The 57671-nt window shown below is 38.8% G+C and carries 58 protein-coding genes and 2 pseudogenes (2 of these 60 only partly in view); 41 read left to right on the top strand and 19 right to left on the bottom strand.

The annotated features are described in order from the left end of the window. From greA to bslm_RS13195, 3 genes are all read left to right on the top strand, one after another. Window positions 1–252 carry the 3' portion of a transcription elongation factor GreA gene (greA, locus tag bslm_RS13205; protein WP_004399078.1) on the top strand. 222 nt of this gene lie to the left of the window's left edge, so the window shows 252 of its 474 coding nt (coding positions 223–474); the start codon falls outside the window, past its left edge; the stop codon is at window positions 250–252. 53 nt (window positions 253–305) lie between these two features. Then, window positions 306–2060, top strand: coding sequence for a peptidoglycan D,D-transpeptidase FtsI family protein (locus bslm_RS13200; RefSeq protein ID WP_046381228.1), 1755 nt, complete (start codon window positions 306–308; stop codon window positions 2058–2060). Window positions 2061–2124: 64 nt separating this feature from the next. Continuing rightward, a complete protein-coding gene (locus bslm_RS13195; RefSeq protein WP_046381227.1) occupies window positions 2125–2826 on the top strand; it encodes a YrrS family protein in 702 nt (233 codons plus the stop codon). Window positions 2827–2862: 36 nt separating this feature from the next. On the opposite strand, the gene bslm_RS13190 is transcribed toward bslm_RS13195, so the two are convergent. Further along, window positions 2863–3066 (bottom strand): YrzA family protein, encoded by a 204-nt coding sequence (locus bslm_RS13190; protein WP_014477495.1) that lies wholly within the window; start codon window positions 3064–3066, stop codon window positions 2863–2865. Window positions 3067–3258: 192 nt separating this feature from the next. On the opposite strand from bslm_RS13190, the gene bslm_RS13185 reads away from it, so the two are divergent. The 5 genes from bslm_RS13185 to bslm_RS13165 all read left to right on the top strand — a co-directional run bounded on the left by bslm_RS13185 (window position 3259) and on the right by bslm_RS13165 (window position 7058). After that, window positions 3259–3900, top strand: coding sequence for a class I SAM-dependent DNA methyltransferase (locus bslm_RS13185; RefSeq protein ID WP_029318171.1), 642 nt, complete (start codon window positions 3259–3261; stop codon window positions 3898–3900). 20 nt (window positions 3901–3920) lie between these two features. After that, a complete protein-coding gene (mtnN, locus tag bslm_RS13180) occupies window positions 3921–4616 on the top strand; it encodes a 5'-methylthioadenosine/S-adenosylhomocysteine nucleosidase (RefSeq protein WP_009967881.1) in 696 nt (231 codons plus the stop codon). Between the two features lie 64 nt (window positions 4617–4680). After that, complete coding sequence (locus tag bslm_RS13175) at window positions 4681–5604, top strand: O-acetylserine dependent cystathionine beta-synthase (RefSeq protein WP_046381226.1); 924 nt, start codon at window positions 4681–4683, stop codon at window positions 5602–5604. Between the two features lies 1 nt (window position 5605). Then, window positions 5606–6745, top strand: coding sequence for a bifunctional cystathionine gamma-lyase/homocysteine desulfhydrase (locus bslm_RS13170; RefSeq protein WP_015251583.1), 1140 nt, complete (start codon window positions 5606–5608; stop codon window positions 6743–6745). Window positions 6746–6827: 82 nt separating this feature from the next. Next, window positions 6828–7058, top strand: a complete 231-nt coding sequence (locus bslm_RS13165; RefSeq protein WP_003237358.1) for a YrhC family protein — start codon at window positions 6828–6830, stop codon at window positions 7056–7058. Between the two features lie 35 nt (window positions 7059–7093). On the opposite strand, the gene bslm_RS13160 is transcribed toward bslm_RS13165, so the two are convergent. Both bslm_RS13160 and fdhF read right to left on the bottom strand, forming a co-directional pair. Further along, complete coding sequence (locus bslm_RS13160) at window positions 7094–7576, bottom strand: helical membrane plugin domain-containing protein (protein WP_003246168.1); 483 nt, start codon at window positions 7574–7576, stop codon at window positions 7094–7096. 18 nt (window positions 7577–7594) lie between these two features. Next, complete coding sequence (fdhF, locus tag bslm_RS13155) at window positions 7595–10537, bottom strand: formate dehydrogenase subunit alpha (RefSeq protein WP_010886582.1); 2943 nt, start codon at window positions 10535–10537, stop codon at window positions 7595–7597. Between the two features lie 315 nt (window positions 10538–10852). Between fdhF and bslm_RS13150 the strand changes: the two genes are divergently transcribed. The 20 genes from bslm_RS13150 (at window position 10853) to bslm_RS13065 (ending at window position 33089) form a co-directional block, all read left to right on the top strand. Next, the gene (locus bslm_RS13150) at window positions 10853–11221 is read left to right on the top strand and encodes a Na-translocating system protein MpsC family protein (RefSeq protein WP_003229814.1); all 369 of its coding nucleotides are present in this window, start codon (window positions 10853–10855) and stop codon (window positions 11219–11221) included. A 262-nt stretch (window positions 11222–11483) separates the two neighbouring features. Next, window positions 11484–12284 (top strand): formate/nitrite transporter family protein, encoded by an 801-nt coding sequence (locus bslm_RS13145; protein ID WP_003229815.1) that lies wholly within the window; start codon window positions 11484–11486, stop codon window positions 12282–12284. A 389-nt stretch (window positions 12285–12673) separates the two neighbouring features. Then, on the top strand, window positions 12674–12823 hold the full coding sequence (locus tag bslm_RS20935) for a YrzI family small protein (RefSeq protein ID WP_004399102.1): 150 nt from the start codon (window positions 12674–12676) through the stop codon (window positions 12821–12823). Window positions 12824–12979: 156 nt separating this feature from the next. Next, window positions 12980–13138: a hypothetical protein gene (locus bslm_RS21405; protein WP_003229817.1), complete on the top strand. Its 159-nt coding sequence runs from the start codon at window positions 12980–12982 to the stop codon at window positions 13136–13138. A 187-nt stretch (window positions 13139–13325) separates the two neighbouring features. Beyond that, complete coding sequence (locus bslm_RS13140) at window positions 13326–13868, top strand: class I SAM-dependent methyltransferase (RefSeq protein ID WP_017696062.1); 543 nt, start codon at window positions 13326–13328, stop codon at window positions 13866–13868. A 222-nt stretch (window positions 13869–14090) separates the two neighbouring features. Beyond that, a complete protein-coding gene (gene fatR, locus bslm_RS13135) occupies window positions 14091–14675 on the top strand; it encodes a transcriptional regulator FatR (protein WP_046381225.1) in 585 nt (194 codons plus the stop codon). Between the two features lie 15 nt (window positions 14676–14690). After that, window positions 14691–17855: a bifunctional cytochrome P450/NADPH--P450 reductase CypB gene (gene cypB, locus bslm_RS13130; RefSeq protein ID WP_003246174.1), complete on the top strand. Its 3165-nt coding sequence runs from the start codon at window positions 14691–14693 to the stop codon at window positions 17853–17855. A 493-nt stretch (window positions 17856–18348) separates the two neighbouring features. Continuing rightward, window positions 18349–19749, top strand: coding sequence for a nucleotide sugar dehydrogenase (locus tag bslm_RS13125; RefSeq protein WP_015714417.1), 1401 nt, complete (start codon window positions 18349–18351; stop codon window positions 19747–19749). Window position 19750: 1 nt separating this feature from the next. Beyond that, complete coding sequence (locus tag bslm_RS13120; protein WP_015714416.1) at window positions 19751–20731, top strand: SDR family oxidoreductase; 981 nt, start codon at window positions 19751–19753, stop codon at window positions 20729–20731. A gap of 129 nt (window positions 20732–20860) precedes the next feature. After that, entirely contained in the window at window positions 20861–21865 is a 1005-nt protein-coding gene (locus tag bslm_RS13115; protein WP_015714415.1) for an ABC transporter ATP-binding protein, read from the top strand. A gap of 31 nt (window positions 21866–21896) precedes the next feature. Next, the gene (locus tag bslm_RS13110) at window positions 21897–22652 is read left to right on the top strand and encodes an ABC transporter permease (protein WP_128753637.1); all 756 of its coding nucleotides are present in this window, start codon (window positions 21897–21899) and stop codon (window positions 22650–22652) included. Then, window positions 22652–23464, top strand: a complete 813-nt coding sequence (locus tag bslm_RS13105) for an ABC transporter permease (RefSeq protein WP_015714413.1) — start codon at window positions 22652–22654, stop codon at window positions 23462–23464. The genes bslm_RS13110 and bslm_RS13105 overlap by 1 nt, the downstream gene beginning before the upstream one ends. Window positions 23465–23483: 19 nt before the next feature. Beyond that, entirely contained in the window at window positions 23484–25247 is a 1764-nt protein-coding gene (locus tag bslm_RS13100) for a non-ribosomal peptide synthetase (RefSeq protein ID WP_015714412.1), read from the top strand. A gap of 13 nt (window positions 25248–25260) precedes the next feature. Continuing rightward, window positions 25261–26148: an NAD(P)-dependent oxidoreductase gene (locus bslm_RS13095; RefSeq protein WP_015714411.1), complete on the top strand. Its 888-nt coding sequence runs from the start codon at window positions 25261–25263 to the stop codon at window positions 26146–26148. A gap of 28 nt (window positions 26149–26176) precedes the next feature. Next, window positions 26177–27784, top strand: coding sequence for a phenylalanine aminomutase (D-beta-phenylalanine forming) (locus tag bslm_RS13090; RefSeq protein WP_046381224.1), 1608 nt, complete (start codon window positions 26177–26179; stop codon window positions 27782–27784). A 27-nt stretch (window positions 27785–27811) separates the two neighbouring features. Further along, window positions 27812–29053: an ATP-grasp domain-containing protein gene (locus tag bslm_RS13085; RefSeq protein ID WP_052728188.1), complete on the top strand. Its 1242-nt coding sequence runs from the start codon at window positions 27812–27814 to the stop codon at window positions 29051–29053. Beyond that, entirely contained in the window at window positions 29050–30288 is a 1239-nt protein-coding gene (locus bslm_RS13080; protein WP_015714408.1) for a M20 family metallopeptidase, read from the top strand. Before bslm_RS13085 ends, bslm_RS13080 begins: the two co-directional genes overlap by 4 nt. A 33-nt stretch (window positions 30289–30321) precedes the next feature. Then, complete coding sequence (locus bslm_RS13075) at window positions 30322–31497, top strand: Gfo/Idh/MocA family protein (protein WP_015714407.1); 1176 nt, start codon at window positions 30322–30324, stop codon at window positions 31495–31497. A gap of 54 nt (window positions 31498–31551) precedes the next feature. After that, on the top strand, window positions 31552–32100 hold the full coding sequence (locus bslm_RS13070; protein WP_128484055.1) for a hypothetical protein: 549 nt from the start codon (window positions 31552–31554) through the stop codon (window positions 32098–32100). Continuing rightward, entirely contained in the window at window positions 32100–33089 is a 990-nt protein-coding gene (locus bslm_RS13065; RefSeq protein WP_015714405.1) for a cysteine peptidase family C39 domain-containing protein, read from the top strand. The genes bslm_RS13070 and bslm_RS13065 overlap by 1 nt, the downstream gene beginning before the upstream one ends. Window positions 33090–34043: 954 nt before the next feature. Here bslm_RS13065 and bslm_RS13060 read toward each other — a convergent pair. From bslm_RS13060 to bslm_RS13040, 5 genes and pseudogenes are all read right to left on the bottom strand, one after another. Continuing rightward, window positions 34044–34196, bottom strand: a pseudogene (locus bslm_RS13060) (YrhK family protein); the annotation flags it as partial. 133 nt (window positions 34197–34329) lie between these two features. Beyond that, complete coding sequence (gene oatA / locus bslm_RS13055; RefSeq protein WP_038429383.1) at window positions 34330–36234, bottom strand: peptidoglycan O-acetyltransferase OatA; 1905 nt, start codon at window positions 36232–36234, stop codon at window positions 34330–34332. A 110-nt stretch (window positions 36235–36344) separates the two neighbouring features. After that, window positions 36345–37202, bottom strand: a complete 858-nt coding sequence (gene rsiV / locus bslm_RS13050; RefSeq protein ID WP_003229823.1) for an anti-sigma-V factor RsiV — start codon at window positions 37200–37202, stop codon at window positions 36345–36347. After that, window positions 37202–37702, bottom strand: coding sequence for an RNA polymerase sigma factor SigV (gene sigV / locus bslm_RS13045; RefSeq protein WP_015251591.1), 501 nt, complete (start codon window positions 37700–37702; stop codon window positions 37202–37204). The genes rsiV and sigV overlap by 1 nt, the downstream gene beginning before the upstream one ends. Before the next feature lie 196 nt (window positions 37703–37898). Then, the gene (locus tag bslm_RS13040; protein ID WP_029727150.1) at window positions 37899–38726 is read right to left on the bottom strand and encodes a TrmB family transcriptional regulator; all 828 of its coding nucleotides are present in this window, start codon (window positions 38724–38726) and stop codon (window positions 37899–37901) included. Window positions 38727–38878: 152 nt separating this feature from the next. Between bslm_RS13040 and bslm_RS13035 the strand changes: the two genes are divergently transcribed. Then, the gene (locus tag bslm_RS13035) at window positions 38879–39511 is read left to right on the top strand and encodes a LysE family transporter (RefSeq protein WP_003229828.1); all 633 of its coding nucleotides are present in this window, start codon (window positions 38879–38881) and stop codon (window positions 39509–39511) included. A 95-nt stretch (window positions 39512–39606) separates the two neighbouring features. On the opposite strand, the gene bslm_RS13030 is transcribed toward bslm_RS13035, so the two are convergent. Together bslm_RS13030 and bslm_RS21400 are read right to left on the bottom strand one after the other, a co-directional pair. Beyond that, window positions 39607–40995 carry an amino acid permease gene (locus bslm_RS13030; RefSeq protein WP_029727151.1) on the bottom strand — a complete coding sequence of 463 codons (1389 nt, stop codon included), beginning with the start codon at window positions 40993–40995 and terminating at the stop codon, window positions 39607–39609. Between the two features lie 38 nt (window positions 40996–41033). Then, window positions 41034–41173: pseudogene (locus bslm_RS21400) on the bottom strand (hypothetical protein). Window positions 41174–41719: 546 nt separating this feature from the next. On the opposite strand from bslm_RS21400, the gene levR reads away from it, so the two are divergent. The 7 genes from levR to sacC all read left to right on the top strand — a co-directional run bounded on the left by levR (window position 41720) and on the right by sacC (window position 49509). Next, a complete protein-coding gene (gene levR / locus bslm_RS13025) occupies window positions 41720–44527 on the top strand; it encodes a transcriptional regulator LevR (RefSeq protein ID WP_046381219.1) in 2808 nt (935 codons plus the stop codon). Between the two features lie 189 nt (window positions 44528–44716). Further along, window positions 44717–45157: a PTS fructose transporter subunit IIA gene (gene levD, locus bslm_RS13020; RefSeq protein ID WP_003246144.1), complete on the top strand. Its 441-nt coding sequence runs from the start codon at window positions 44717–44719 to the stop codon at window positions 45155–45157. Continuing rightward, window positions 45157–45645 (top strand): PTS fructose transporter subunit IIB, encoded by a 489-nt coding sequence (gene levE / locus bslm_RS13015; protein ID WP_004399158.1) that lies wholly within the window; start codon window positions 45157–45159, stop codon window positions 45643–45645. Before levD ends, levE begins: the two co-directional genes overlap by 1 nt. A gap of 16 nt (window positions 45646–45661) precedes the next feature. Next, window positions 45662–46471: a PTS fructose transporter subunit IIC gene (gene levF / locus bslm_RS13010; protein WP_003229833.1), complete on the top strand. Its 810-nt coding sequence runs from the start codon at window positions 45662–45664 to the stop codon at window positions 46469–46471. 20 nt (window positions 46472–46491) lie between these two features. Then, window positions 46492–47319 carry a PTS fructose transporter subunit IID gene (levG, locus tag bslm_RS13005; RefSeq protein ID WP_003229834.1) on the top strand — a complete coding sequence of 276 codons (828 nt, stop codon included), beginning with the start codon at window positions 46492–46494 and terminating at the stop codon, window positions 47317–47319. An 80-nt stretch (window positions 47320–47399) separates the two neighbouring features. Continuing rightward, entirely contained in the window at window positions 47400–47567 is a 168-nt protein-coding gene (locus bslm_RS21700) for a hypothetical protein (RefSeq protein ID WP_119123072.1), read from the top strand. After that, complete coding sequence (sacC, locus tag bslm_RS13000; RefSeq protein WP_238985319.1) at window positions 47500–49509, top strand: levanase; 2010 nt, start codon at window positions 47500–47502, stop codon at window positions 49507–49509. Before bslm_RS21700 ends, sacC begins: the two co-directional genes overlap by 68 nt. 41 nt (window positions 49510–49550) lie before the next feature. On the opposite strand, the gene yraA is transcribed toward sacC, so the two are convergent. The 3 genes from yraA to bslm_RS12985 form a co-directional block, all read right to left on the bottom strand. Next, a complete protein-coding gene (yraA, locus tag bslm_RS12995; protein WP_003229836.1) occupies window positions 49551–50060 on the bottom strand; it encodes a cysteine protease YraA in 510 nt (169 codons plus the stop codon). A gap of 130 nt (window positions 50061–50190) precedes the next feature. Continuing rightward, complete coding sequence (gene adhA / locus bslm_RS12990) at window positions 50191–51240, bottom strand: NAD(P)-dependent alcohol dehydrogenase (protein ID WP_019712532.1); 1050 nt, start codon at window positions 51238–51240, stop codon at window positions 50191–50193. Window positions 51241–51370: 130 nt separating this feature from the next. Further along, window positions 51371–51565 (bottom strand): carboxymuconolactone decarboxylase family protein, encoded by a 195-nt coding sequence (locus tag bslm_RS12985; protein WP_003229839.1) that lies wholly within the window; start codon window positions 51563–51565, stop codon window positions 51371–51373. 182 nt (window positions 51566–51747) lie between these two features. Here bslm_RS12985 and adhR point away from each other — a divergent pair, with 182 nt between their 5' ends. Further along, window positions 51748–52170: an aldehyde stress transcriptional regulator AdhR gene (gene adhR, locus bslm_RS12980; protein ID WP_004398725.1), complete on the top strand. Its 423-nt coding sequence runs from the start codon at window positions 51748–51750 to the stop codon at window positions 52168–52170. A 262-nt stretch (window positions 52171–52432) separates the two neighbouring features. Here adhR and bslm_RS12975 read toward each other — a convergent pair whose 3' ends face one another. From bslm_RS12975 to bslm_RS12955, 5 genes are read right to left on the bottom strand one after another with little or no spacing between them, the layout of a single operon-like run. Then, window positions 52433–52732 carry a spore coat protein gene (locus bslm_RS12975; RefSeq protein WP_003246006.1) on the bottom strand — a complete coding sequence of 100 codons (300 nt, stop codon included), beginning with the start codon at window positions 52730–52732 and terminating at the stop codon, window positions 52433–52435. Between the two features lie 15 nt (window positions 52733–52747). Continuing rightward, window positions 52748–52945, bottom strand: coding sequence for a hypothetical protein (locus bslm_RS12970; RefSeq protein WP_003229842.1), 198 nt, complete (start codon window positions 52943–52945; stop codon window positions 52748–52750). 18 nt (window positions 52946–52963) lie between these two features. Continuing rightward, the gene (locus bslm_RS12965) at window positions 52964–54100 is read right to left on the bottom strand and encodes a zinc-dependent alcohol dehydrogenase (protein ID WP_003229843.1); all 1137 of its coding nucleotides are present in this window, start codon (window positions 54098–54100) and stop codon (window positions 52964–52966) included. An 18-nt stretch (window positions 54101–54118) separates the two neighbouring features. After that, window positions 54119–54487 carry a spore coat protein gene (locus bslm_RS12960; RefSeq protein ID WP_009967868.1) on the bottom strand — a complete coding sequence of 123 codons (369 nt, stop codon included), beginning with the start codon at window positions 54485–54487 and terminating at the stop codon, window positions 54119–54121. A gap of 17 nt (window positions 54488–54504) precedes the next feature. After that, a complete protein-coding gene (locus bslm_RS12955; RefSeq protein ID WP_003229845.1) occupies window positions 54505–54750 on the bottom strand; it encodes a spore coat protein F-like protein YraG in 246 nt (81 codons plus the stop codon). A 248-nt stretch (window positions 54751–54998) separates the two neighbouring features. Between bslm_RS12955 and bslm_RS12950 the strand changes: the two genes are divergently transcribed. The 4 genes from bslm_RS12950 (at window position 54999) to bslm_RS12940 (ending at window position 56669) form a co-directional block, all read left to right on the top strand. After that, window positions 54999–55385, top strand: a complete 387-nt coding sequence (locus bslm_RS12950) for a VOC family protein (RefSeq protein ID WP_004398984.1) — start codon at window positions 54999–55001, stop codon at window positions 55383–55385. Between the two features lie 142 nt (window positions 55386–55527). Then, window positions 55528–55629: a hypothetical protein gene (locus bslm_RS21395; RefSeq protein ID WP_119123071.1), complete on the top strand. Its 102-nt coding sequence runs from the start codon at window positions 55528–55530 to the stop codon at window positions 55627–55629. A gap of 271 nt (window positions 55630–55900) precedes the next feature. Next, entirely contained in the window at window positions 55901–56260 is a 360-nt protein-coding gene (locus bslm_RS12945; RefSeq protein WP_004399021.1) for an SH3 domain-containing protein, read from the top strand. A 52-nt stretch (window positions 56261–56312) separates the two neighbouring features. Next, a complete protein-coding gene (locus tag bslm_RS12940; protein ID WP_004398671.1) occupies window positions 56313–56669 on the top strand; it encodes an SH3 domain-containing protein in 357 nt (118 codons plus the stop codon). Between the two features lie 407 nt (window positions 56670–57076). Here bslm_RS12940 and bslm_RS12935 read toward each other — a convergent pair whose 3' ends face one another. Further along, window positions 57077–57671: the 3' portion of an alpha/beta fold hydrolase gene (locus bslm_RS12935; RefSeq protein WP_003229849.1), read on the bottom strand. 221 nt of this gene lie beyond the right edge of the window; the window shows 595 of its 816 coding nt (coding positions 222–816); its start codon lies beyond the right edge, outside the window — the gene reads right to left on this strand; it ends in the stop codon at window positions 57077–57079.

Genomic DNA, 57671 nt, shown 5'->3' with positions numbered 1-57671 from the left:
GCGAAAATCATTGAAGATGACGGCGGCTCTAACGTTGTCGGTTTGGGTAAAACCGTCACTTTCGTCGAACTGCCTGACGGTGATGAAGAATCATATACGATCGTCGGAAGCGCGGAAGCTGACCCGTTTGAAGGGAAAATCTCAAACGATTCACCGATCGCAAAAAGCCTCTTGGGCAAAAAAGTAGATGAAGAAGTCACAGTACAAACACCGGGCGGAGAAATGCTCGTGAAAATTGTGAAAATTTCATAATATCTGTTTAGCAGCGAAACACCTCGTCCACAATGTGGGTGAGGTGTTTTTTTATGAAGATATCGAAACGAATGAAGCTGGCAGTCATCGCTTTTTTGATTGTATTTTTTCTGCTTCTGCTGAGGCTTGCAGAAATCCAGCTGTTTTTCACAGAATCATTTTCTAAAAAGAAAATTAATTTGATTCAAGAAAGTGTGAAACAGCGGACGGAGGAAGTGCTTATTTCAGATGGAAGAGGCTCTTTTTTAGATCGAAACGGGCGGGCGCTGACAGGACAAAGCGAGCCTGCGGTTGTTTTGTTCCCTTTTCTGTTGACGCAGGATTGGCCGATCAAAAAAGTTGCGGACATCCTCGGCATGTCTGAAGATGATTTGCGCCAGACACTAGGTAAGGCAAAAAAACCGGTCATTTTGCAGCAAAAGAAAATCAAAACACTTTCAAAACAATCTATCACAAAAATCAATTCTTTGAAATATCCCGGCATTTACGGCGTATATATGGAGAATGAAGACAAGCCCAGCCTTGCTTCACATACGATAGGGAGCACGAACCAAGATCCGGCGCTGCTTCGCAAGAAATATCCTGACAAGGAGAGCCTTCCGATTACAACAGAAATCGGAACAACCGGTTTAGAACGGACATTTGACGAGTTTTTGCTTCCGGAACAAGACACAAAGCTTTTATATCATGTGGACGGAAAAGGAAACCCTTTGTTTGGCATGGACGTCAAATATACAGCTGAAGCCAATACATTTTATCCGCTCCAGATCAAAACAACGATCGATCAAAGCATTCAAAAAGCGATGGAGGAGGTATTGGATGAACAGGGGCTGAAAAAGGGAGGAGCTGTGCTGCTGGACATCGAAAATAGCAGTGTTCTGGGAATTGTAAGCAAACCAGATGCAGACGTGTCCCGGCAAAACACACTTCAAAATTATATGCTGACGCCAATCTATCCCGGATCAGTTTTTAAAACAGTCATTGCCGCAGCTGCAATCGAAAATAATATGGTGAAGCCTAGTCAAACCTTTAATTGCAATTTAAACCTGTATGGGGAACCGGGGGACGACAAAGGAACCTTGTCTTTTGATGAAAGTTTTGCCCAAAGCTGTAATTACACATTTACGAGTCTTGCAGAACAATTAATGAAAAAAGACAGCTCGGTTATTGAAGATATGTCCGAGAAGCTGGCTCTCACTGATCGGGCAGGCTGGGAGGGAAAACTGTACCACGAAACCGATTTCCGCCAGCTGTATAACGAAAAAAGCGGCGTGATTTGGGGGGATGAAAAAGACAAATCAGTCAAAAAAGCCATTGCGCAAACAGCAATCGGGCAGAAAAATGTAAAGGTAACGCCGCTGGAGGTAGCCAATATGATGGCGACAATCGCCCGCGGCGGAGAAAAACGGCAGGTGAAAATTGCCGAACAAATTGAGTATAAGAACGGCACAACGCTCGTTACGTTTAAAGATCAGAAGCTCAAAGGGGAGACGATAGACAAATATACGTCACAGCAGCTTCAAAAAATACTGCGGCGGGTGGTAGAATCTCCTTCCGGAACGGGCAGAAGGTTTCAAGATCTTCCGTATACTGTAGCAGGGAAGTCGGGCACAGCCCAGACAGGCAAGCTTTCAAAAGAGAAGGAAACGCTCTATGAAAAATGGTTTGCCGGATATTTTCCCGCGGATAAGCCGAAATACGCTCTGGTTGTTTTACACATGGATACACCGGGAGATAAGGCTCTGACAAATTCGGTGTTTTATGATATTGTTAAAAAAGTACACGAAATTGAAATCAATCAGAAATAGAACAACTTCTCAGCACATGTTAAAATATATGCTGAGCCAAGAGGGATAAAGGAGTGCAGAATTATTGAGCAATAATCAATCTCGTTATGAAAATCGTGATAAACGCAGAAAAGCCAATTTAGTGCTTAACATTTTAATCGCAATCGTATCCATACTAATTGTCGTAGTAGCAGCAAATCTCTTCATTAACAGTCCTTCTAGCAAAGATGTCAGCAAGGATTCTGAAACGGCGCAAAAACAGGAATCTCCGGCTTCAGGAAAGACGGAAAAGAAATCGGATGAGGATATAAAAGACAGCAAGAAAGATACATCTGACAGCGAAAAGGATTCTGAGAAGTCTTCTGACTCTGATTCCAAAAAAGATGATTCTTCTTCTAAAAAAGATGACTCTGATTCAGATTCAAGCTCAGATTCAGCCGGTGACGGGCTTAAAGATGCAAAAGTAACAGAAGGCGGCTCATCGAGCGATGTGGAAAAAACGTATGAAAATCCTGACTGGAAAGCAGTCGGAACTGAGCAGACTGGCGAGCATGCCGCTACTTATGATTCAAGCTCACAAGACTGGGCTGAGATGCTGAAAGCCATCTCGTACGCAACTGGTGTCTCAACAGATAACATGACGGTGCTCTGGCTCGGAAATAACGGTAGCCCTCAGGATGCCAAAGGCAAGATTTTGGACAAGGCGACTGGGAATAAATATCAAGTCACGATTACATGGGTTGATAAAAAAGGCTGGAAGCCGACAAAAGTAGAAAAGCTAAAATAAACAAAAGCAGCCGGGTTACAACCGGCTGCTTTTGTTTTAGGCTTCAGCTGCGAAATGAACCACCGCGCTGTACAATATTCTTCCTTCTGCCACAGCAGTTTGGTGTGAAACAGATTTCACCCGGAGCATGATGGCTTTATTGTTTTCAATTTGTGTATTGATTTTCTTTTCAAGCTCCTGCAATGAAGCCGCTTCAAAAAATTCCACTTTGTCTTTAATCAGATCTAATTGAAAATTCATATCTTGACCCTCCAGCTTTCACAAGTCATATGAAGTATAAGCTTTTTTGCGGTCAATGCGCAATATGAGATGGCATAAAATACACAAAGTGTTTTAGTACCTGCTTTTCAGAAGATGTGGTATTATAGGAACTGTTCCATCATTAATTCATAGTATGCTTATAGGAATTATTAAATATGGAGTGTGACAAATATGGGACGTGAATTTATCCCTCTCTTTGAAGATTGGGCAGCAACTTATGATCAAACAGTACAAGGTTTAGATATTCAGTATAAAGAAGCGTTCAGAGGCTACGATCATATCCTTGATGCCATCGTCAGCAAATCTGGAACGCATGTGTTAGAATTTGGCCCGGGGACCGGGAATTTGACAGCTAAGCTGCTCGATGCAGGCAAAACTGTATTTGGAATCGAACCTTCTCCAGCAATGCGTAAACTGGCTTCTGACAAGCTCTCAGGCAGGACGGAAATCGTTGATGGAGACTTCCTGACATTCCCTGAGCCGCCATTTCAGGCTGATACGATTGTCAGTTCATATGCTTTTCATCATTTAACTGACGAAGAAAAGCGGGCTGCCATAAAGCAATATGGCAAATACCTTCACTTGCATGATAAAATAGTGTTTGCCGATACCGTCTTTGAAAATGCGCAAGCGTATCAACAGGCTATCGATAAAGCCCGTTCTCAAGGCTTTTATCAGCTTGCAAATGATTTAGAGACAGAGCATTATCCTACATTGGATGCGTTGAAAGAAATGTTTACAGCTGAAGGTTTTGCAGTCCGATTCACTCAGCAAAACGACTTCGTGTGGATAATGGAGGCGATCAAACGGTAAAGTGAAGGGAATGTGAATAGATGAGACTAGCAGTCATCGGAGCAATGGAAGAGGAAGTTACCATCTTAAGAAACAAACTTGAAAATGCAAAAACAGAAACGATCGCACACTGTGAATTTACAACAGGCGAATATGAAGGAACTGAAGTGATTCTTTTAAAATCAGGAATTGGAAAAGTAAATGCTGCGATCAGCACGACGCTTCTGCTTGACCGTTACAAGCCTGATTATGTCATTAACACAGGCTCAGCCGGCGGATTTCATCATACATTGAATGTAGGGGATGTTGTTATTTCCACTGACGTTCGCCACCATGATGTAGACGTAACGGCTTTTGACTATGAATACGGCCAAGTGCCGGGTCTTCCGGCTGCTTATGCGGCGGATGAAAAGCTGATCAGCATCACTGAAGAAGCGGTATCTGAACTCGACGGCATTCAGGTTGCAAAAGGAACAATTGCAACAGGCGATTCTTTCATGAACGATCCGAAGCGGGTTGAAGAGGTGCGTGCGAGATTTTCTGATCTGTACGCGGTTGAAATGGAGGCTGCGGCAGTGGCTCAAGTGTGCCATCAATTTAAAACGCCGTTTGTCGTCATCAGAGCGTTATCTGATATTGCAGGAAAAGAATCACATGTTTCATTTGACCAATTTTTAGAGCAGGCGGCTGTCCATTCAACAGAGCTTGTGTTAAAGGTGATCAAACGAATTCATTAAAACGGGGAGAACGTTCTCCTCCGTTTTTCTCTAAAAACAACCTCTATTAAGGAGGAGGACATATATGACAGTGATTACGGACATTACCGAGCTGATTGGGAATACACCGCTTCTCCGCTTGAAGAACTTTGATGTTCCAGAAGGAGTCGCGGTGTATGCCAAGCTTGAAATGATGAATCCAGGGGGAAGCATCAAAGACAGACTGGGAGATATGCTGATTCGTGACGCGCTCGATTCAGGCAAAGTGAAACCCGGCGGAGTGATTATAGAAGCTACGGCAGGCAATACAGGGATCGGCCTTGCGTTAAGTGCCAGAAAATATGGGCTGAAAGCGATTTTCTGTGTCCCTGAACATTTCAGCAGAGAGAAACAGCAAATTATGCAAGCGCTTGGCGCATCAATCATTCATACACCGCGTCAAGACGGAATGCAGGGAGCCATTCAAAAAGCCATTCAGCTGGAGACTGAAATTGAAAATTCTTATTGCGTTTTGCAATTTAAAAACCGAGTAAATCCATCGACTTACTATAAGACGCTTGGACCTGAAATGTGGGAAGCGCTTGACGGGAATATTCATACATTTGTCGCAGGGGCAGGATCAGGAGGCACATTCGCAGGGACAGCTTCCTTCTTAAAAGAAAAAAATCCAGCAGTCAAAACGGTGATTGTTGAACCGGTGGGCTCGATTTTAAACGGAGGAGAGCCCCACGCTCATAAAACAGAGGGCATCGGCATGGAGTTTATCCCCGATTATATGGATAAGAGCCATTTTGACGAGATCTACACCGTAACAGATGAGAATGCGTTTAGACTTGTGAAAGAAGCGGCAGAAAAAGAAGGCCTGCTGATCGGAAGCTCTTCAGGTGCAGCGCTTTATGCGGCATTGGAGGAAGCGAAAAAAGTATCCGCTGGAACTAACATTGTCACAGTATTTCCTGACAGCAGCGATCGATATATCAGCAAACAAATATACGAAGGAGGCATCTGATATGAAGAAAAAAACATTGATGATACATGGCGGAATCACAGGTGATGAGAAAACAGGCGCAGTTTCCGTGCCGATTTATCAAGTAAGCACGTACAAGCAGCCGAAAGCAGGGCAGCATACAGGCTACGAGTATTCAAGAACGGCCAATCCGACTCGAACCGCTCTCGAAGCACTTGTGACAGAACTGGAAGGCGGGGAAGCAGGTTATGCGTTCAGTTCAGGAATGGCTGCCATTACAGCGGTTATGATGCTGTTTAACAGCGGAGATCATGTCGTGTTGACTGATGATGTGTACGGCGGAACATACCGCGTGATGACAAAGGTGCTTAACCGTCTTGGCATTGAATCAACATTTGTTGATACGAGCAGCAGGGAAGAAGTTGAAAAAGCGATTCGCCCTAATACAAAAGCCATTTATATTGAGACACCGACAAACCCGTTGCTCAAAATCACCGACTTGACGCTCATGGCTGATATCGCAAAAGAAGCGGGTGTTCTGCTTATCGTAGACAACACCTTTAACACTCCTTATTTTCAACAGCCGCTTACTTTAGGCGCTGATATCGTACTTCACAGTGCGACAAAATATCTTGGCGGACACAGTGATGTCGTCGGAGGTTTAGTTGTGACAGCTTCGAAAGAGCTTGGAGAAGAGCTGCATTTTGTGCAAAACTCCACAGGCGGCGTGCTCGGCCCCCAAGATTCCTGGCTGTTAATGAGAGGAATCAAAACGTTGGGACTCAGAATGGAAGCGATCGATCAAAATGCGCGGAAAATCGCAAGCTTTCTTGAGAATCACCCTGCTGTCCAAACGTTATATTACCCTGGTTCTTCAAATCATCCCGGACATGAGCTTGCAAAAACGCAAGGATCGGGCTTCGGCGGCATGATCTCCTTTGATATTGGCAGTAAAGAACGGGTTGATGCATTTTTAGGAAATCTGAAACTGTTTACCATTGCTGAAAGCCTGGGGGCGGTTGAAAGCTTAATTTCTGTTCCTGCAAGAATGACACATGCCTCTATTCCGAGAGAACGCCGGCTTGAGCTCGGCATTACGGACGGCTTGATCAGAATTTCTGTAGGAATTGAAGATGCGGAAGACTTGTTGGAAGATATCGGCCAAGCGCTTGAAAATATATAACAAATGGATAGAATTACTTTCTCTGTAAGCCGCCGGATTATATTATAATAGTCGTATACTATGAATCTGGCAGGTGATTCTTTTGAACAAAAATAGAATGAAATCTTTAAAAGAAGACTACAAGCATTTTGCTTTTACATTGCTTGCAGTCAGCACTTTTTTATATATAGGCGCAGTTCTCCCTGATCAAGGCTTAACATTAGGCCAGAAATCGACTATGTTTTTAGCGGATTGCGTATTTTTAGCCGGTGCCTTCTTTTGCGCTGACCGTTCACTTATTTACAAGAAGCGTCTGGAAGAAGCCGACGAATAAAAAAACAGCCATCATCAGAGATGGCTGTTTTTCTGTTATTGTTCTCGAAGTTCTTTTCCCATGCCTTTTAAAAACTGAAGGCCGAACCCGACGGCTCTGTTGATGTCAGGATCGTTCATTGCTTTTAACAGGTCGAGAATCCCGACTTTCTTGTCTTCTTTTAAAAAGCTTTGTGCCTGTTCAGTCCCAGCCATTACGCTTTCTAAAAGCTTTGCTGTAAACTCAGGATCGGCTTTTGTCAATGCGCCTCCGGCGGCCATCATCGTGTTGATGAGGTTGGTGACAGGCTCGCGGGAAACTTGGCCAAGCGCAATCTTGGCAATGTCTTCCTTCGCTCTGAGCATGCTTGTTGCCGCATCAAAAATTCCAAGATCATTGAGTTCATTCATTAACGTCATCGTTTTAGAGACGGCGTCCTCATTTTCCGCCAGCAGCTCTTTCAGTTCTTCTATTTTTTCAAGCTTAATTTGCTCAGCTGTTTTTGTTTCTTTTTTGATCGTCGTAATCGGAGTGGCCATTCGTTTTCCTCCTATCGTTTAATCAGTCAGATGTACATAGCCAGGGCGGTTCCATTTTCTTTCTGCTTCGACTCCGTTTTGCGGATGCCGTTTTTTGTTGCGCGGATTTGTTTTTGGAAGCGGCGCTGTTTCACAGCCGCCAAGCACTTCCATGCGGACCTTTGTCTGTTTATAAGCAGGCGTGTTCGTCCGTTTATCAGCTGCAGGGCCCGTCAAGAAGTTAATCGCTGACTCCTTGTCTGTCGAGTTCATTGGCAAATAGAGTTCATTTTTCCGTACCCGGTCTGTGATCAGCGCGTTCAATTTGACTGCTCCGAACGGAGAAACGAGCCGTACAAGCGAACCGTCACAAACACCTCGCTCTTGTGCAAGCTCAGGTGAGATCTCAACGAATACATTCGGCACTTTCGCTTGGATGCCTTTCGATTTATTTGTCATGTTTCCTTCGTGGAAATGCTCCAGCATCCGGCCGTTATTGATATGAAGGTCATATTCCTCCGGAAATGCCGCTGGCTCGGTCCAATCAGAAAGGGCAAAGCGGGCTTTTTTGTCAGGGAAATTAAATCCGTCTTCATACAGAAGCGGTGTGCTTTCACCTGTGAAGCTGCCCCATAGGAAGCTGTTCCAGCCTTCAAGCACCTCATAGCTTGCTTTGGCAAACAGAGGAGAAAGACTCGCCATTTCAGAGAAAATGTCACTTGGATGGCTGTAATTCCAATTCGCTCCTAAACGGTTTGCCACCTCTTGAATAATCCACCAGTCCGGTTTTGCGTCACCAAGCGTCGGAAGCGCCTGATACAATCGCTGGACACGGCGTTCTGTGTTGGTAAATGTTCCGTCTTTTTCAAGTGAAGGAGTGGCCGGCAAGACGACATCAGCATATTGAGCTGTTCTTGACAGGAAGATGTCCTGTACCACGAAGAAATCAAGGCTTGATAAAATATCATGCACATGGTTCGCGTTTGAATCGACCAGTGCCATATCCTCACCGACAAGATACATAGCTTTCATTTTTCCTTCTTCAATGGCATGAAGCATTTGAATATTATCTAAACCAGGCTTTCCATCAATCTCGACACCATATGCCTCTTCAAATTTAGCGCGTGCTTTGTCATCTGTAATATGCTGATATCCCGGCAGCCAGCCAGGCAATGTTCCCATATCACATGCGCCTTGCACGTTATTGTGTCCGCGCAGAGGATAAGCGCCGGCACCTGGACGGCGATAGTTGCCCGTAGCGAGAAGCAGGTTTGAAATGGCTGCTGATGTATCAGAACCGCCTGTATTTTGTGTGACACCCATTCCCCAAAGGACACAAGTGCCGTCAGCATCACGAATCATTTCAGCAATTTGAATGATGTTTTCTTTTGAAAGGCCTGTGATGCGTTCTGCATAATCAAGCGTATACGTTTTAAGGGTTTCTTTATAATCTTCAAAGTAATTGACGTTCTCATCAATAAACGCCTGATCGTGCCAGCCTTGGTCGATCATATATTTCGTAACAGCCATCAGCCAAACTTGGTCTGTGCCTTGTTTAGGGCTGATGAACAGATCAGATCGCTCAGCCATCTCATTTTTACGCAGGTCAGCAACAATCAGTTTTTGACCGTGGAGCTTGTGTGCCCGTTTGACGCGTGTTGCGAGCACTGGGTGTCCTTCCGCCGGATTGGCACCGACAATGATGACCAGGCCTGCTTTGGCAATATCTTTAATCGTGCCGGCGTCACCGCCCATGCCGACAGTGCGGAACAATCCGTCTGTAGCAGGAGACTGGCAGTAGCGTGAGCAGTTATCGACGTTGTTTGTTTCAAATACCTGACGCGCTAGTTTTTGAATGACGTAGTTTTCTTCATTCGTAATTTTAGAAGAAGAAATAAATCCTACAGAGCCTTTACCGTACTGCTCTTTAATTGATCCTAATCTGCTTGCGACAAGATCGAGGGCTTCTTCCCAAGAAGATTCCACAAAGGCTCCGTTTTTACGGATTAAAGGCTTTGTGATCCGCTCTTTTGAATTGACAAAATCCCAGCCGAATTTCCCTTTGACACATGTGGAAATCGCGTTAACCGGAGCATCAGAAACAGGCTGGATCTTTAAAATATCCCGTCCTTTTGTCCATACTTCAAATGAACACCCGACACCGCAGAACGTACATACAGTTTTCGTTTTTTTCGTTCTCGTTTCACGCATTGCCGCTTCGACTTCAGAAATGGCAAAAATGCTGCCATACCCCGGTTCAACATTTTTCACGAGATCAATCATCGGTTCCATGACGTCCTCTTTAATGCCTGTCATAAAACCAGCCTGCCCGAGCATTGATTTTTCCATCAGTGCATTACATGGACATACTGTGACACACTGACCGCAGCTGACACAGGAAGATTCATTGATCGGAACTCCCTCATCCCAAATGACGCGAGGGCGTTCGCGTTCCCAGTCGATTGAGAGTGTTTCATTTACCTGAAGGTTTTGACAGACCTCAACACACTGGCCGCAGGCAATACATTGGTTTGGATCATAGCGGTAAAAAGGATGAGACATATCAACCGCGCAAGAAGGATCTTCTTTTGGCGTGTATGGGTATTTTTGATGCTCGATCCCCATCATTTCCGCTGTATTATGCAGCGTACAGTTTCCATTGTTGTTATCGCAAACTGTACAATACAGCAAATGATTTTCAAGAAGGCGGTCCATCGCTTCGGTTTGCGCTTCTTTCACTCGATTTCCTGAAAGATCAATAGACATCCCGTTCTCTGCAACCGTCGCGCATGAACGAACCAGCTTGCCGTTTGCCTCTACTATGCAAGTATCACAAGTTTGAATCGGGTCAACCTCTGGTACGTGGCAAATCTGCGGGTACTCAATTCCGTTTTCATTTAAAATATCTAAAATTGTGGCCCCTGCTCGTGCTTGAATTTCTGTTCCGTCTACACGGACACTGATCGACTTAACGTCCATCATATTCATATTCCCCTCCATCTTTCTTTCAAGAAGTCAAAAAAAGCCATGTATAGATACACCTGCCCTTAATTCTAAGAAGGTGTAAACACACATGGCGGAATAGTTCACTAGCAAGTCTTACTAACAGACCAATCCTTGATTTTTATAAAACGATAGACTCATAACAAGATCCTATTACAAATCCATCAACACTGCTTTTATTATAATGTGATATTTATTATAATACAATATGGCAGGAAAATTTTAACCAAGTGAAATGTCCTGAGGGGAACCGGGAAAAGCCTTTATAAGGCAATATCGGAAGGGGTAATCAGCATGTCTAAAAAAATTCATGAATTCAATGATATCATTCGAAAACTTCGCAAAGAATTGTTCGGAAAAGGGCCTGAGAGAATTCATACTGTATTTGTAGAAAACATGGCAGTTTCAACACTATACGGAAATCTGAGTGCAAGCGAGCAGTTTATCGCCCGCACGCCTGAAGGAAGAGAGATGGTACATGCGGCCCGGACAAGCCTAATTCAAGACCTTTATTCCAAACAAACACCGGAAGGAATGGAGGAACTCATGGGAGCTAAGCTAGTCCATTTATTTTCTGATATTAAAATTGAGGAAAACATCGCTGTATCTGTATTTGTTTTTGACCGAAAAATAGATGAGCAAAAAGAAGTTCTGCAAAGCTAGTATATTTGTCATTGACACAAATTTGTCACATTTGATATGATGTTGCTACAGTTATAGAAGGCTAAAGCAATGGAATGTATGCACGAACTGTATATATTCTCTTTCAATATCTTATATACTGCTTGATATTGTTGTATGGGTATGCATACAAGTTAGGCAGCATTCAAACGCCTGGTTTGACACAGGTTATTTGAGTGCTGCCTTTTTTATTGCCTTTCTTGCATAACTGTGAGAAAAGAAGAAGTAATGGAGGCGTTTTATTATGGCTTTTCGAAAACCGGATGAAATAGCGGAAGCAGCAATTGAAGCAGGGATGAAAAAAATAAAGCTCCCGCTGCCGTCACTGCTTGTGCTGGGGTTTTTAGGCGGTGCATTTATCGCGCTTGGGTATTTGCTTGATATCAGGGTAATTGGCGATCTTCCGAAAGAATGGGGGAGCCTGTCCAGTTTGATTGGTGCAGCAGTATTTCCAGTCGGCCTGATCCTTGTCGTTCTCGCTGGCGCTGAACTGATCACAGGTAATATGATGTCAGTTGCGATGGCGTTATTTTCGAGAAAAATATCAGTAAAAGAGTTAGCGATTAACTGGGGAATCGTCACAATTATGAACTTAATCGGCGCATTGTTTGTTGCTTACTTTTTCGGGCATTTGGTTGGATTGACTGAAACAGGTCCTTATTTAGAAAAAACGATTGCCGTTGCCCAAGGAAAGCTTGATATGAGCTTTGGCAAGGTTCTCATTTCCGCCATCGGCTGTAACTGGCTTGTATGTCTTGCAGTGTGGCTTTCTTTCGGCGCCCAAGACGCAGCAGGAAAAATCCTTGGCATCTGGTTCCCAATCATGGCTTTTGTGGCTATCGGATTTCAGCACGTTGTCGCCAACATGTTTGTGATTCCTGCTGCCATTTTTGCAGGCTCATTCACGTGGGGGCAGTTCATCGGAAACATCATTCCGGCTTTTATCGGTAATGTCATCGGCGGAGCTGTATTTGTCGGTCTCATTTATTTTATTGCATATCATAAGAAAGACCGTTCCAGAAAAGAAATGAAGCAGGTGTCATGACCAACGGGCAAATCCATTCGATGATTTGCACAATTTCCGTCCATTTTTAGAAAAAGATGTTTACAAAATGGAATTTGGTGGATATACTTACAAAGTAAGAAAAAAAGCAAAGGAGGCTGAACCAAAATGACAATGAGACAACGACGTCAACCTGTACGTGATACACATGTAAAAGTTCATGGTTTATTCAGCCTGTGGAAGAGTTCGTGTCCTTCCTTAACCGATGCTTATCGCACGCATTAAATTCGGAATAGTCGGACATACGCAACTCCCCGCAGGCAGTAGAGGCATTGGTGTCTTCTTTGTCTGCGGTTTTTATTTGCCCGCGGCAGAAGGGGTGTGCCGCGGGTTATTTCGCTTGATGCGGACTTTGAAAGGGGGTGAGCGATATGACGATTAACCTATTCTTTTTAACGTTAACGATTAAAAAACGGTTTAAAAGCCTGGAAGAATTCGAACGAGAACAGCAGATTGAACAAATTTATGATGAAATGAAAGAGTCTCAGTTAAAGCATCTTTATTTAACAAACTGGCGCTAAAAGCAACGAAAAAAACTGAAGGGGGAATGGCATATGCTTAGAATGGAATTATTGATGCATTATACAATGGAGAAGGACCAAGTTTAGCGATACGACTGTCAAGAAAATGCCTGCCTGCATACAATAAATCAACGTTACTGTGAGGCAGGTGATGGCATGATGAACGATTATCAAAAAAGGCTGCCGTCGATTGGCCATGGTTATGCGTCCATGCCGCATTCCTTCAAACATGGTTATGGAAATCCATTCCGACAGCAGAGGCTGATGGCGATGCAGCAGCAAAGGCTGTATGTATTCCCTTATCATTGGCATTAGAAAGAGGGCAGAAAACATTTTGTTTTCTGCTTTTTTTGCGGAAAAAAATGAAAAAGTTTAGTTCTATTGAAACATTTTTCAATACATTGCCGTCTAGTTGGTACCTTCCTTCACTTTTAGAATGAAGATGATGTTTATTTTTTGAATATAATAAATAAACATAGGAAACCAAAAGCAGGTGTTTAAAATGCTAGAAAATAGACTCTATAAACGATCGAATTTTTGGAAATTATTTTCTCGGAAATATAAGCTAACCAAAACAATTGAGCATATGATGATTGACTCTATAGATATACAAGAAAATGACAGAATTTTAGAAATTGGAATTGGAAACGGAACTGTCTTTAAAAGCATAACCAAGAAACTAGAAAAGGGAAGCCTAAAAAGCATTGATCCTTCAAAACGAAAGGTAAGACAGATATCACGTGCGAATCGAAAGAACATGGGGAACGGGGAGGTTTTTCATGGCTATCCAGAGGACATTCCCTTTGATGACCGTACCTTTAATAAAGTCTTTTCTTTACATACGGTTCAAAGCTGCACCAATATTAGGCTTGCATTAAGAGAAATTTACAGGGTGCTTCAAATTGACGGCCGGTTTTATATCAGTATTGACACAAATACCGGTGAAAAAGAGAAAACGTATATTCAACTGCTGAAAGACCAGCATTTCAGGGATCTTTCTGTTATCAGGCGTGATTCCTGTCTATGTATTGTGGCTGTTAAATAAAAAATTTCTCGGGAAATATATCCAAGATCCTCGCATTAGGATTTGGGTATATTTTCTTAATTTTTTATTTTTTGCATATACTTTATATTAAAAAAAGTTTTTTTCATATAAACTTATAACAGAAGAAAGAACAAAGAGGTGATATCAGACAGGGCAGACATTCTTTGTGAACAAAAGGAATGAATATTCATTCCGCAAACGAATCGGAGGTTGTCAGATTACATGATACCCGCATCCAGCAGTAAATACGACATGATTATGAAAGCGTCAGTCTCACTTTTTACGGAAAGGGGTTTTGACGCTACCACTATTCCTATGATAGCTGAACGTGCTCATGTAGGGACAGGAACGATCTATCGTTATTTTGACAGCAAAGAAACACTCGTTAACGTACTGTTTCAAGAAAGCATCCAGCGATTTACGGAAAAACTGAAGCAAGACGTTTCAGAATTGCCTGTCAGAGAAGGCTTTCACCACGTATTTTGCTGTCTCGTTCAGTTTACGAAAGAGAGCGACTATGCGCTTTTTTTTCTTGAAACCAAAAAAGACGCTCATTACTTAAATCATACAAGCAAAAAAATGATAGAAAATCTGACTCAAATGCTTGATGACTATTTTAATAAGGGAAAAGCGGAAGGCGTGATTCGCAGCCTGCCCTCTAATGTGTTAATTGCGATTGTATTAGGGGCGTTTCTCAAGATATATCAGCTCGTTCAAACAGGTGATATAGAGATGGACACTGATTTAATTACTGAATTGGAACAATGCTGCTGGGACGCCATTAAGCTTCATTCATCACAAAAATAGGAAAGGGAGATGTTAATGAAACAGGCAAGCGCAATACCTCAGCCCAAAACATACGGACCTTTAAAAAATCTTCCGCATCTGGAAAAAGAACAGCTTTCTCAATCCTTATGGCGGATAGCTGATGAATTGGGACCGATTTTCCGTTTTGATTTTCCGGGAGTATCCAGTGTTTTTGTGTCCGGCCACAATCTTGTGGCTGAAGTGTGTGATGAAAAACGCTTTGACAAGAACCTTGGCAAAGGCTTGCAAAAGGTGCGTGAGTTCGGGGGAGATGGCTTATTTACAAGCTGGACGCACGAACCGAACTGGCAAAAAGCCCACCGCATTTTGCTGCCGAGTTTTAGTCAAAAAGCGATGAAAGGCTATCATTCTATGATGCTGGATATCGCAACCCAGCTGATTCAAAAGTGGAGCCGGTTAAACCCTAATGAAGAAATTGATGTAGCGGACGATATGACACGTCTGACGCTTGATACGATTGGGTTATGCGGGTTTAACTATCGATTCAACAGCTTTTACCGTGATTCACAGCATCCGTTTATCACCAGTATGCTCCGTGCCTTAAAAGAGGCGATGAATCAATCGAAAAGACTGGGCCTGCAAGATAAAATGATGGTGAAAACGAAGCTGCAGTTCCAAAAGGATATAGAAGTCATGAACTCCCTGGTTGATAGAATGATAGCGGAGCGAAAGGCGAATCCGGATGAAAACATTAAGGATCTCTTGTCTCTCATGCTTTATGCCAAAGATCCAGTAACGGGTGAAACGCTGGATGACGAAAACATTCGATACCAAATCATCACATTTTTAATTGCTGGACATGAGACAACAAGCGGGTTGCTATCCTTTGCGATTTATTGTCTGCTTACACATCCGGAAAAACTGAAAAAAGCTCAGGAGGAAGCGGATCGCGTGTTAACGGATGACACGCCTGAATATAAACAAATCCAGCAGCTCAAATACATTCGGATGGTTTTAAATGAAACCCTCAGACTGTATCCAACAGCTCCGGCTTTTTCTCTATATGCGAAGGAGGATACTGTTCTAGGCGGGGAATATCCGATCAGCAAAGGGCAGCCAGTCACTGTTTTAATTCCAAAACTGCACCGGGATCAAAACGCTTGGGGACCGGATGCGGAAGATTTCCGTCCGGAACGGTTTGAGGATCCTTCAAGTATCCCTCACCATGCGTATAAGCCGTTTGGAAACGGACAGCGCGCTTGTATTGGCATGCAGTTTGCTCTTCAAGAAGCGACAATGGTTCTCGGTCTTGTATTAAAGCATTTTGAATTGATAAACCATACTGGCTACGAACTAAAAATCAAAGAAGCATTAACGATCAAGCCGGATGATTTTAAAATTACTGTGAAACCGCGAAAAACAGCGGCAATCAATGTACAGAGAAAAGAACAGGCAGACATCAAAGCAGAAACAAAGCCAAAAGAAACCAAACCTAAACACGGCACACCTTTACTTGTTCTTTTTGGTTCAAATCTTGGGACAGCTGAGGGAATAGCCGGTGAACTGGCTGCTCAAGGCCGCCAGATGGGCTTTACAGCTGAAACGGCTCCGCTTGATGATTATATCGGCAAGCTCCCTGAAGAAGGGGCAGTCGTCATTGTAACGGCTTCTTATAATGGGGCGCCGCCTGATAATGCTGCCGGATTTGTAGAGTGGCTGAAAGAGCTTGAGGAAGGCCAATTGAAAGGTGTTTCCTATGCGGTATTCGGCTGCGGAAACCGGAGCTGGGCCAGCACGTATCAGCGGATTCCCCGCCTGATTGATGACATGATGAAAGCAAAGGGGGCATCGCGTTTAACAGCGATTGGGGAAGGTGACGCCGCCGATGATTTTGAAAGCCACCGCGAGTCTTGGGAAAACCGCTTCTGGAAGGAAACGATGGACGCATTTGATATTAACGAAATAGCCCAGAAAGAAGACAGGCCTTCATTATCGATTACTTTTCTCAGTGAAGCGACGGAAACGCCGGTTGCTAAAGCATATGGCGCGTTTGAAGGGATTGTGTTAGAGAATCGAGAACTCCAGACAGCTGCCAGCACGCGTTCAACCCGCCATATTGAATTGGAAATTCCGGCTGGTAAAACATATAAAGAAGGCGATCATATCGGAATCCTGCCAAAGAACAGCAGGGAGCTTGTTCAGCGGGTTCTCAGCCGATTCGGTTTGCAGTCCAATCATGTGATAAAAGTAAGCGGAAGCGCTCATATGGCTCATCTGCCGATGGATCGGCCAATCAAAGTAGTGGATTTATTGTCGTCCTATGTAGAGCTGCAGGAACCGGCATCAAGGCTTCAGCTTCGGGAGCTGGCCTCTTATACAGTTTGTCCGCCGCATCAAAAAGAGCTGGAACAGCTCGTTTCAGATGATGGCATTTACAAAGAGCAGGTACTTGCAAAACGTCTTACCATGCTTGATTTTTTAGAGGATTATCCTGCTTGCGAAATGCCGTTTGAACGGTTTTTAGCACTTTTGCCATCACTAAAACCGAGATACTATTCCATTTCAAGCTCACCGAAAGTTCATGCAAATATCGTGAGCATGACGGTAGGAGTTGTGAAAGCCTCAGCATGGAGCGGCCGAGGTGAATACCGGGGTGTCGCCTCTAATTATTTAGCAGAATTGAATACAGGTGATGCAGCAGCTTGCTTCATTCGTACGCCGCAGTCCGGATTTCAGATGCCGAATGATCCTGAAACGCCTATGATTATGGTCGGGCCGGGCACAGGAATTGCGCCATTCAGAGGCTTTATTCAGGCAAGATCGGTTTTGAAGAAGGAAGGAAGCACCCTTGGTGAAGCACTTTTATACTTCGGCTGCCGCCGCCCGGACCATGACGACCTTTACAGAGAAGAGCTGGATCAAGCGGAACAGGACGGTTTGGTCACAATCCGCCGATGCTACTCGCGCGTCGAAAACGAACCAAAAGGATATGTCCAGCACTTGCTCAAGCAAGATACGCAGAAATTGATGACACTCATTGAAAAAGGGGCTCATATTTACGTATGCGGTGATGGATCGCAAATGGCTCCTGATGTAGAGAGAACTTTGCGATTGGCATATGAAGCTGAAAAAGCAGCAAGTCAGGAAGAATCAGCTGTATGGCTGCAAAAGCTGCAAGATCAAAGACGTTATGTGAAAGACGTTTGGACAGGAATGTAAAATATAAAATCCCGCCAATCTGATTGGCGGGATTGCTTTGCATATGAGAAAACCGGCACGATAATGAAATCTACTGAAAAGGATGTTATAGGGAGTATCGCGCCGGCCTTATTGTTAATATCGGCAGTTCAGGACGAAAGTTTAGTATTATTCCTTTCTAGCTATCTATGGAATTTAAGCCATTGAATTTGTTAAAATCAAAAAGAATTTTCTGAAAAACCAGAAAAATGTTTGTATAATTGTGGTAACTATGGTATAATAATCAAAGAAGCTGAAGGTATCAAGTTAAGGGTATTTATATACAACTGATGTTGATATGCTAGGGCTAAAACTTAAAAAGGGCAATTGAAAAATCGAATTGCGAATTGAAATTTTCAGAGTTTTTATATTGTGTGTATTAAGTATACTTGACTTATCTTGATAACTGTTTTTTAGGAATCCTTTGTAATTTATCAAGAATTCTCATGTCCGCATATATTTATGGGAGGAAATTATGAACTTGTATAAATCTTTACGGGATAAGAAGTTTAAAGTATCAGTTATTGGTTTAGGATATGTTGGATTGCCACTTGCAATTTCATTAGGAAAATATTTTAAAGTAATAGGTTTTGATATTTCTGAGGATAAAATAAAAAATTATTTGAAAGGTAAAAAATATACTTATGAAGTAGAAAGGGAAAAAATAAAAAATTCAGATATCTTGTTTACGTATAATGAAAAAGAGCTTTTGGATTCTAGATTTCATATTATTGCTGTACCTACTCCTATTAATTTAAATAAAACCCCTGATTTATCTCCACTTAAAGAGGCAAGTTCTATTGTAGGTAGAAACTTAAAAAAAGATTCGATTGTAGTCTATGAATCTACCGTTTATCCTGGCGTTACAGAAGAAATATGTGCACCAATATTAGAGAAAGAGTCAGGTCTTAAATGTGGGATTGATTTTAAAATTGGATATTCACCAGAAAGAATAAACCCAGGGGACGATCACCACAATTTGGAAAATGTCACAAAAGTAGTAGCTGGAATGGACAGGGAGTCACTTAATATTATATCACAAGTTTATAAAACAATTGTAAAGGCAGGAGTTTATAGAGCAAAAAGTATTAAAGTGGCGGAATCAGCTAAAGTAATTGAGAATTCTCAAAGAGATATAAATATTGCCTTTATGAATGAGCTTTCAATTATTTTCAATAAAATGGGGATAGATACAAAGTCTGTTTTAGAAGCTGCAAAAACTAAATGGAATTTTATGGACTTTTCACCCGGCTTAGTTGGCGGACATTGTATAGGAATAGATCCGTATTACCTTACATATAAGGCTGAAGAGATAGGATATCATTCACAAATAATTCTTGCTGGACGTAAAATAAATGACAGTATGGGAAAGTATGTTGCGGAAAATACTATAAAGATGTTATTAAAAGCCGGGAAGAATATTAAGGGAGCAAGAATTGCAGTATTTGGTGTGACATTTAAGGAGAACTGTCCGGATATAAGAAATAGCTTAGTTGTGAATACAATTAGAGAGCTTCAAGAGTATGAAACCAACATAAAGGTAGTAGATCCTATTGCAAATGCAGATGATTTATGGGATGAATACAGAATTAAACTTAATGATATTAATGATATAAAAAATATGGACTGTATAATTTTCGCTGTCCCTCATAATATATTTAAATCTATTGATTTAACTGATATTTCAAATATGTATAGAATCAATGTATACAATAATGTTGCTTTCGAAGCTGCAATTATGGAAGCTGCAACTTCCTCTGAAGTGCAAAATCAAAATTATAAAATAAATATAAAAAAAAATACTTTAATTGATTTAAAAGGCATTTTTAATCGAGAGGAAGTAGAGAATAAAAACTTTCTCTATTGGAGGCTTTAAGTTGAATAATAATAATAATAGATATGATTTCCCTGAAAATTCCAAATTTCTCGTTACTGGTGGAGCGGGTTTTATTGGGTCTAATCTTGTTGAAAAAATACTAGAAATGGGGTTTTATGTAAGGGTTCTTGACAACTTTTCTACTGGTAATAAAGAAAATATTGAAGTTTTTTATAGCAACTCTAATTTTGACCTCCAAAAAGGTGATATTCGTAATTTAGAAGAATGTCAAAAGGCATGTGAGGGAATTGATTATGTACTACATCAAGCAGCACTCGGCTCTGTGCCTAGATCTATAGACAAACCAATTGAAACAAATGATGTAAATGTGAACGGAACTTTAAATATGCTTGTAGCCTCTAAAAAAGCTAAAGTAAAAAGATTTGTATATGCTTCTTCTTCTTCAGTATACGGTGACGATTTAAATCTACCAAAAATTGAGGATAGAATAGGTAATCCATTGTCTCCTTATGCAATAACAAAGCTTACCAAAGAACTTTATTCGAAAAATTTTAATGAGATTTATGATTTTCCAACTATTGGTTTGCGTTATTTTAATGTCTTTGGAAAGAGGCAAAACCCTAATTCAATTTATGCTGCGGTTATACCAAAATTCATCAAGACGCTTCTCTATAATAAACCGCCAATAATTAATGGTGACGGCTTACAGACTAGAGACTTTACTTTTATTGATAACGTAGTCCAAGCTAATTTAAAAGCTTGTCTTGCTAAAGAAGAGTCTTTTGGCAAGGTTTTCAATATTGCATTCGGCCAACAGAAAACCATAATTCAGCTATATTCAGATATCTCTCGAATTCTTAGAAAAGAAATAGTTCCTAAGTTTGGTCCGGATAGGGTTGGAGACGTTAGACATTCAAATGCAGATATAAATAAAGCTATGAATTTATTGAATTATAAACCTGACTATGACGTTGCAACTGGTTTGCGGTTAACTATTGATTGGTATAAGAATAATCTATAAAAATATTAATATGTAAATGTTTTTGTATATATTAAAAAAGAGTTATTTATAACAATTGTTTTGGTTAACAAAACTTCTCTATTTGTTGATGGTTGCCTTATGAGACTAAATGTGAAAAGGAATGGTCTTATGATTATAGAAGTCAAAGATTTGTCTAAACATTTCGATTATTATAAAAAAGAGCTTGGGGTAAAATCTTCACTTCAAAATTTATTTCGAAGAAAGAAATTAGTCAAAAAAGCTGTGAAGAATGTGTCCTTTTGTATTTCAGAAGGTGAGATCGTTGGATTTTTAGGTCCTAATGGTGCCGGAAAAACTACGACATTAAAAATGTTAGCTGGAATACTTTATCCATCTGAAGGAACCGCTACAGTAAGCGGCTATATACCATGGGAAAGAAAAGAACAGTTTAAGAAAAACTTCTCCATAATTATGGGGCAAAAGAGTCAGCTTTGGTGGGATTTACCTGCAATAGAATCACTAAATCTTAATAAATATATATATGAAATAAATGATAAACAGTTCAATTTAATTGTTAGAGAACTGGCTGAATTATTAAAAGTTAAAGATTTATTAAACGTTCAAGTAAGAAGATTATCTCTAGGACAGAGAATGAAAATGGAATTGATTGCTGCACTAATACATCAACCTAAAATAATTTTTCTTGATGAACCAACAATAGGTTTAGATGTAATTACTCAAAGAAATCTTAGAGCATTCATTAAAGATTATAACCAAAAATTCAAAACAACAATAATACTAACGAGTCATTATATGGAAGATATAGAGGAATTGTGCGATAGAGTTATAGTAATTAATAATGGGGAGCTAGTTTATGATGGTGATTTATATAAAATAAATGAGATATTTAACAATAAAAAACTAATAAATCTAAATTTCACAGAAAACTTTAATAAAAATGAGTTATCTCCACTTGGAAATATTAGGATGTATGATGATTATAATGTACAGTTGGAAGTTGAAAATAAAATTGTTAATCAAGATTTATTATCCATTCTAAGTCAATTTCCAATAAAAGATTTCACCATAGAAAATATTCCAATTGAAGAGAGCATTGAATTATTGTATAGGAAAGAAGGTGTGATTAAAATTGAGAAAGAGGCTAAAATATAAGAAAACTTTTATATTAGGAATTCAAAATTCAATGGAGTATAGAACTAATTTCCTTCTTAATATATTTGGAGGATTTTTCACTTTAGTAATCCAATTATACTTGTGGTCTTCTATTTTTGAAAATACTAGTAGCAAAACAGTTTTTGGTTATACTTATAGTGAGTTAATTATATATACCGTAATGGCTGCTTTGGTTACGAATTTAGTATCTACAGGGTTTGAGAGGGATATTGCACTAGATATAAAGGATGGGGGTTTAAGTAAATTTCTTATTCAGCCAATAAATTATTTTAAGTTTAGAAGTAGTTGTTTTTTAGGACAAAAATGCAGCGAATTATTAGTTACAATAATACTTTCAGTATTCTTATTATGTACTATTAACTCGGTTATGGATTTAGATTTAAATATAATCAATATATTTTTTTCGATTATACCTATATTATTATCTATATTGCTTAATTTTCTTTTTTTCTATTGTATAAGTTCATTAGCATTTTGGTTTGAAGAAGTATCAATGCTTTTTTGGGGAGTCAATCTTTTAACGTTAATTATAAGTGGTTCAATATTCCCCTTAGATATTTTTGGTGAAAGATTAAACTATGCTCTTAATTTTTTACCTTTTAAATATACAGTATATTTTCCGATAAACATAATAACAGGAAGATTAAGCCCTTCCATGATTCTTAATGGAGTTCTAATTCAGTTAGTATGGATAGTTATCCACTTTTTTCTCCTTAAAGCTTTGTGGAAAATTGGTATGAACAAATATTTGGCGGTGGGTGGCTAATGAGTAAATTAATTAATGTAGTTAATAAGCATTTAATTGTATATATTCAATTTTTAAAACTTAGTTTAATAACTCAAATGGAATATAGATGGAATTTTTTCATTGGGTTTATTGTAGAAAGTGGGTTTATATTTACAAAAATTATGTATCTTATTGTTATTTATAATCTAGACATTACTATTAACGGTTACTCACCAGATGAAATTTTACTTTATGTAGGAACTTTTTCTATAATAACAGCATTCTATACTGGATTTATAATGATTAATTTTTACGAAATACCTAATAACATAAAAAAGGGTGACTTAGATCTTCTTATAATAAAACCAGTCTCCCTCCAGTTTATGTTAACACTTAGGAAAATTGACTTTTCTATGATCCTATCAAACTTTTTAGGTGGAACGGCAATGGTTATTATGGCTATTTTAAAATTAAATATAGATTTAACATTTAGTTATTTTCTTGGTTATATATTACTAATTTTTTTAGGAGTAATTGTTGCGTATACATTATTTTTGATTCCGCAGCTTTTGTCTTTTTGGATTATTGAAACAAAGGCGATATTTAATATATCAGATAAGGCATGGGATTTTAATACAATGCCGATGGTAATTTATACAAAAATAATTCAAAGAATAGGGATTTTTCTTATACCTATTTTTACAATCTCAAATTTTCCTTCAATGTTCTTAGTTGGCAAGATTTCTAATACGCTTTTAATATGGGCTTATATTGTCCCGATCATTCTTTTTGTTTTAGTCCGTATATTTTGGAATTATGCAATAAAGAATTATAGCAGCGCTAGCAGTTAATTTAAGGGGGGGGAATAAAATGGAACTGTCAATCTATGATTTGTTAAGGAGGACTTCATTTAAGTATCCAGACACAGTAGCAGTCAAATTCGAAAGTCAGAGAATTACTTATAAAGAGTTTCTATTCCGTGTGGATTCAATAGCGTTATATTTAGAAAAAGAGGGAATTCATTCAGGTAAAATAGTAAGTATAATAATGAAAAGGTCTCCTGAGCTACTTGCTACATTATTTGCATTACTGAAGCTAGGTGCAACTTATGTCCCCATAGAACCAACATTACCCGAAAAAAGGATTATTTATTTAATAAAAGATAGCGGATCAGAATGTGTTGTTTCTGATCAAGATTGCAATTACATTAAGAACAAGAAAATTATAAATATGTCTAAAGCAAAAGAAATAACAACATATACTGAAGATATTCCACAAAAAAGTTCACCTAATTATATGAAAAATACAGCCTATATTATTTATACATCTGGTTCGACAGGGGATCCAAAAGGTGTTCTGATAACACAGGAGTCGTTAATGAATTTAATTAGAAATGGAACAGAAGAAGTTGGAATAAATTTTGGGAAAACAATAGCCTGCATATCAAATATTTCTTTTGATATGTCAGTACCTGAAACTATTTTACCTTTATGTAAGGGTTTGACAGTTGTGCTTGCGAATGAAAAAGAGCAAATAAACCCTGTTTTAATGAAAAAATTAATTATAAATAACAATGTTGATATACTCCTTATTCCTCCTACAAGATTAGAATACCTCCTTAGTTACAATAACGATTATGTTTTTTTAAAAAGACTAACTACTGTGCTATTAGGTGCTGAAAATATATCCTATAATCTACTTGAATTAATTAAAACTAATAGTAGTGCTAAGATTTATAATCTGTATGGACCAACAGAAATAACTGCATTTGCAACTTATTGCAATTTAACTAAAGCAAATGATATTCATATAGGAAAGCCTATTAAAAATATGAATGTATTCATTTTAAATGAAAAACAACAAAAACTGGGAGTTAACGAAAAAGGAGAAATTTATATATCAGGTATAGGTGTAGGTAAAGGTTATGTTAATAAGCCTGAGCTTACCAAAAAAAACTTCGTCTCAATTCCGTCAATTAGTGAGAATAGAATTTATAAAACTGGTGATCTCGGTGTAATTTTGCCAAGTGGTTATATTAAATATTTAGGTAGAAAGGATAATCAAGTTAAGTTTCAAGGATACAGAATAGAATTGGAAGAAATCGAAAAAGTAATCATTAAATACCCTGGAATAAAACAATGTGTAACAGAAATTAATAGAGATAAGAATAACGAGCAATGGATCTGTTCATTTTTTACAAGTAATAACACAATAAATGAACAGAAACTTAGATCTTTTTTACTTGATAAACTACCAATTTATATGGTTCCTAGTCATTTCATTTGTCTTGAATCATTTCCTATGAACGTTAACGGGAAAATAAATCGGAAAAAAATTAAAGAACTTGTTATTCAAAAAGGAAAAACTTCAGAACACAAAAGTGATTATAAAGAAACTATAATGTATATTATAAATGATATTTTACAGACAGATTTTAAGAATAAAACTTTGAAAATTAGTGAAATTGGTATGGATTCGGTACGATTTATCAAAATGGTTTCAGAAATTGAAAGACGTTTTGAAATCGAGTTTGACGATGATTTTTTAATTTATGATAAATTTAAAACGATAGAAGATATTATAAATTTTGTATATATAAGATTAAATAGGATACAAAATAAAAAGTTTGAGTAAGGAGAAAAAAACAATGAGTAAAAGAATTGGTCTTATAGGAATTGGAAATATGGGCTACGGTATAGCTTTAAATTTAATAAAAGCAGGGTACTTTTTACACATAATTAAACACAGAAATAGTCAAAAAGTTCAAAAGTTACAGGAGATGGGGGCAAGGCTAGAGTATTCAATAATTGATATTGCTCTTAAATGTGAAACAATTCTATTATGCTTACCTAACTCTCGGGTTGTAGAAGAAGTTTTATTAGGGGAAGATGGAGTTATTAATCATTTAAGGAATAATGCTGTAATTATTGATTGTTCAACATCCCGCCCAGAATCAACAAAAATCTTAGGGGATTATTTAAAGGATAAACAAGTAACCCTTCTTGATGCCCCACTAACAAAAGGCCCTGAAGAAGCAATAAAGGGTAAACTAAATGTTATGGTTGGTGGAGACTATACTATTTTTGAAAAAAATAAAGACATTTTGCGCTGTTTTTCGGAGAATATTTTTTATATAGGCAAATTAGGGGAAGCACACAAATTAAAACTATTTAACAATTTCATTTCTATGGGGTTTACAGGAATAGTTATTACTTCTTTGGCATTAGCTAAATTAAATAACATTGATGTTAATAAACTTGATGAGATAATGTCCAAAGGTTCTAATTATATATCTACTTTACCTTCAATGATTAATTGGATTAATAATAAGGAAGAAAGTATATTACAATTTTCAATCAACAATGCTTATAAAGATTTAAAATATTTTAAAGAAATAATTAATGAAGAAGAACAGAGTAAACTATTTATTGTTGATGAATTTATTTTATTTTTTCAACAAGCTATAGAGCGAGGATTGGGAAATGAAATGTTACCTAGATTGTATGATTTTTACTCAAAGCATAAAAAATTTTAACTTAAGCTAGTAGGAGGAATATAATTTAATGGAAAATTACTCATTTAAAAAATTTGTATTATCCAACCAAAAAATAAGTCTCTCTGATTTTATTAAAATAGTAAAAGAGCCAGATTTGAAAGTTGAAATTGATGATGAAGTGAAAAATAAAATTTTAGCGTCTAGAAAATTATTGGATGAATATGTTGAAAATGGTCGTATAATCTATGGTGTAACAACAAGTATGGGAGGATTTGTAGATTATCTAGTCCCTGTCGAATTTTCCGAAAAGTTACAAAATAATTTAATATCCTCTGTTGCCTCAAATGTAGGCGAATATATGAGTGATGAAGATGTTCGGGCGACAATGTTAGCGAGATTAATTTCTCTATCTAAAGGGGCTTCTGCAATATCTTTAGAGAATTTCAAAATATTTTTGAATATGTTAAACAAAAATGTAATACCATGTATACCAAAAAAAGGATCTTTAGGTGCAAGCGGAGACTTAGGGCCTCTAGCGTTTATAGCATTGGTTGGAGTGGGAAAATGGAAGGCAAAGTTTGAAGGCGAAGTTTTAACAGGAGAAGAAGCACTTATTAAAGCTAAAATTAAAAAAATGAAATTGGGCTACAAAGAAGGTCTAGCTCTTATAAATGGAACCTCGGCTATGGCAGGTACGGGTGCTATGGTAAGTGATGGGGTAAAACAACTTTTAGGCTTTTACGAATACATTTCTGCGTTGACTTTTGAAGGGCTTGCTACAAAGCTTAAACCTTTTGATCCAATAGTTCATAAAAGAAAACTCCATAAAGGACAGAATTATTTTTCAACTAAAATTTATAATATTTTAAAATCAAGTAAATTTGTTATAGATGAAGCAGAAACAGAGGCTAATATTCAAGAAAAGAAAAAAAATGTTGTAGAGCATTTAGACAATCAAATTGAAGATGCGTATTCATTAAGATGTTCTCCTCAGATACTAGGTCCATTATATGAAACTGTTGAATTTGCATCGACTATTATAGAAAATGAAATCAATTCAAGTAGTGATAATCCTTTGATTTTACCAGAGGAAAACAATGTTTTTCATAATGGACATTTCCATGGGCAATATATCTCTATGGCTATGGACTACTTATCAATTTGCTTAACGACATTATCTAATTTGTCTGATAGACGAATTGATAGATTTATGGATAAGTCAAATAGTAATGGTCTACCTGCTTTCCTAACAAAAGAAAATCCAGGATTAAGATTAGGTTTAATGGGTGGTCAATTTATGAGTACTTCCCTGACTGCTGAAAATAGATCATTATGCACACCATTATCAATACAAACATTAACATCAACTGGAGATTTTCAAGATATAGTCTCTTTTGGATTAATAGCTTCACGGAGATGTAAAGAAATTTTAGAGAATACTTTATATATCGTTAGTTTTGAACTTTTATGTGCTTGTCAAGCTATTGATATAAGAGAAGAAAGCAACCTATCAAATGCAACCAAAGTTCTTTATGATAATGTAAGAAAGATTGTACCTTATCTATCATACGATACTTCGATCACCCCTTTTATTGAAGAATTGAAATACTTAGTACAAAAAACAACATTATTAAAGGAATTGGATAATATAACAAGTATCGATATCAATAAATAATAGTCATAGATAATGAGGTGTTATAAATTGAGAAAAAGAAGAATTTTATTCTGTGGTAATGGAAATAGTGCCGAGATTTTAAAAGATCTTAACAAAGACTACGAAATTTATATGATAGCAGAGTTTAAGCATGATATTGGCATGCAGTATATTACTAAATTCGTTAGAGCAGATCCTATTGATCCTAAGAGCGCCTTAGAAGCAGCTTGTTACCTATATGAAAAAGGATATGAATTTGAAGCTGTTTTTAGTTTATGTATTGATACAGCAATATCTGTATCAATCATTGCGGAATATTTTAATTTATTCGGTATTCCTTATGAAGTTGCAGTTAATTCAACTATAAAATCAAATAGAAGTAAAATTTTTGAAGAGAATAATATTCCATCACCTAAATATAGAATCGTAAATAGTTATGCTGAATTATTGGAAAGGGCAATAGATGTAGAGTTTCCCTTAGTACTAAAACCTATAAATCTATACGGATCGATAGGCGTAGTACTTGTGGAAAGTAAACAAGATCTTTATGAAGCCTATAAATACTGTACGAATGCTACTAATGAAAAAAGTGTTATAGTAAATGAATATTTAAAAGGAACAGAATACAGCAGTGAAGGTTTAATGATAGATGGAAAGTTTCATTTAACTGGTCTTTCCGAACGAGTTTTTCATTATGAAAAGTACAAGCCCCACTTTGTGGAAGTTGGAGACATTATTCCTACACTTTTAGCGGATCAAGAAAAAAGGATGTGTTCTAAAGTTACTGAAGAAGCTGCCCTTGCTTTAGGAATTAAAAATGGGATTGTAAAAGGAGATCTTATATTACATAACAAACAAATAAAAGTTCTTGAAATTACGCCTAGGCTTGGTGGTCCTCGCTTCGGTACAGAGATGATTCCTTTAAGTAATGGTACGAATATCCTCCGAGCTGCTATTCAACAAGCACTACATGAAGAAATTGATTACAATTATTTGAATCCAAAATATGAAAAGGGTATGGTAAATAGAACAATTTTTGCACAACCAGGTATTATAACTAATATAGAGGGTTTAGAAGAAATTAAAAATTTACCAGGTTATTATGACTTTAAGTGGTGGAAGTTTCCCCCATACTCTGTAGGAGATATTGTGAAAAAACCTCGCAATATGGCGGAAGGCATTGGTTATATTATTGTAACAGGGAAGGATAGAAAAGAAGCAAGCAAGAATGCAAATTTAATAGAACAGACAATCAGAATAATAACAACAAAGAATGAGGTGTTAAAATGAAAATGAAATTTAAAGAGTGGTTTTATCAAAATGAAGATAGGATAATAAGTAATTTGTTTTCTTATTTAAGTATAGATACTTCTTCACCACATGAACATAGAGCATTAAATTTTATAAGAGACTATCTAAACGAAGTTGGCTTTATAATTGAAAAACAACATTTACATAAAGATTTAGAACTTCACTCAGCTTTTGTGAAAACCAACCAATCAGTTATTAATTCAGAACGTTTTAATATTAAAGCGTTTAAATACAGTAAAAATAATAGTTTAAAGAGTGTGCTATTTAATATTCATATAGATGTTGTCCCAGCAACAGTAGACTTTCCTCATGCTTTTTCTCCATACATTAAAAATAGTTACATATATGGACGCGGTGCTTGTGATACAAAAAGTAATTTAATTATGCTAATAGAAGCTATTAGGTTTTTGCAAGAAAACAATATTAAAATAAATAAAGAAATAGCTATTGATTTAGTGATTGAAGAAGAGGTCAGTAGTAATGGAACTATATCTTCTATTCTGCATGGTGTCGAGGCAGATTCTATAATTGTGATGGAACCTACAAATCTTTTAGTGTATAGGGGACATCGTGGTTGTATAACAGCGAATATTACCGTAAAAGGTAAGGCAGTACATATGGGAAGTAAAGAAGCAGGTGTCAATGCTATAGAAAGTGCTTACAATATAGTAAATCGACTTAAGTGCTTAGAACTAGAGTTACTAGAAGAAGCAAAAAACAATCAAGCATTTTCCATATGGGATATGCCAGTACAAATAAATATAGGAAAAATAAATGGAGGAGAGTGGGCAGGATCCGTCCCAGAATATTGCGAGCTTATTTGTAATATTGGTTTTCTTCCGAACTACTCTATTGAAGATATAAAAGAAAAAATAACAAAAGTATGCAGAGATACAAATGATGACTGGACTAATAATAATGTTTGTATAAAATTTGAAGGATTAAAGAATAGTGCTTACCTGATCGAGAAAAATGACCCGAACGTAGTAAGCTTAATGAATTCACTAAATAGAAATGGAATAAAACAACAAGAAAGCTATGGATGGTGTGTAAGTTGTGACGCACATCTTTATCAAAGATTTACTGGTATACCCACTTTAATTTTTGGTGCCGGTGATCTCTCTGATGCACATTCAGCTCACGAAAAAATAGATATAGCTGAATTACAAAAAGGGATCCTAATCCTTGCTGATTATCTATCTAAGGAAGAATAAAAAGAAAACATCTATTCAAGGGGACTTAATATTATGCTATCAATTGCTTTAATTGGTATGGGAAGTGCGGGCAGCAGGTTCTTAAGAGCGATATTATATAGAGAAAAAATTAAAGGCGATGTAAAACTAGTTGCAATTTGTGATAGAAATAGAGAGAGACTTGAAAATTTTTATAATACAAATATAAAAACTTATCAAAAAGTTAATGACCTTCTCATAAATGGGGCGTACGATATTATAGTTATAGCAACAAATGAGAATAGCCATTTTAATATACTTAAAGATATAAAGAAATATTCTACAAAATATAAAAGAATTTTAGTTGAAAAATTGTTGGTTGAGAAATTTAATCAAGTCAGAGATATACTTTCTATATATGATGAAAATGAAATTGCTGTGCATTTTGTAGAGAGACATAGTTTAATTTTAAAGTATTTGTTGAATTGGATGCAAACAAACAACCTTACTGTAAAAAGGGCAAGTTTTTTTTGGGGAAAGTTCAGGTTATACGATCATAGACCTACAATAGGAGTTACATCTGAGATATCACACCCAATTGATTTAATATTAATGATTAGTAATATTAAACCTGGTACACCTTTTGAAATACTCGGAGGTACTTATGTTTATAGTGATTTTTCAATATCAGGAAAGCAAGTGTTAGATACTATCAATGTTAATTTAAAAATTGGAAATGAGATTCTTGTTAATGGATCAAGTTCATTTTTATGGGAAAAACGCAGGCGAAATGTACAATTTTATCTAGCAAATAGTGAAGGAATAGTGACATATATGGTTGTACTGATCTTTGATAAACCACATTGGGATATGGACATATGTCGAGTTTATAAAGTTAATTTGCCTTATGGAAGAAAAAGATTAATTAATACTTGGAAAGTAAATTCTAATAAAATAATTTCAGAACTTTTTTGTGTTCATAAGACCAGTATATTTATAGACGAAAATGTAAATGAAATTAAAGGGTTAAGAGAAAGTTTCACCCTCGCTAAGTTGTCAAGTTCTGCTTATGTTCAGGAAATTGTTAGTTCTTTACATTCACATTCAGAATTAAATCTAATAGATACCCCCATTTTTGGAGAAAAAACTTTTAATCTTAATCACTATAAAAAAGTTGATGAGGCAGTTAAAGATTACTTAACTGGAAAGATAAGAGGAAATGATTTTGCAAAAACAGACGAAAACTTTTAAACAAATTAAATAAGTATATTTTCTAAGAAAGGTGATTTTATGGGGAAATACGAAATGATAAATTTAGAAGAATTATTTAATAATAAAGGGATTTCCAGAATGAATAATCCACAAGATGCTAATTTTACTGGATTTGGATCAAGTTATATTTCTGAAAATCTCCCATCTTCTAGAAGTGTTTTAGAATTATATGGTGTGCCCTTTTTGTTTCCAAATAAAGATCCTTTAGTTGTTGACAATTTGGAGTTTATGAATCAAGAAATTCAAATTAAAGAAGCATATTATAGCAATATACATGTTCTTGGTGCCGCTGATAATGGCTCTTTTATTGAACCTATTAAACTTGTGGGAAATGATATTAAAGAAGTAAAAATTGGATTAACAGATTGGATTGAGTCTTCGCCTAAATTTAATAATAAAAAAGGTATTATTTGTGAAGGTATTAACTCAAATAAGAGTGGTTATACTAGGACAGTAAAAACTAATATATGGTATTCTGTTGTTGGAATTCCAAGTAATAGTCTCTTTAAAAGCATATTACTAGTTGATAATCCCAGTATGCATATTTTTTCTTTAACACTTGAGAAGGATGGATGGTTATAATGATATTGGATATTAAACCATATAATAGAGCTGGATATGATTGTATGAATTTAAGTGTAACTAACATATTGTTTTATAAGAATTATCCCCATTCTAATTCAGTCTGGAAACAATCAGGGTTAATTTATTATATTGATGAAAAGTATGGAATTGGTAATTTAGAAGGTTCATATTTAACCCGTGTCCAAGAGCTAGAGTGGATACACAATATTAAAGTAAAGACTATTAAACATAAATATAAAAATGATTTTTTAAGTGGAATAATCAATCTTCTAAGAGAAAATGAACCTGTACTTGTCCCAGTTGATACATACTATACGAGAGGAAATATGTATTATCAAACACGTCACACTCCTCATATAATCACAATTATCGGTTATGAAGAAAGTCTTTTTACATATGTTGATGATGCTTATGGTTCAATAGCAGAACTAAAACCTAAAGAGCTGATAGAGGCAAACTCTATGAATCTTAAATACATGTATATTAAATTACCTGAAGAAAATTATTTAACTAAGGAAATACTATTAGAACCTATTAAACATAATAATAATAATCTGAGGGGAATAATATCTACCTCTAATATTCCTGATGTACCGGGTGTTATTAAAGAATTTGGGTTGTCGGGTTTGGAAAAATTTTTAGATTTTTATTACGAACATAATATTGATGACACCTTCAATCAGTCTGAAGAAAAAATTATGGAAATATATAGGGGGTTATCAGCGGTTTCAAATTCTAGATATAAATATGCTGATTATCTATTTGATATTTCTGTTTATTATCCTGAAATAAAAAATATAGCAGAGGCTTATTTATTTATAGGACAAGATTGGAAAGTGTCGGCGAATATGGTTCTAAAATCAACTATGAATAATAGGTTAAATTTAATTCAGAGAATGCTTGACAAAGTCGAATTAATAATGGAAAAAGAGAAAGAAACACTTAGAATGTCAGAAGAAATTCATAGCATTATTTGTAATAAATAAACAAAATATTAAAAAAAAGGTAGTAAAATGAAATGAGTTATGGTATAGTGACAATATCGGGGTTTGGAATATTCTGAATCTTGATAAAATGTAACGAGGGAGGGATTTTACAATGAAAGAACGTGTCGAAGAGCGTACTACTTAAAAAATAGCACCATAATTAAAAGAAAAGAGCTGTTTTCAGAATTCTGAAAACAGCTCTTTTTTATGAATTGATTCATCCTGTATTCATGTTCTTTATCACTTTACATCTAACTATGATCTGGTACACCTAAATCCCAACATTCCCTGTAAAAGCTAGCCGTTCCTTATACTATAAGTGTTCTAGTATAAATAAATTTATATTTAAGTGACTCGCAGAAAAACTTTACTACTCGATCAGTAAGCAATACAATTTTTACTTTCCGATTGGTCAAATAAGAATGAATGATGTGTCTCTTTATTAAAGCATTTTTTGATGCATCAATGGTGTATTTTGCCCCTAGTAAAAATCTTAAAAGGGACAGCAGCCGTGATGGCTGTGAAATTTCATTGGGTGTTGGGTTTATTTTGAACATTGATTTTGCCTGTTCATTGCGACAAACAGAACAGCACAATTAAAAAGTGCAATTTAATGACCTTTTACAAGTGAAGCTATTTTCAACCTTACCGTATCAACCTGCTATTTCTGATTTTTCATTTTTGCTGAAAAAAACATAAAGGTCGACACTCTTTACTTCTTTTTTCGTCTCTTTTAAGAGCTATTGTGAGATAAATAGCTCGAGCAGTAAAAGTTGTTACCCCCACAAATTTGAGGCCGTGCGAATTTCCGACTGGTAATTAAATTTGTATTATTTTTCATTTGTCCAATTCGATAAAGGCTGAAAAACAATAAAAGCCATTTTACTTAGTGAAGAATCTGTCATTTTGCTGACTTGATGTGCCTGTATTGACACTTAAGGTGTTTTCGATAAATAATTGGCCATAGAAAAAGAAAAAACTTCCAACGAGAAACATAGCACCGATGATAAAATCGTTTACTGTATAAAGAACCTTATATCGTTTTTTGAAAAAAAGCTCATATCGTTTCAACTCTTTTTGGATGTCATGTTCTTCATTTCCTTTCATTATCATCCCTCCATTCAATTTTGGCTTACCCTTACGTAAACGGCATGTAAACATAAGGGCTGCCTTGCTGAAAGAAGACATAATCAACGATCAGAAACTAAAGTAAAAAAGTGATCTGTATAGGATCTCTTTTTTACGATTTCATCGCCTGAACAATAAGAGCAGTCAAAGTTTTTGCCCCTTTAGGAACCAAGTGAACACCATCAGGGGTAAAATATTCCGGATGCTGAAGAGCTTCTGTATGCCAGTCAACTAACGTAACATTTTGATGTGCGTGGGCCTGTTGCTGCAAAGATTCATTTACCTTGCTTTCCCATTGGCGGGGAACCCGTGTATTGACAAGATAAATATGAGCTTTTGAGAAAGATTGAAGCAGTTGTTCGATTTGGCTGTTTGTAAAATAGCCATTGGTTCCAAGCTCAATGATGACAGCCTTGTTCGGCTGATTAAAAGACTTGTATTCCCTTGCGAGTTCCAAAGCTTGAGACATTTGTCTCCCTACCTTTCCATCAATCGTCACATTTGAAAATGACTGACGCAGGTGTGAAGAAATATCAAGCATGACGGAATCTCCTATAGCTAAAACTTCTTTCGCAGTGTCTGCTGGTTTTTTCAACTGTTGGGATTGCGTGTCTTTCTTTTTATGAGTCTCTTGCCCACTATCTTTGTTTTCCTTTTGACCCTGATTGGAATCTGTTGTCTTTTGTTCAGGATTGTGTTTTTTATCTGCTGCAGCGTTCTTTTTATCCCCAGAAGCCTGGCTGGTGTCAGCATTTGTTTCTTGTGAGCTATAGGTCCATTTGGTAGGGTGCTTTTGCTCGCCGGCTAGCCCTGACAGCCCGCCTGCAAAAATAAGTATAGCGAAAATAATGAAACCAATTGACATTTTGCTGATGACAGATGTCGTTTTCCATTCCTTGATTCTATGTATAAAAACACGGCGGGAAAATGACCTAAATCCCTGTGTCCGTATCGGCTTCTCAATAAAATGGTAGGAGAGCTCGGCAAGTATACATGTCACAATGACCTTTAGCACGATATGCCAAAAAACAGGGTTTCCGATTTCTTGAACTGGCGTGCTTAACACAATAACAGGGTAGTGCCAAAGATAAATTCCGTAAGACCTCGTTCCAAGCCACCGAAGCGGCCTCCATGAAAGCAGATTGCCTAAAAAGCTGCTCGGATGGCAAACACATGCAATAAGGATTGCGGCAGTCACGCTAATGAATAGCATTCCGCCTCTGTAAAGAAAAGGCTCGTATTCATCTGTGAAATAGACACACAACACTAAAATACAAAATGCCAAAAATTCAGTGGCGTGCAAAGTGTGCTTCAGTTTGCTTGGCAGCCTGTTGGAAGACAGCCTTTTCATCGGCCATACCAAAGCCAAGGCACATCCGATGAGAAGTTCAAACGAACGAGTGTCTGTGCCATAGTAAACGCGGCTCGGATCTCCGCCAGGTTCATACAGTACGCTCATCATCACGGCTGAACAAAGCACAAGCAATGATATCACCGCAGCCAATCTGGCGCGGCTTTTCATTATGTACATTCCAACAACTAAAAACATCGGCCATATGATATAAAATTGTTCTTCAATCGCCAGCGACCAAAGGTTTTTTAGAGGTGATGGGGAACCGAAACTATCAAAATATGATAGCTTGTGAAAAATAAACCACCAATTGCTCATATAAAAGAGAGAAGAGATCGCATCTCCACGTACAGTGTGTAATAGTTCTCGATCAAACAATACGACCCACACAACAGTGGAAAAGATCATAAGGTAAGCCGCTGGCATAAGCCGCCGAATGCGGCGCACCCAAAAATCCCGAAAATCAAGATTGATATCATTTCCATATGCCGGTAATAGAATAGATGTAATCAAATATCCGGATAAAACAAAAAAGATATCAACTCCGATAAAACCACCGTTAGCCCAATTGAAATTTAGGTGATAAGCGATAACTGACAGGACGGCGAAAGCCCGAAGGCCATCAAGTCCAGGAATGTATCGATGATGCTGTGTCTTGTGATACATGGGTATTCCTCCAATAGTATGCAAATATTCTCGTTGTTTTTGGTAGCGAGGTTACGACCTCGAATAGAGAAGAGAGAAAACATCCATAATCTTAGATGGATGTTTTTATTTTATCGAATATAACGTTCTCCCACGAGCAAGTTTGAAATGACGCCGGTTGGAATTGTAAACTCTGTAACGCCCATATAGCCGGGGGCGACTTCATATTCGTCAAATGAGATCACAAGTTTATGGTCTTCAGTAATGTAAAACGTCTGATCAGGAAGAATCGTTTTGAACGGTTCTGCATCTTCGTCAGTGAGCCAATATATTTTATTTGGATCTTCCTTCATTTGCTGTTTCATTTGTTCTTTGATGTTTTGACTGATGACTTTGATATAGCGCTCATCTTTGAATAAGCTTTTTAATGTAAGTAAAATATCATTCTTTTTGTCAATTGTAATATAACGGCTTTGTGTGTAGGAAGATGCTTGTGTTGTTTCAATATTGCGCCGGATAGAGAGTAAATCTGGCGTGTCTGTGACCGTCTCGTAATCACTGTAGATGCTGAGATGCCCTTTTTTGTTTTTGGATGTGGACTGTATAAACTCTTTATACAGCTGCTGGCTTTCTTTCAAGTATTTCTGGTTAATGCTGTTTTCAAGCTCTTTATTAGAAAGCCCGGACAAAGCAGGTGTTTTGACATCAATGCTTGATTGGTCTTTTTCCTCTTTGATTTCAATAAAGGTGATCGCTTTGACGATTTTGCCGATGACAGGGATCTTTGACATAGCCTGAGCGGCGTCCGGGTTGATATTAACAAGCGCAGTGAATAAAATAGCTGCAGCGATTGCTGCTGATGTCGGCCACATGACGATTCTTTTCTTTTTTGGTTCTTGCTGAAGGGCTTTTTCAACAATGATATCCAATTCTTTAGGAATCTGAACATTTTTATATTCTTCTCTTAATTGCTGTAATCTCTTATCCATTAAGAAAGATCCTCCTTCGTCAATTGAATGCGCATCAGCTTCAATGCTCTGTATAGGCGCGTTTTGACGGTATTCGTGTTTTCTCCTGTAATTTCCGCAATTTCTTCTAATTTGAGGTCTTCAAAAAAACGTAAAATAATAATGGTTTTATAGCGGTACGGCAATTCGTCAAGCGCTTCATGGAGATCAGTATCCTTGTAATGGTCTTCCTTTCCTTTGCTTAAAAATTCTATCGTTTCGTCGTCCATCACTCTTATCTTTTTTTGTTTGCGCAAAAAATCAATGGCTGTCCGTACTAAAATTTTATAAAACCAGCTTTTTATCGTCCCAGGGTTCCTGACCGTTTCAACTGAGCTCAGCGCTTTTTTTATAGATTCCTGAACAATATCTAATGCGTCATCTTGATTTTTCACATAACTGAAAGCCAACCTGTAGAAATCTTGCTTATGGTCAGTTATGCATGTGACAAGCAACGCTTTTGTTGTTTGTTTTTTCTTCATTGCAATAAAGGGCTCCTTTTTGAATATACGTATATCGTAGGCTGTTACCTAGGATAGACGCGGCAGGCTGAAAAATAGTTTGCGCAGAATCACATTTTTTTAAAAGAGAGAAGTAAATCAGCATGGGGGGTTTATGCATAAAAAAACAAGGCTTGTTTTGTACAAGCCTTGTTTTTGGGGTAAGAGATGCCAAACATTATTCCAAATAATGTTTTTTGAAATCTGAGTGAATAGAAAATTTACGGCGCAACTGGATGAGATTTTTCCCGAAGCTCTCTTCTAATAGCTCTCTATGCTTTTTCAGAATTTCCATGAGGTACAGATCATGAATGATCACTTCAGTAATAGGCATGACTAAACCTACATGCATCGTCCATGCAGCACGGCTGTCATTGCCAAGTGAGACAATGCCCGCTACTACTTCTGAATCATCTCCGCTATAGACAAGCCACCGTCCGTCATACTCTTCTGTAATTTCACTGCTCATATCATGAAGGTAAACATTGGAAAAATCAGATACGATGTCTCCGTACGCAATAATGGTGACAATAACGCCTTGTTCTGCCGCCTGTTTTAGCTCTGATTCTATCTCCTCAAAATCCTCTTTCCATATTTCTAAGAGGATTCTTTTTTTGGCGGATAAGATACAAGCCTTCACCTTTTCAAGAATTTCACTGCGGCCGGTGATATTCCAGATGTTTTCCCGGTCATTAGCAGTCTGCTCGAACTTTTCAAAATATTTCTCAGCCTGATCAAAATGCTCTTCCGCTTTGAGTCGGCGGTTTTTAATCAGTTCTTTTGCGGGGACAGGAACATACTGAGGCGTATTTCCATGACTGACAAAAACATCTCCCCTTATGACAAGGCTTTCCAAGACTTCATAAATTTTAGAACGGGGAACTCCGGATTTTTTGGCAACGGCATAGCCTGTTAAAGGTGATTCTTGCAATAATGCCAAATACGCTTTCGATTCATATTCTGTAAAATTGAGGTTTTTTAAAATGTCTAACATATTTTCTTTCATATATCCTCCAATATAAAGAGCAATCGCTGCCTTAGTAATCGCTATTTTAACAAACCATATTGATTTATTCCAAACGCATTGATACACTTTTATAAGTAGTTACTTTTGTAGTCACTATATGATTGAGGGGATTTTTAAAGGGGGAGAGAACAATGCACAGCTTACTCGCATACATACCGATCGCTGCCATGATGGTTATCATACCGGGGGCAGATACGATGCTTGTGATGAAAAATACGCTTAGGTATGGTCCGAAAGCCGGCCGTTATAACATTCTCGGATTGGCGACAGGACTTTCCTTTTGGACGGTGATTGCCATTTTAGGATTATCAGTGGTAATCGCAAAGTCAGTGATTCTTTTCACAACGATCAAATATTTGGGAGCGGCATACTTAATTTATTTAGGTGTAAAAAGTTTTTTTGCTAAAAGTATGTTTTCGTTAGATGACATGCAATCCCAAGCAAAAAATATGGCAAGTTCTCCGAAACGTTATTATAAAACTTCCTTTATGCAGGGATCACTCAGTAACATTCTCAATCCTAAAACTGTTTTGGTGTATGTTACAATCATGCCCCAATTTATCAATTTGAACGGAAATATAAACCAGCAGCTCATCATTTTAGCTTCAATCCTAACCTTATTAGCGGTGTTGTGGTTCCTGTTTCTTGTTTATATTATTGATTACGCAAAAAAATGGATGAAAAACTCGAAGTTCCAGAAAGTGTTTCAAAAAATTACCGGAATAATATTAGTAGGTTTCGGCATCAAAACTGGTTTGAGTTAACACTTAAATGAAGTGAATGAAATTTGAAACCAAAGTTTAATTTAGTGTTTGACACATATAAAAAGACAAGGGAGTGAGTATCCCTTGTCTTTTTTTTATTTCACCTTATGTCCTCTGCGGGTTTGCACCTTATACAAAATAATCAATAAAACAAACCAGACCGGGGTGACAAACAAAGCAATACGTGTATCATTCGCCAGTGCCAATATGACAAGAATGAACGCGAGAAATGCAAGTGTTAAATAGTTGGATAATGGGTAAAAAGGCATTTTAAATTTGTTTGCTTTCGCTTCATGCTGCCTTGTTTTTCGATATTTCAAATGGCAAATCACCGTGATGCCCCAAATAAAAATGAAGCATATTGTAGAAACACTTGTAATCAGTGTGAAGACTTGCTCAGGCATTAAATAATTCAGACTAACGCCAATCAGAATGGCGACGGATGAAAAGAACAGCGCATTGCTTGGCACGTTAGAAGAAGTTAATTTCTTTAATAGTCCAGGTGCGTGATGATCCTTTGCAAGTGAATAGACCATTCGGCTTGTGCTGAATAAAGCGCTATTTGCAGCTGACGCGGCTGATGTTAATACAACAAAATTGATCAAACTGGCAGCCACAACGATGCCTACTGCAGAGAAGACCTGAACAAATGGGCTTTCGTTTGGATTCAACACATTCCAAGGATAGATACACATAATCACGAAAAGTGCGCCAACATAAAAAAGTAAAATCCGGACAGGGATTTGATTGATGGCTTTAGGGATCACTTTTTGGGGATTTTCTGTTTCACCTGCTGTCAGTCCAACAAGTTCAATACCCACGAAAGCGAAGACGACCATTTGGAACGATAGGATAAACCCATGCCATCCATTTGGGAACATGCCGCCGTGGCTCCAAAGGTTGGTGAGGCTGGCAGGGCCGGAAGCTGCGGAAAAACCTTTCGCAATCAGGAGAATACCAGTTACGATCAGAGCCAGTATGGCAATGACTTTGATCAATGCAAACCAAAATTCTAATTCTCCGAAAAGTTTAACGGTGGCAAGGTTCATGATCAGCAGGATAATAAGCGCAAGAAGACCCGGCAGCCATTGAGGCACATCGGGAAGCCAATATTGCGTATAAATGCCGACCGCCGTTAAATCAGCCATCGCGAGGGAAATCCAACAGAACCAGTAGGTCCACCCAGTGATAAATGCTGCCATGTTTCCTAAATAGTCCCTTACAAAATCAACAAAAGAGTGGTATCCCGCATTTGATAAGAGCAGTTCTCCGAGCGAACGCATAATGAAAAAGCAAAATACGCCGGTGATCAAGTAAGCAAATAAAATGGATGGTCCTGCAAAATGGATGGATTTACCTGAACCTAAAAATAAACCTGTACCGATTGCACCTCCAATCGCCATTAATTGTATATGCCTGTTTTTAAGGCCTCTAGACAATTTCTGTTGCTGGCCAAAATTGTCTTTGCTAGAATTGCCTATCAATTTTATTTTCCTCCAGTAATAAAAAGATGAGTAAAGTTTTATCGGATATTATAACATTTAAAAGAATAGATACTTTTATTTTTAAATTTTAAAACTATTTTAAGTGCTGTTACATGTCTTGTGGCTCTATTTTCACTCGTGATTCTACCTGAATAGCAGAGTAAAACAGGAATGTCATTTGGACAATCTGACAGCCTAGTTTGAATAGGTAACGATTTGTATAATTGCATACCCACTATGATTGAGGCCGGCAGGGGGATCAAATCGATAGGATCGGAGATAAAGTTTTTAAGCTTACAGATTCCTTAACCTCCAATGTGGATTGCAAAAATGACGAAGTTTTGCAAATTGTAATACTGTGGCGGTCACATAGAGTGTCCGTCTTTTTAGTTGTGAACGAACTTAAGGGGTTATATTTGGGTAATTTGTCATGATCTATAAGATTCATTTTTTGTCATTGATTATTTTGACATCATTACATTCCCCGAGAATGATAAACTGTTTACTGATTATTACTTTTGAAGGGGACTGGCCCTCCAGAACTGAGCATCTATCATACTAATATGAGGTGCAAATGATTCAACATGTAAACATATACGCATAAAAGCCAGCTTTGTCAATCTGCTATAGAGACCTTTTTAAACGTGTAAATCTCAACGCGGACTATAAAGTTTCGAAATATTCTTGTTAATGGCTTATCTAATAAGGACAAAGGATGATAGACGTGAGAAGAATAGATAAAATATACCATCAGCTCAAGCATAATTTTCATGATTCAACCTTAGATCATCTTTTAAAAATACAAGGGAATTCAGCAAAGGAGATTGCCGAGCAGCTGAAAATGGAGCGGTCCAATGTCAGCTTTGAATTGAACAATCTCGTCCGGTCCAAAAAGGTCATCAAAATTAAAACATTTCCTGTAAGATACATCCCAGTCGAGATAGCAGAAAAATTATTCAACAAGAAATGGGATACAGAGATGATGGAAGTGAAAGACCTTCAGGCGTTTTCCGGAAATTCAAAGCAAAATCATCAACACATTTCCACGAATCCCCTAGAGCTTATGATAGGGGCAAAAGGGAGTTTGAAGAAAGCGATCTCCCAGGCAAAAGCAGCTGTCTTTTATCCGCCGAACGGTCTGCATATGCTCCTCCTAGGGCCGACTGGTTCCGGTAAATCCCTTTTTGCGAACCGAATTTACCAGTTTGCCATTTACTCTGACATATTGAAGGCCGGCGCACCATTTATTACATTTAACTGTGCAGACTACTACAACAACCCTCAATTATTGCTTTCTCAATTATTCGGACACAAAAAAGGTTCATTTACAGGTGCTGCCGAGGATAAGGCGGGTTTAGTCGAACAGGCCAATGGGGGCATTCTTTTTATGGATGAAATCCACCGTCTCCCTCCCGAGGGACAAGAAATGCTGTTTTATTTTATTGACAGCGGTTCTTATAACAGGCTTGGAGAATCTGAACATAAACGAACATCGAACGTATTGTTTATTTGTGCGACTACAGAAAATCCGAGTTCTGCACTATTGAAAACGTTTTTGCGAAGAATCCCAATGACCATTCATATTCCTTCGCTTGAAGAACGATCGCTTAATGAAAGAGTGGATCTGACGACGTTTTTATTAGGGAAAGAAGCAGAGCGAATTAAGAAGAATCTGAGTGTGCATATCGATGTCTATAATGCGCTTATTCACTCTGCGAAATTTGGGAATGTCGGACAGCTGAAATCAAATGTTCAGTTAGTTTGCGCACACGGATTTTTGCATAACCTTGACAGAAATGAAGTTATTGAACTGACTGTTCGCGATCTGCCTGATGAAATCAAGCAAGAATGGATGTCCAGCAGCAAAAACATGCAAAGAAGCAAAGCCATTTCTGAATATGTCAATATTACAACGATTATCTCTCCGATTGTAGAAGATGAAACAACAAAAATTGACGAAGACCTCTCATTTAACTTATATCATTTGATTGAGGAAAAAGTGAAAACGCTTATGAAAGAAGGTTTATCCAAAAAGGATATTAACCAGTACATCTTGACTGATGTCCATTTGCATGTCAGAAGTTTTTTTCATCATCAAGCTTTTCAAAAAGACAGCCTGCTGACATTCGTTGAAGATGACGTGATTCAAATGACAAAACAGTTAAAAGAAATAGCTGAACATGAGCTGGATTGCACATTTGACCGTAAGTTTATTTATTTCTTGAGTATGCATATTGACGCATTTTTAAAGCGAGGAAAGCAAATTGATGTTTTGAATACACAGGAGACGGATGAAATTCGTGATACCCATGTGAAAGAATATCGGGTGGCGATGATTTTTAAAGATAAAATTCAGGAATATTTTAAAGTGGCTATTCCTGAAATAGAAGTCATCTACTTAACGATGTTAATCCATTCCATCAAATCGTTAAAGGAGAACAAAAGAGTCGGTATCATCGTGGCTGCGCATGGAAACAGCACGGCGAGTTCGATGGTTGAAGTCGCGACAGAACTGCTAGGGAGCACGCCGATTGCAGCAGTCGATATGCCGCTTTCTGTTTCACCTTCGGACATTCTTGAATGCGTAGCAGAAAAAATGAAACAGGTTGATGAAGGTGAAGGTGTTTTAATGCTGGTAGACATGGGGTCGCTTGCAATGCTGGAAAGCAGGCTGGAGGAAAAGACAGGCATTTCCATTAAAACGATCAGCAATGTTACGACTTCAATGGTGCTGGATGCTGTCAGAAAGGTCAACTATTTGAATTTAAATTTGCATGCGATCTATCAATCGGTCACGAAGGATTTTATCGAGTTGTGGGAGCGTCAGCCAGCGGCACCCGGCAAAAAGAAGGCATTGGTATCCATCTGCACCACGGGCAGCGGGACGGCGAAAAAGCTGGAAGACATTCTAACCACGATTGTAAACAAGGCCTCCGATACACCGATTCACATATTGACCGTATCATCGATTAAGCTGGCCAACAGCATAAAAGAAATCGAAAAAGAGTATGAAATCCTTGCGACAGTCGGAACGAAAGACCCTAAAATCAATGCTCCGCATGTATCTTTAGAAGTGTTAATTGAAGGGGAGGGAGAGAAGCTGATTCAACAGGCGATTACAAAAGGAAGCATCCCCTTGAGCAATGGATTGAACGAAGCAAATATGATTGTCAGGGAGCTTTGCGAGGATAGCCTGAAAAAATACCTTGTCTTCTTGAATCCCCACCATGTGATCGACATGTTATTGGAGTGGCTGCAAACCGTTCAAGATGAGCTGGGGGTCATTTTCAATAATGCGGTTTTGATCAAAGTCATTATGCACACGGCTTTCGCCTTTGAAAGGGTAATTAAGCAGAATCCGATCGCTTTCTCAGAGGAAGAAGAGATCAATGATCAGCTGAAGGAAATGGTGTACGTGACAGAGCGAACATTAGCCCCTTATGAAGAAAAGCTCGGACTTCGCATAAGTGATGATGAAAAATTATTTATAGCCGCCATATTTGCTGAAGAAGTGCATGGCCAGCTGTTTTAAAAACAGTTTTTTCATATGAACCTGTATTAAATGGAACACCATTTTAATACAGGTTTATTTTTTTCGTTTTAAGTGTTTCAACAACAAATTGCTATTGGCTGAAATAACAATGAAAACGCTTAACACAACTGTGTTGGCACGATCCTTGCATTATATATGGATGTACAAAACAGGAAAGGAGCAATAGATATGATTTCAGTTATTATCAGCGGTCATGGAGATTTTCCCATAGCATTAAAAGAGTCTTCAGGGATGATATTCGGTGAAGAAAATAACCTGATTGCAGTGCCGTTTTTTAAAGGGGAAGGAATACAAACGCTGCAAGAAAAATATCATCAGGCGCTCAAGGATATCCCGGAAGAACATGAAGTGCTTTTTTTAGTCGATATTTTTGGAGGGACGCCATATAACGCGGCAGCTTCCTTTATTGCTGAGGATCAAAGAATGGATATGGCAGCCGGCGTAAACCTGCCGATTCTGCTGGAGGTATTAAGCCTGAGAGAACATCTGGCTCTCAAAGATTTGCTGAACAACTTAAAAGCAATGAGTCAGCAAAGCTTTCAAGTGTGCAGTGAACATTTAGAAAAAGTAAAAACAGCCAATCAAGATACAAGAGAGGATGAATTATGATGAACATTGTGTTAGCAAGAATTGATGACCGCTTTATTCACGGCCAAATCCTGACAAGGTGGATAAAAGTCCATGCAGCCGACCGAATCATCGTTGTCTCCGACGATATTGCTCAGGACGAAATGAGAAAAACGCTGATCCTTTCTGTTGCGCCTTCAAATGTAAAGGCGAGTGCCGTCTCGGTTTCTAAAATGGCAAAAGCATTTCATAGTCCGCGCTACGAAGGGGTAACGGCAATGCTCTTGTTTGAAAATCCGTCCGATATTGTATCTCTTATAGAAGCAGGTGTACCGATCAAAACCGTAAACGTCGGGGGAATGCGTTTTGAAAATCATCGCAGGCAAATCACAAAATCAGTCAGTGTCACAGAACAAGATATAAAGGCATTTGAAACATTAAGTGACAAGGGCGTGAAACTGGAATTGAGGCAGCTGCCTTCAGATGCCAGTGAGGATTTTGTACAGATTTTACGGAACGTAACAAAATAATCAAGGGGATGAGAATATGTCTTCATTACAAATTATTTTGTTGTTAATCATTGCAGCAATCACCGGAATCGCAAGTGTATTGGATGAAGGGCAGACACACCGGCCGCTAGTGGCCTGTACGTTGGTTGGCTTGGTGCTCGGGGACTTAAAAACGGGAATTATTCTTGGAGGCACACTGGAGCTGATGGCGCTCGGCTGGATGAACGTCGGGCTTGCCATGGCACCTGATACAGCGATCGCCTCTGTCATCTCAACCATTTTAGTTATTACCGCTGATCAAGGAATTGGCGAAGGGATTGCTGTCGCTGTTGCTTTAGCAGCTGCGGGTCAGGCGCTGACGATTTTTGTTCGGACGATCACTGTCTTTTTCATCCACCGCGCTGATCAATATGCAAAAGCGGGAAATATAAAAGGAATTGAAATTATGCATATTACCGCGATGGTGTTTCAAGCTTTGCGCGTCATGATTCCTACATTGATTGTTGCTTTAATTAGTGTCAGCGCTGTTCAGGCGTTCCTGGGAAATATTCCTGATGTCATTACAAAAGGACTGCAAATAGGCGGAGGCATTATTGTGGTTGTCGGGTATGCCATGGTGATCAATATGATGAATATTCCTTATTTAAAGCCATTTTTCTATATTGGTTTCTTATTAGCGGCGTTTACCGATTTTAACTTAGTGGGATTTGGAGCCCTTGGTCTCTGTCTGGCGCTTTTATACCAGCAGGTGATGCAAAAACAAAGCGCTCACGGAGCAGTCGCGGCCGCATCAGACAGTGGCAGTGTTGCTGTTTATGATGACGATGATGATGATCTTGATGCCTAAACGATGAGGGGGAAGAAAAAATGGAGAAAGAAAAACGATTAACGAAGAAAGAAATTTTCAGCATGTTTATTCGTTCAAATTTTTTACTCGGTTCCTTTAACTTCGAACGTGTGCAGGCAATGGGATATTGTTATGTCATGATACCGGCGATCAAAAAATTGTACGGTCCCGGAGCGAAAAGAAACGAAGCCTTACAGCGGCATTTGGAATGGTTTAATACACATCCGTGGCTGACAGCGCCTATATTTGGCGTGACGGCAGCCATGGAAGAAGAAATGGCGAACAATAAAGGAATTGACGGAAAAGCGATAAGCGGAATGAAAATCGGTTTGATGGGACCAATAGCGGGCGTAGGCGATCCAATTTTTTGGGGAACGATTCGTCCTGTCTTAGCTGCGCTAGGAGCCTCCCTTGCTTTAGGAGGAAACATTGCCGGTCCTTTGCTATTCTTTTTCTTGCTGAATGCCATAAGATTAAGCACAAAATATTACGGATTAAAGTATGGCTATGTGAAAGGAATGGAGATTCTTCAGGATTTAGCGGGGAATCGCATTCAAAAGCTTACAGAGGGCGCTTCGATTCTCGGGTTATTTGTTATGGGGGCTCTCGTGTCCAAATGGACCACCATCAACATTCCAATCGTTGTATCCAGGATTAAGGATGAAAGCGGAAAAGTAGATGTTCAAACGGTACAAAACGTGCTAGATAGCATTATGCCGGGGGCGCTGCCTCTCGGATTAACGTTATTGGTGGCATGGATGCTTCGCAAAGGGGTGAATCCACTTCTCATTATTTGCGGCATCTTTGTCATCGGGATTCTCGGGTATTGGGCTGGATTCTTAGCATAAGGTGTGTGAAGGAAAGAGAGAGAAACTGCAGCAGTCTTTTCATATATAAATCATTCGGATAACAGTGAAACAGAGGAGAATTGCCAGAAACGGACCAGCTTGCGCAGCAGTCTCTCTTGAAAGTGTTCAAACATGAAGAGAGGAGCGAAGGAACAAATGAAAAAGAGACTGATTCAAGTCATGATCATGTTCACCCTGCTGTTGACTATGGCATTTTCGGCAGATGCAGCCGATTCAAGCTACTATGATGAGGATTACCGTCCTCAATATCACTTCACACCGGAGGCAAACTGGATGAATGACCCAAACGGAATGGTATATTATGCTGGGGAATATCACTTGTTCTATCAATACCATCCATACGGGCTTCAGTGGGGGCCCATGCATTGGGGGCATGCCGTCAGCAAAGATTTGGTTACATGGGAACACCTTCCTGTTGCGCTGTATCCGGATGAAAAAGGCACGATCTTTTCTGGAAGCGCAGTTGTAGATAAAAATAACACAAGCGGTTTTCAAACAGGCAAAGAGAAGCCGCTTGTGGCCATTTATACACAGGATCGGGAAGGCCATCAAGTGCAAAGTATTGCCTATAGCAACGACAAAGGAAGAACATGGACGAAGTACGCTGGCAACCCTGTCATTCCAAACCCGGGTAAAAAAGATTTTCGCGATCCAAAAGTCTTTTGGTATGAGAAAGAAAAAAAGTGGGTGATGGTGCTTGCGGCCGGTGACCGAATCCTCATTTATACATCAAAAAATCTGAAGCAGTGGACGTATGCAAGTGAATTTGGACAGGATCAAGGAAGCCACGGGGGAGTATGGGAATGCCCGGATTTATTTGAGCTTCCGGTAGACGGCAATCCGAATCAAAAGAAATGGGTCATGCAGGTCAGTGTCGGAAACGGAGCGGTCTCGGGAGGATCAGGCATGCAATATTTTGTAGGGGACTTTGATGGAACTCATTTTAAAAATGAAAACCCGCCAAACAAAGTTCTCTGGACGGATTACGGCAGAGACTTTTATGCGGCTGTATCCTGGTCTGATATTCCATCCACAGACAGCCGCCGGCTATGGTTAGGGTGGATGAGCAATTGGCAATATGCGAATGATGTTCCGACATCCCCATGGAGAAGTGCAACGTCCATTCCAAGAGAGTTAAAATTGAAAGCGTTTACCGAAGGGGTTAGAGTGGTCCAAACACCGGTGAAAGAGCTGGAAACCATTCGCGGAACCTCTAAGAAGTGGCAGAATCTGACCATATCGCCTGCAAGTCATAATGTGTTAGCGGGGCAATCTGGAGATGCCTATGAAATAAATGCAGAATTTAAAGTAAGCCCTGGTTCAGCTGCTGAATTTGGTTTTAAGGTCCGAACAGGTGAAAATCAATTTACGAAGGTCGGCTATGACCGAAGGAACGCCAAATTGTTCGTTGACCGGAGCGAGTCAGGCAACGACACCTTTAATCCGGCCTTTAACACCGGAAAAGAAACAGCCCCGTTGAAGCCGGTAAATGGGAAGGTTAAGTTGCGCATTTTTGTTGACCGCTCCTCGGTTGAAGTATTTGGGAATGACGGAAAGCAGGTCATAACGGATATTATTCTCCCAGACCGATCAAGCAAAGGGCTTGAATTATATGCTGCAAATGGCGGTGTAAAGGTAAAATCTTTAACGATACACCCTTTAAAAAAGGTATGGGGAACGACACCTTTTATGTCCAATATGACTGGCTGGACGACTGTAAATGGCACGTGGGCAGACACAATTGAGGGGAAACAAGGGAGGTCGGACGGCGATTCCTTTATCTTGTCTTCAGCATCCGGGTCAGACTTCACTTATGAATCTGATATCACCATTAAGGATGGAAACGGAAGAGGGGCAGGAGCACTAATGTTTCGCTCTGACAAAGATGCCAAAAACGGTTACCTTGCCAATGTGGATGCGAAGCATGACCTAGTGAAATTCTTTAAATTTGAGAACGGTGCTGCTTCTGTCATTGCTGAATACAAAACACCGATAGACGTTAATAAAAAGTATCATCTGAAAACAGAGGCCGAGGGCGATCGCTTTAAAATCTATTTAGATGATCGTCTTGTGATTGATGCACATGATTCCGTATTTTCAGAAGGCCAATTTGGCTTGAATGTGTGGGACGCGACTGCTGTCTTTCAGAATGTAACGAAGGAGTCTTAATTTTAAAAAAGGCACAGACCCGAACAGTCTGTGCCTTCTTGTTATTTTAACAAGTTTAAAGATTCGCGGTTAAATGCTTCCAAATCATCAGGTGTTCTGCTTGTGACAATGTTGTGGCTGACGACTACTTCTGCATCTTTGTAGTTTGCACCGGCATTGATTAAATCTTTGCGGATGCTGCGGTAGCCTGTGATATCTTTGCCTTTTAGAAGATCCGTATCAATCAGTACTTGCGGGCCGTGGCAAATTGCGAAAACAGGTTTTTTGTTTTCGACAAATGCTTTTGCGAATTCACCCGGACGGTCATCTGCACGAAGCAAATCCGGAGAGAATCCCCCAGGAATTAAAAGTGCATCAAAGTCACTTGCATCCACATCAGAGATGGCTTTGTCAATCTTTACTTTCTCGCCATGCTTACCGGTAACTTCTTTGCCGGCTTCCAAATCGATAGCCACAACACTGTAGCCAGCTTCTTCGTATGCTTTTACCGGACTTGTATATTCGATGTCTTCGAATTGGTCTGTAACAAGAACTGCAATTTTTTTGCTCATAAAAAACCCTCCTAATAACTCTCTATTCATAGAATAACAGGAAGATTGACCGGCCTTCAAAATATTTGCTTAAAGAGATCATTTTTCGTGAGTTTCAATAAAAGCGGCAGCCCATATAAGGACTAACCTATTACAATGTGGAAATATCAATCACAAATCGATAACGGACATCGCTTCGGAGGATACGTTCGTATGCCTCGTCCACTTGGTCAGCTCCGATGACTTCGATTTTAGGTTCGATGCCATGCTCAGCTGCGAAATCCAGCATCTCTTGAGTTTCTTGAATTCCGCCGACTAGAGAACCTGCAATGCTGCGGCGCCCCATGATTAGGGAAAACACACTGTATGTGTCCGGCTTGGCAGGAGCTCCAACGTTTACAAGTGTCCCGTCTATACGAAGCATTGATAAATAGGCATCTACATCGAGATTTGCCGATACCGTATTTAAGATCACGTCAAAACGCCCGGCCAATGCAGTGAATGTGGCTGGGTCACTTGTTGCAAAGTAATGATTTGCACCGAGTTCCAGAGCTTCCTCTTTCTTATTCATGGAACGGCTCAGGACGGTTACTTCTGCACCCATCGCATGTGCAAATTGAATTGCCAAATGTCCAAGGCCACCTACGCCTACAATCGCAACCTTTTTACCAGGGCCAACATTCCAGTGTTTCAGCGGGGAATACGTTGTGATACCTGCACACAACAGCGGACTGGCAACATCCATTTCCAAACGATCTGGTATGCGAACAACAAATCTGTCAGTGACAACGATTTTTTGGCTGTACCCGCCATAAGTGGGGTTTCCGTCGTAGTCTACTGAGTTATACGTTTGAACAACACCCTTCGTGCAGAATTGTTCCTCTGCGTTGAGACAGTATTCGCATTCTCCGCAAGAGTCAACAAAACAGCCGACACCAACGCGGTCCCCGACAGCCAACTTGGTGACTTTTGTTCCAACGGCTGTTACAACACCGGCTATTTCATGTCCAGGCACCATTGGGAAGATGCCACCGCCCCATTCATCAAAAGCGCTATGAATGTCTGAATGGCAAATGCCGCTGAATTTAATATCGATTAAGACATCGTGCGGCCGTAATCCTCTTCGCTCAATCGTCGTTTGTTCAAATTTGGCTTTTGCATGTGACACGCTTAATACACGGGTTTGATGTTGATTACACATACGAACCTATCCTTTCTTCATCATAAGTGTTGTAAATAAAAACATGCACTTATTTATGTTTTATGGTGTCTTCAACATAACGATAAACCTTAAAGTCTGCTTTAAGGCAAGGGTTTTTTAAAAAAACCATTTAAAATGAACCTGATTTATAAGCTGAGAAACAGTCAGTAATTAATGCAGAAACTGTAATCATGCTGCGATCCCGGGATGAAAGTTCTTCTTCTCTTGCCCAAATGTCACCGAATAGAACATCATCATGAAGTTCAGCAAACTTTGGCGCAAATTCTCCTAATTGTTCTCTTCCGGCAGTGTGTTTATTTGCCATTCAGCAATCCCTCCAACTACACTGTTTTTAGTGCATGGAGAAGTATAGAGTTTAAAGTGTGCTTTAAGGCAAGTCCCGAATATATAAACCCAGATTCAGCAGCTAACCACTTGTTTTGAGCTTGACTTAAAGTTAACTTTAAGTGTTACCTTCACAACATACAGGATAGAGAGGTGAAGATCATGAATATTGCTCAGGTGGCAAAGCAGTTTGGCCTGACAGCCGCAACACTCCGATATTACGAACGTGTAGGATTAATCCCGCCTGTAAAACGAAAAGACAGCGGCATTCGCGACTATGATGAAGAAGATATCAAATGGATTGAATTCATTAAATGCATGCGAAATGCGGGACTATCGATAGAAGCGCTAATTGAATATACAACATTATTTACCGAAGGTGACCGTACGGTAGAAGCTCGAAAAAATATCCTGGCTGACGAACGACAGCGGCTGATAGAGAAGCGGAAAGAAATTGATGAAACAATTAAGAGATTAGACACAAAAATTAAAGATTATGATGGGAAATTGCGTGAAAATGAGGCAAAGCTCAAAAGCAGGCCTAAAACGGAAAGTCTTCACGGATCAGTGGAGCAAAGAAGGTAGCATTCTTTGCGTGTGAAGAGGGCAGGTCAAAAACGAAGGATTTTGTTTCTGGCCTGTTTTCTCCATCAAGAGATCGCATAAAAAGAGGTGGTTACGATTCCTTATTTGGATTGGAGAATTTGCAAACATTATCGGAGATCAGATGGAGAAAAGCGGTTAATCTATTTACGGTCATAGGACCCGAACAAACAGTGCTCATTTTGAAGCTGAGGAACAGTTGTGGCCAATCAATACTGTTCCTCAGCAAATCAGTCATTGTATGTTAAAGGGTTGGCAATTGAATGGCTGTATCAATATTTTTTAAATTCAGCTTGACTTGTTCGTCAGGGTTCCAAGGATGGTACCAGCCTTTTTCCATCATATAGCTTGAGAGTTGTTCGTGCATATCGAGTGCTTCTTCCAAATGGCGGATAAGGACCTCTTTTACTTCAGGCGTTCCGGCTTCAGTGGCTGCCATCGCATAATTTCTGACTCCGTTCTTTGCTGAAATTAATAAGTCCATAGCAATGATTTGGTCTGTTAGAACATTCATGCCAGTCAGATATTCTATGATAGGATTCATGATTTATTCATCTCCTCATTCTTGCTTTGCATTAGATAAAATAGAGGCAAATTCCTGCAACTGGCGTGTGGTGATATCAACATCTTGCTGCATGATTTCTTTCAGCTTCGGATCAGATACCAGTGCTTTCATTGTTTTAGATTTCGTCAAACAAAGTGTCTTAAATGCAGTCATTTCCTGAACCTCAAGCACTTCGTGTAAGGCGTATTCCATTTCTGTAACCTCCGTTTTTTAAGGCTTTAACACAACTTTGATACAATCATCCATTTTTGAATCAAAAATGTCATAGCCATGCTTGGCTTCACTAAGCGGCAGGACATGGCTGACAACATCTCCCGGATCAATTTTGCCTGTCGATACTAGTTCAAACATGTACGGCATATAGTGGATCACTGGAGCCTGTCCAGAGCGTATATTGACGTTTCGCTGCATAATATCTCCTAACGGAAAACCGTTATATCTGCCTCCATACACACCTGTAATTTGTATGGTTCCTCCTTTGCGAACAGCTTGGGAAGCAATGACCAATGCACTCATCGTTCCGCCATGAAGCTTTAAGCCGCTGGCAAGGAACTCGAGATCGCTCATTTTACCATCCATCCCAACAGCGTCAATGACTACATCCGCTCCGCCTTTCGTGATTTCCTTTAAATAATTCCCTGTATTCTCATGGTCTTCAAAATTAACGATTTCTACTTTGTTTGTACGTTTCGCATGCTGTAAGCGATAGTTTACATAGTCAACTGCTATGACGCGTTTTGCGCCTTTTAGCCAACAAAACTTTTGAGCAAACAGGCCGACTGGTCCGCAGCCGAGAACGATAACTGTATCGCCTTTTTTTACGCCGGCATTATCCACACTCCAAAAGCCGGTGGTCATGGCATCGGCAATCACGCTTAATTTCTCATCGGGTTCCTCACAAGATTCAGGGATTTTAAAATGGGTAAAATTCGCAAACGGCACTCTTAAATATTCAGCTTGCCCGCCTGGATAACCGCCAGTTTGCCCTGAATAGCCGAAATAAGCACCCATTTCCCCATTGTCATTAGACTGATCACATTGGCTTTCCAGCTGGTTTTTACAAAAAAAGCATTCCCCGCATGCTATATTAAAGGGAATAATTACCCGATCTCCCTTTTTTAGTTTAGTCACCCCAGAACCAACTTCTTCGACGATTCCCATCGGTTCATGGCCGATGACATAGTCTTCTTGCATATTCGGAATGAATCCATGGATTAAATGTAAATCTGATCCGCAAATGGCTGTACTGGTGACTTTGATAATCATGTCATCGGATTTTTCAATCTTTGGATCGGGGACATCTTTGACAACAACATTTTTAATGCCTTGATACGTTACTGCCTTCATGCTGTAAAACCTCCAGTGTTAGTGTTCATCAGGTGTCCGGTCAAACATCCCTTTGCGATTTGTTTCATCAGGAAAGAGGTTCATATTGCCGACCATGATCGTGTTTTTTGCAGAGAGCTGATCCAGCTTATACTGTTCGCTCAGCTCATATGGATGGAACCACTTTTTGCTGATCATCAGTTCCGTAATCTCTTGGTGCATCGCAATTCCTTGCATCAGCTGTTTCCGAAGCAGTGCTCTTACATCTGGTGAAGCGGTTTCTGTCAAAGCTACAGCAGTATTCCTTACGCCTTCCTTAGCTCGTATAAGAAAATCCATCGCGAATGTAGTGTCTGCTAGTTCAGGCACATTCAGCGAATTAATGGGGTCTAAATGATCATTATTCAAAGAGGCTTACCTCCCTTTCAATTGATGATTGGCGTTGGGCGGCTTTGAGGGACAGGGGCCTGAAATGAGGCACGCTCATAAACCGCTTGTAATTCAGTAAGGTCTTGAATGGATTGCTGTACATCTTTTTCCATCAAGTCCTTCAGTTCTTGGTCAAACACAAGCCCTTGCATTAACTTTGATTTCGCTATACAAAGTGTTTTAAAGTTCACGATTTCATGTAAGTCAACAGCCTCATGAGCTGCCAATGTTTGATGATCCATATTGATGTAACCTCCTTTTATCAACGTTACATTTCCCGAAATGAAGTTGAAGCATACAGAAAATACACTCGGTATCATTTTTTGTTTTAAGAATCGCTGTTTTTGCTCGTTCTTATGACATGGACTAAACTGCACTTAAATCTGAAATAAGGGTGAAGTATGGAAACTTGACATAGTGCTGTCAGGTTTCTTTGGTATCATTAAATTGGATGACCAGTAAAAGTATGGTTTTATAGGAGGCACTCGATATGAAGCTGTTACAAATTAGACTGTTGGTGAATGATTTTAAGAAAAGCGTCGAGTTTTATAAAGATTCATTAGGACTTCCAATAAGTTGGTTAGAGAATGAAATGGAATATGCACTCTTTGATAATGGGGAAACGAAAATAGAGCTTTTATCTCGAGAAACGATGGCTGAAATCGTTGGAGAGGAAAAAAAGTCCTTGGAAGGAGAAGCTCAATCAAAATTTTTGCTTCAGTTTAAGGTAGAAGATGTTGATAAAACGTATGACGATTTACACGAAAAAGGAGTTAAATGTGAGAATAAACCGCATGATCGCAAGGAATGGAGTGCCCGAGTTGCTCACTTCAGAGATCCAGATCATAATCTGATTGAAATATATAAAATGTTATGATTTTTTGACTCGCAAAATCATAGAATAACGTTTGATAACGTACCTAATCATTTTTACACGCCCTGGTAAAAGAAAGCAAAGTCATAATAGGTTGCGGACACTGAACTTGCAGCATTTACGCTGATTTGTATGGTGTCCGTTTTTGATTGGTGAAAAAGGTGGAGTATCTATGAATCGAGAAGAAGCGTGGATACAAGGAAGCAGTACACTGATTGAGTTAATTGGTGGAAACGAAGCCGCTTGATCCATGTCCTTTTTCCTGATTGTCAATCGTGATTACCGACTGGACAAATGATTAAGAGCCAAATGTAACACACCATCAATATCAAGCCTGACTACCATTTATTTTGTATCCTTAATTGTCGAAAACATAGGAATAATTCCACTTTTGAAAGATCTAGTTTATGGTACATTGATAAATATATGGGAGGGGAGGGGGCATGGTATCTGAAAGTAAATCCTTAACTGGATGTAAGAAAGTCAAACGTACGGCATTTATAAGGGGAGGGTATAAGGTGAATAAGTTAAAGAGGCTAAGTATGCTAACGGTGATGATTGCATCTGTGTTCATTTTTTCTAGCCATGCACTTGCGGCTCAGTATTATACGGTTTCAACAAGCAGCGGTGCTCCTGTCAACATGCGCAGCGGCCCAGGTACAAGTTGGGGAATTGTAACGACCATTCCGAGCGGAACCCGCATCCCGATCTATTGCTACAAAACCGGTACAACTGTAACTGGAAAGTATGGAACGAGCAATATTTGGAATTACACAGAGCGGACGCTTGCCAGCGGGGAGATCGTTCCTGGATTTGTCTCTGATACATATATGTATACAGGCTCAGACGGTCCGGTTGTTCCTAAATGCAGCTGGTAGCCTATGTTCTATCGTTTCTTAAAATGAAGGAATTGAAGAAAGAGGGATGACATTGACTAAACTGAAAATGCTGAGTATGTTAACCGTGATGATTGCATCTTTATTCATTTTTTCCAGTCAGGCACTTGCCGTTCAGTACTTTACTGTCTCAACAAGCAGCGGTGCGCCTGTCAATATGCGCAGCGGTCCTGGTACAAATTATCCTATTATGCTTTCCATTCCGAGTGGCTCCCGTGTTCCTTATTATTGTTACGCTTATGGAACGACTGTTACAGGGAAGTATGGAACGAGTAATATCTGGGACCAAATCCAGTGGAAAGATTCCCGGGGTGTCGTGAATATTGGATATGTGTCTGACACATATGTGTACACAGGTTCAGACGGCCCTGTCGGTTACAAATGCAATTAGCTAAATACTCCGTACAATAGAATCTCTTCTTAAGGGCCTATCTAGGACGAACCATACCAACAACAATAGTTGGTATGGTTTTTGCTGCGATGAAGTCTTCCATACCTGCATTTGTGGTGATTTTCAAAAGAGATTCATGATGTTAGACACTGGTTGTTGTTGAGGACAAAATAACGAGCCGCTTTAGAGTTGTATCTAATGGTATAAAATACGGAATTAAGATAGGAAATAATCAATAGGAGAACGTAATGTACAAACCTATTTTTCGATGAAATCCCTAATATCACTTTGGTTAAACATCTCACATTGCGTTCTCGTTAGTGAAAAGTTCTTTTTACGCTTCGTGAAATCTTCTCCAATTCCATAGTTAGTTTCACCTGTCCTATTTTGAAAATTTTAATCAATCCTTAACACGTATGTTTCTTTTCTTTTTCTAACATGTCGTGTAACCTCTCAGAAAATTCTTTATGGTACATTGTGTACCCCGTATGATTTCCGGGGAATTCAACCCATTCTGTTTCCAATTGTTCCGCTAGGGCGTTCGCGCAACGATAAGGAAAAAGCTCCCGAGAAGCACTTCCGCCAGCTGGGAGTATCTTCATCGGTGAAGATGTAAACACAGTTTTTAATGCTTCGAAATCTAATGTATAGCTGAGAATTCCTTGAATTTCATACTCAGTGAAATACGTTGAATTGCCGAGAAGCCGCTTTGTCAGGACAGCCTTTGATTGTTCGTCTGTCTCTAATCTTGACATTAATTTAATGACTTCACTTCGATGATTTTTCTTAAGGTCTTCCATGAATTGCTCGGCTTGTTTCAGCTCATTTCCATGCAGAAGCTGCAATAAGATTGGTTCGTGTGGGATCATGACATGTACTTGTTCGGGATGGCGTATGCACAGATCAAGCCCGATAACAGCCCCGGAGCTGCTTCCAAATACATAGGCCGGCTTATTGGTGATTTTGGCTAGAAGACGGTGAGCATCGTCACTGTGTGTTTCC

The organism is Bacillus sp. LM 4-2 (assembly GCF_000978495.1).
In the GTDB taxonomy this organism is placed as follows: domain Bacteria; phylum Bacillota; class Bacilli; order Bacillales; family Bacillaceae; genus Bacillus; species Bacillus subtilis.
Note: the sequence above shows the minus strand (reverse complement) of the source record. Positions and strands in the feature narration are given on the sequence as shown.

Excerpts from the sequence above, each read along its gene's own strand:
- bslm_RS13160 (WP_003246168.1), bottom strand. The coding sequence starts at position 7,576 with ATGGCCACTCCGATTACGACGATCAAAAAAGAAACAAAAACAGCTGAG.
- bslm_RS12950 (WP_004398984.1), top strand. The coding sequence starts at position 54,999 with ATGAAGCTGTTACAAATTAGACTGTTGGTGAATGATTTTAAGAAAAGC.
- bslm_RS13190 (WP_014477495.1), bottom strand. The coding sequence starts at position 3,066 with ATGAATTTTCAATTAGATCTGATTAAAGACAAAGTGGAATTTTTTGAA.
- bslm_RS13170 (WP_015251583.1), top strand. The coding sequence starts at position 5,606 with ATGAAGAAAAAAACATTGATGATACATGGCGGAATCACAGGTGATGAG.
- rsiV (WP_003229823.1), bottom strand. The coding sequence starts at position 37,202 with ATGGATAAGAGATTACAGCAATTAAGAGAAGAATATAAAAATGTTCAG.
- cypB (WP_003246174.1), top strand. The coding sequence starts at position 14,691 with ATGAAACAGGCAAGCGCAATACCTCAGCCCAAAACATACGGACCTTTA.
- bslm_RS21405 (WP_003229817.1), top strand. The coding sequence starts at position 12,980 with ATGATGAACGATTATCAAAAAAGGCTGCCGTCGATTGGCCATGGTTAT.
- adhR (WP_004398725.1), top strand. The coding sequence starts at position 51,748 with ATGAATATTGCTCAGGTGGCAAAGCAGTTTGGCCTGACAGCCGCAACA.
- bslm_RS13040 (WP_029727150.1), bottom strand. The coding sequence starts at position 38,726 with ATGAAAGAAAATATGTTAGACATTTTAAAAAACCTCAATTTTACAGAA.
- yraA (WP_003229836.1), bottom strand. The coding sequence starts at position 50,060 with ATGAGCAAAAAAATTGCAGTTCTTGTTACAGACCAATTCGAAGACATC.
- bslm_RS13100 (WP_015714412.1), top strand. The coding sequence starts at position 23,484 with ATGGAACTGTCAATCTATGATTTGTTAAGGAGGACTTCATTTAAGTAT.
- bslm_RS13035 (WP_003229828.1), top strand. The coding sequence starts at position 38,879 with ATGCACAGCTTACTCGCATACATACCGATCGCTGCCATGATGGTTATC.
- mtnN (WP_009967881.1), top strand. The coding sequence starts at position 3,921 with ATGAGACTAGCAGTCATCGGAGCAATGGAAGAGGAAGTTACCATCTTA.
- bslm_RS13185 (WP_029318171.1), top strand. The coding sequence starts at position 3,259 with ATGGGACGTGAATTTATCCCTCTCTTTGAAGATTGGGCAGCAACTTAT.
- bslm_RS13090 (WP_046381224.1), top strand. The coding sequence starts at position 26,177 with ATGGAAAATTACTCATTTAAAAAATTTGTATTATCCAACCAAAAAATA.
- bslm_RS13150 (WP_003229814.1), top strand. The coding sequence starts at position 10,853 with ATGTCTAAAAAAATTCATGAATTCAATGATATCATTCGAAAACTTCGC.
- bslm_RS13115 (WP_015714415.1), top strand. The coding sequence starts at position 20,861 with ATGATTATAGAAGTCAAAGATTTGTCTAAACATTTCGATTATTATAAA.
- bslm_RS13065 (WP_015714405.1), top strand. The coding sequence starts at position 32,100 with ATGATATTGGATATTAAACCATATAATAGAGCTGGATATGATTGTATG.
- bslm_RS12975 (WP_003246006.1), bottom strand. The coding sequence starts at position 52,732 with ATGAATCCTATCATAGAATATCTGACTGGCATGAATGTTCTAACAGAC.
- bslm_RS13070 (WP_128484055.1), top strand. The coding sequence starts at position 31,552 with ATGATAAATTTAGAAGAATTATTTAATAATAAAGGGATTTCCAGAATG.
- bslm_RS12965 (WP_003229843.1), bottom strand. The coding sequence starts at position 54,100 with ATGAAGGCAGTAACGTATCAAGGCATTAAAAATGTTGTTGTCAAAGAT.
- bslm_RS20935 (WP_004399102.1), top strand. The coding sequence starts at position 12,674 with ATGACGATTAACCTATTCTTTTTAACGTTAACGATTAAAAAACGGTTT.
- levE (WP_004399158.1), top strand. The coding sequence starts at position 45,157 with ATGAACATTGTGTTAGCAAGAATTGATGACCGCTTTATTCACGGCCAA.
- fdhF (WP_010886582.1), bottom strand. The coding sequence starts at position 10,537 with ATGATGGACGTTAAGTCGATCAGTGTCCGTGTAGACGGAACAGAAATT.
- bslm_RS13075 (WP_015714407.1), top strand. The coding sequence starts at position 30,322 with ATGCTATCAATTGCTTTAATTGGTATGGGAAGTGCGGGCAGCAGGTTC.
- levD (WP_003246144.1), top strand. The coding sequence starts at position 44,717 with ATGATTTCAGTTATTATCAGCGGTCATGGAGATTTTCCCATAGCATTA.
- sacC (WP_238985319.1), top strand. The coding sequence starts at position 47,500 with ATGATCATGTTCACCCTGCTGTTGACTATGGCATTTTCGGCAGATGCA.
- bslm_RS13125 (WP_015714417.1), top strand. The coding sequence starts at position 18,349 with ATGAACTTGTATAAATCTTTACGGGATAAGAAGTTTAAAGTATCAGTT.
- bslm_RS13145 (WP_003229815.1), top strand. The coding sequence starts at position 11,484 with ATGGCTTTTCGAAAACCGGATGAAATAGCGGAAGCAGCAATTGAAGCA.
- bslm_RS13140 (WP_017696062.1), top strand. The coding sequence starts at position 13,326 with ATGCTAGAAAATAGACTCTATAAACGATCGAATTTTTGGAAATTATTT.
- adhA (WP_019712532.1), bottom strand. The coding sequence starts at position 51,240 with ATGTGTAATCAACATCAAACCCGTGTATTAAGCGTGTCACATGCAAAA.
- bslm_RS13110 (WP_128753637.1), top strand. The coding sequence starts at position 21,897 with ATGGAGTATAGAACTAATTTCCTTCTTAATATATTTGGAGGATTTTTC.
- bslm_RS13080 (WP_015714408.1), top strand. The coding sequence starts at position 29,050 with ATGAAAATGAAATTTAAAGAGTGGTTTTATCAAAATGAAGATAGGATA.
- bslm_RS13105 (WP_015714413.1), top strand. The coding sequence starts at position 22,652 with ATGAGTAAATTAATTAATGTAGTTAATAAGCATTTAATTGTATATATT.
- bslm_RS13175 (WP_046381226.1), top strand. The coding sequence starts at position 4,681 with ATGACAGTGATTACGGACATTACCGAGCTGATTGGGAATACACCGCTT.
- levG (WP_003229834.1), top strand. The coding sequence starts at position 46,492 with ATGGAGAAAGAAAAACGATTAACGAAGAAAGAAATTTTCAGCATGTTT.
- bslm_RS13200 (WP_046381228.1), top strand. The coding sequence starts at position 306 with ATGAAGATATCGAAACGAATGAAGCTGGCAGTCATCGCTTTTTTGATT.
- bslm_RS12955 (WP_003229845.1), bottom strand. The coding sequence starts at position 54,750 with ATGGATCATCAAACATTGGCAGCTCATGAGGCTGTTGACTTACATGAA.
- bslm_RS12970 (WP_003229842.1), bottom strand. The coding sequence starts at position 52,945 with ATGGAATACGCCTTACACGAAGTGCTTGAGGTTCAGGAAATGACTGCA.
- sigV (WP_015251591.1), bottom strand. The coding sequence starts at position 37,702 with ATGAAGAAAAAACAAACAACAAAAGCGTTGCTTGTCACATGCATAACT.
- bslm_RS13095 (WP_015714411.1), top strand. The coding sequence starts at position 25,261 with ATGAGTAAAAGAATTGGTCTTATAGGAATTGGAAATATGGGCTACGGT.
- bslm_RS12985 (WP_003229839.1), bottom strand. The coding sequence starts at position 51,565 with ATGGCAAATAAACACACTGCCGGAAGAGAACAATTAGGAGAATTTGCG.
- levF (WP_003229833.1), top strand. The coding sequence starts at position 45,662 with ATGTCTTCATTACAAATTATTTTGTTGTTAATCATTGCAGCAATCACC.
- fatR (WP_046381225.1), top strand. The coding sequence starts at position 14,091 with ATGATACCCGCATCCAGCAGTAAATACGACATGATTATGAAAGCGTCA.
- oatA (WP_038429383.1), bottom strand. The coding sequence starts at position 36,234 with ATGTATCACAAGACACAGCATCATCGATACATTCCTGGACTTGATGGC.